This window comes from Psychrobacter sp. DAB_AL62B, assembly GCF_028895345.1.
In the GTDB taxonomy this organism is placed as follows: domain Bacteria; phylum Pseudomonadota; class Gammaproteobacteria; order Pseudomonadales; family Moraxellaceae; genus Psychrobacter.
In genome coordinates this window covers 57,672-115,342 of the sequence record NZ_SAXC01000006.1, presented here as the reverse complement: position 1 = coordinate 115,342, position 57,671 = coordinate 57,672, and the positions used below count along the sequence as shown (strand labels likewise).

General features: G+C 41.8%; 53 protein-coding genes and 1 tRNA gene (1 of these 54 only partly in view). 34 read left to right on the top strand and 20 right to left on the bottom strand.

Annotation, left to right across the window (positions count from 1 at the left end):
• Positions 1-338: 338 nt before the first annotated feature.
• The 3 genes from ahpF (at position 339) to EPB74_RS09420 (ending at position 3,775) form a co-directional block, all read left to right on the top strand.
• A complete protein-coding gene (gene ahpF / locus EPB74_RS09430; protein ID WP_274903954.1) occupies positions 339-1,916 on the top strand; it encodes an alkyl hydroperoxide reductase subunit F in 1,578 nt (525 codons plus the stop codon).
• Positions 1,917-2,015: 99 nt separating this feature from the next.
• Positions 2,016-2,903 carry a hypothetical protein gene (locus EPB74_RS09425; RefSeq protein WP_274903953.1) on the top strand — a complete coding sequence of 296 codons (888 nt, stop codon included), beginning with the start codon at positions 2,016-2,018 and terminating at the stop codon, positions 2,901-2,903.
• A gap of 41 nt (positions 2,904-2,944) precedes the next feature.
• On the top strand, positions 2,945-3,775 hold the full coding sequence (locus EPB74_RS09420) for a hypothetical protein (protein ID WP_274903952.1): 831 nt from the start codon (positions 2,945-2,947) through the stop codon (positions 3,773-3,775).
• 22 nt (positions 3,776-3,797) lie between these two features.
• On the opposite strand, the gene EPB74_RS09415 is transcribed toward EPB74_RS09420, so the two are convergent.
• From EPB74_RS09415 to EPB74_RS09390, 6 genes are all read right to left on the bottom strand, one after another.
• Entirely contained in the window at positions 3,798-4,532 is a 735-nt protein-coding gene (locus EPB74_RS09415; protein WP_274903951.1) for a glutathione S-transferase family protein, read from the bottom strand.
• 276 nt (positions 4,533-4,808) lie between these two features.
• Positions 4,809-5,666, bottom strand: coding sequence for a bile acid:sodium symporter family protein (locus tag EPB74_RS09410; protein ID WP_274903950.1), 858 nt, complete (start codon positions 5,664-5,666; stop codon positions 4,809-4,811).
• A 252-nt stretch (positions 5,667-5,918) separates the two neighbouring features.
• Entirely contained in the window at positions 5,919-6,251 is a 333-nt protein-coding gene (locus EPB74_RS09405; protein ID WP_079692568.1) for a TIGR01244 family sulfur transferase, read from the bottom strand.
• A gap of 138 nt (positions 6,252-6,389) precedes the next feature.
• Positions 6,390-6,716 carry a beta-lactamase hydrolase domain-containing protein gene (locus EPB74_RS09400; protein ID WP_079692567.1) on the bottom strand — a complete coding sequence of 109 codons (327 nt, stop codon included), beginning with the start codon at positions 6,714-6,716 and terminating at the stop codon, positions 6,390-6,392.
• A gap of 200 nt (positions 6,717-6,916) precedes the next feature.
• Positions 6,917-8,626 carry a SulP family inorganic anion transporter gene (locus EPB74_RS09395; protein WP_274903949.1) on the bottom strand — a complete coding sequence of 570 codons (1,710 nt, stop codon included), beginning with the start codon at positions 8,624-8,626 and terminating at the stop codon, positions 6,917-6,919.
• 57 nt (positions 8,627-8,683) lie between these two features.
• Positions 8,684-8,974 (bottom strand): ArsR/SmtB family transcription factor, encoded by a 291-nt coding sequence (locus tag EPB74_RS09390; RefSeq protein WP_446740038.1) that lies wholly within the window; start codon positions 8,972-8,974, stop codon positions 8,684-8,686.
• Positions 8,975-9,339: 365 nt separating this feature from the next.
• Here EPB74_RS09390 and EPB74_RS09385 point away from each other — a divergent pair, with 365 nt between their 5' ends.
• From EPB74_RS09385 to trxC, 3 genes are all read left to right on the top strand, one after another.
• The gene (locus EPB74_RS09385; RefSeq protein WP_079692565.1) at positions 9,340-10,209 is read left to right on the top strand and encodes an MBL fold metallo-hydrolase; all 870 of its coding nucleotides are present in this window, start codon (positions 9,340-9,342) and stop codon (positions 10,207-10,209) included.
• 149 nt (positions 10,210-10,358) lie between these two features.
• Positions 10,359-10,541: a YgaP family membrane protein gene (locus EPB74_RS09380; RefSeq protein ID WP_274903947.1), complete on the top strand. Its 183-nt coding sequence runs from the start codon at positions 10,359-10,361 to the stop codon at positions 10,539-10,541.
• A gap of 107 nt (positions 10,542-10,648) precedes the next feature.
• Positions 10,649-11,089, top strand: coding sequence for a thioredoxin TrxC (trxC, locus tag EPB74_RS09375; protein ID WP_274903946.1), 441 nt, complete (start codon positions 10,649-10,651; stop codon positions 11,087-11,089).
• A 134-nt stretch (positions 11,090-11,223) separates the two neighbouring features.
• Here trxC and EPB74_RS09370 read toward each other — a convergent pair whose 3' ends face one another.
• The 4 genes from EPB74_RS09370 to EPB74_RS09355 all read right to left on the bottom strand — a co-directional run bounded on the left by EPB74_RS09370 (position 11,224) and on the right by EPB74_RS09355 (position 13,659).
• On the bottom strand, positions 11,224-11,625 hold the full coding sequence (locus EPB74_RS09370; RefSeq protein ID WP_089554603.1) for a hypothetical protein: 402 nt from the start codon (positions 11,623-11,625) through the stop codon (positions 11,224-11,226).
• A gap of 150 nt (positions 11,626-11,775) precedes the next feature.
• Entirely contained in the window at positions 11,776-12,135 is a 360-nt protein-coding gene (locus tag EPB74_RS09365; protein WP_274903945.1) for a SirB2 family protein, read from the bottom strand.
• 93 nt (positions 12,136-12,228) lie between these two features.
• Positions 12,229-12,555, bottom strand: a complete 327-nt coding sequence (locus EPB74_RS09360) for a BolA family protein (protein ID WP_274903944.1) — start codon at positions 12,553-12,555, stop codon at positions 12,229-12,231.
• A gap of 291 nt (positions 12,556-12,846) precedes the next feature.
• Entirely contained in the window at positions 12,847-13,659 is an 813-nt protein-coding gene (locus EPB74_RS09355) for a M48 family metallopeptidase (RefSeq protein WP_274903943.1), read from the bottom strand.
• 510 nt (positions 13,660-14,169) lie between these two features.
• On the opposite strand from EPB74_RS09355, the gene EPB74_RS09350 reads away from it, so the two are divergent.
• Both EPB74_RS09350 and EPB74_RS09345 read left to right on the top strand, forming a co-directional pair.
• A tRNA-Gly gene (locus tag EPB74_RS09350) sits at positions 14,170-14,244 on the top strand.
• A 205-nt stretch (positions 14,245-14,449) separates the two neighbouring features.
• Positions 14,450-15,241: a glucose 1-dehydrogenase gene (locus EPB74_RS09345; RefSeq protein WP_274903942.1), complete on the top strand. Its 792-nt coding sequence runs from the start codon at positions 14,450-14,452 to the stop codon at positions 15,239-15,241.
• A gap of 131 nt (positions 15,242-15,372) precedes the next feature.
• On the opposite strand, the gene EPB74_RS09340 is transcribed toward EPB74_RS09345, so the two are convergent.
• The 3 genes from EPB74_RS09340 to nadR all read right to left on the bottom strand — a co-directional run bounded on the left by EPB74_RS09340 (position 15,373) and on the right by nadR (position 17,940).
• Positions 15,373-15,825 (bottom strand): Mpo1 family 2-hydroxy fatty acid dioxygenase, encoded by a 453-nt coding sequence (locus EPB74_RS09340; protein ID WP_079692557.1) that lies wholly within the window; start codon positions 15,823-15,825, stop codon positions 15,373-15,375.
• A gap of 169 nt (positions 15,826-15,994) precedes the next feature.
• Entirely contained in the window at positions 15,995-16,753 is a 759-nt protein-coding gene (gene pnuC / locus EPB74_RS09335; protein ID WP_274903941.1) for a nicotinamide riboside transporter PnuC, read from the bottom strand.
• A 128-nt stretch (positions 16,754-16,881) separates the two neighbouring features.
• Entirely contained in the window at positions 16,882-17,940 is a 1,059-nt protein-coding gene (gene nadR, locus EPB74_RS09330; RefSeq protein ID WP_274903940.1) for a multifunctional transcriptional regulator/nicotinamide-nucleotide adenylyltransferase/ribosylnicotinamide kinase NadR, read from the bottom strand.
• A 572-nt stretch (positions 17,941-18,512) separates the two neighbouring features.
• On the opposite strand from nadR, the gene EPB74_RS09325 reads away from it, so the two are divergent.
• The 4 genes from EPB74_RS09325 to EPB74_RS09310 all read left to right on the top strand — a co-directional run bounded on the left by EPB74_RS09325 (position 18,513) and on the right by EPB74_RS09310 (position 22,712).
• The gene (locus EPB74_RS09325; protein ID WP_079692554.1) at positions 18,513-18,725 is read left to right on the top strand and encodes a PspC domain-containing protein; all 213 of its coding nucleotides are present in this window, start codon (positions 18,513-18,515) and stop codon (positions 18,723-18,725) included.
• 465 nt (positions 18,726-19,190) lie between these two features.
• Complete coding sequence (glyQ, locus tag EPB74_RS09320) at positions 19,191-20,165, top strand: glycine--tRNA ligase subunit alpha (protein WP_274903997.1); 975 nt, start codon at positions 19,191-19,193, stop codon at positions 20,163-20,165.
• Between the two features lie 9 nt (positions 20,166-20,174).
• Positions 20,175-22,268, top strand: a complete 2,094-nt coding sequence (glyS, locus tag EPB74_RS09315) for a glycine--tRNA ligase subunit beta (RefSeq protein WP_274903939.1) — start codon at positions 20,175-20,177, stop codon at positions 22,266-22,268.
• A 132-nt stretch (positions 22,269-22,400) separates the two neighbouring features.
• Positions 22,401-22,712 (top strand): hypothetical protein, encoded by a 312-nt coding sequence (locus EPB74_RS09310; protein ID WP_446740036.1) that lies wholly within the window; start codon positions 22,401-22,403, stop codon positions 22,710-22,712.
• Between the two features lie 100 nt (positions 22,713-22,812).
• Here EPB74_RS09310 and EPB74_RS09305 read toward each other — a convergent pair whose 3' ends face one another.
• Both EPB74_RS09305 and EPB74_RS09300 read right to left on the bottom strand, forming a co-directional pair.
• Positions 22,813-23,289, bottom strand: a complete 477-nt coding sequence (locus EPB74_RS09305) for a cell division protein ZapA (protein ID WP_274903938.1) — start codon at positions 23,287-23,289, stop codon at positions 22,813-22,815.
• 115 nt (positions 23,290-23,404) lie between these two features.
• Positions 23,405-23,824: a hypothetical protein gene (locus EPB74_RS09300; protein WP_274903937.1), complete on the bottom strand. Its 420-nt coding sequence runs from the start codon at positions 23,822-23,824 to the stop codon at positions 23,405-23,407.
• Positions 23,825-24,043: 219 nt separating this feature from the next.
• On the opposite strand from EPB74_RS09300, the gene EPB74_RS09295 reads away from it, so the two are divergent.
• The 5 genes from EPB74_RS09295 to EPB74_RS09275 all read left to right on the top strand — a co-directional run bounded on the left by EPB74_RS09295 (position 24,044) and on the right by EPB74_RS09275 (position 29,554).
• Positions 24,044-24,697: a UPF0149 family protein gene (locus EPB74_RS09295; RefSeq protein ID WP_274903936.1), complete on the top strand. Its 654-nt coding sequence runs from the start codon at positions 24,044-24,046 to the stop codon at positions 24,695-24,697.
• A gap of 129 nt (positions 24,698-24,826) precedes the next feature.
• Entirely contained in the window at positions 24,827-25,324 is a 498-nt protein-coding gene (locus EPB74_RS09290) for a nucleoside deaminase (protein ID WP_274903935.1), read from the top strand.
• Positions 25,325-25,359: 35 nt separating this feature from the next.
• Positions 25,360-26,598 (top strand): acetylornithine deacetylase, encoded by a 1,239-nt coding sequence (argE, locus tag EPB74_RS09285; RefSeq protein ID WP_274903934.1) that lies wholly within the window; start codon positions 25,360-25,362, stop codon positions 26,596-26,598.
• A gap of 106 nt (positions 26,599-26,704) precedes the next feature.
• Positions 26,705-27,460 carry a LysE family translocator gene (locus EPB74_RS09280; RefSeq protein ID WP_274903933.1) on the top strand — a complete coding sequence of 252 codons (756 nt, stop codon included), beginning with the start codon at positions 26,705-26,707 and terminating at the stop codon, positions 27,458-27,460.
• Between the two features lie 261 nt (positions 27,461-27,721).
• Positions 27,722-29,554, top strand: coding sequence for a DUF3413 domain-containing protein (locus tag EPB74_RS09275; RefSeq protein WP_274903932.1), 1,833 nt, complete (start codon positions 27,722-27,724; stop codon positions 29,552-29,554).
• A gap of 256 nt (positions 29,555-29,810) precedes the next feature.
• Here EPB74_RS09275 and miaB read toward each other — a convergent pair whose 3' ends face one another.
• Positions 29,811-31,301 carry a tRNA (N6-isopentenyl adenosine(37)-C2)-methylthiotransferase MiaB gene (gene miaB / locus EPB74_RS09270; RefSeq protein WP_274903931.1) on the bottom strand — a complete coding sequence of 497 codons (1,491 nt, stop codon included), beginning with the start codon at positions 31,299-31,301 and terminating at the stop codon, positions 29,811-29,813.
• A 406-nt stretch (positions 31,302-31,707) separates the two neighbouring features.
• On the opposite strand from miaB, the gene EPB74_RS09265 reads away from it, so the two are divergent.
• From EPB74_RS09265 to EPB74_RS09250, 4 genes are all read left to right on the top strand, one after another.
• Complete coding sequence (locus EPB74_RS09265) at positions 31,708-33,921, top strand: lytic transglycosylase domain-containing protein (protein ID WP_274903930.1); 2,214 nt, start codon at positions 31,708-31,710, stop codon at positions 33,919-33,921.
• Between the two features lie 375 nt (positions 33,922-34,296).
• On the top strand, positions 34,297-34,995 hold the full coding sequence (locus EPB74_RS09260; RefSeq protein WP_274903929.1) for a ribonuclease T2: 699 nt from the start codon (positions 34,297-34,299) through the stop codon (positions 34,993-34,995).
• A 365-nt stretch (positions 34,996-35,360) separates the two neighbouring features.
• A complete protein-coding gene (locus tag EPB74_RS09255; RefSeq protein ID WP_079692543.1) occupies positions 35,361-36,344 on the top strand; it encodes a malate dehydrogenase in 984 nt (327 codons plus the stop codon).
• 332 nt (positions 36,345-36,676) lie between these two features.
• Positions 36,677-36,916, top strand: coding sequence for a DUF2789 domain-containing protein (locus tag EPB74_RS09250; RefSeq protein ID WP_079692542.1), 240 nt, complete (start codon positions 36,677-36,679; stop codon positions 36,914-36,916).
• A gap of 91 nt (positions 36,917-37,007) precedes the next feature.
• Here EPB74_RS09250 and ribF read toward each other — a convergent pair whose 3' ends face one another.
• Positions 37,008-38,051, bottom strand: coding sequence for a bifunctional riboflavin kinase/FAD synthetase (ribF, locus tag EPB74_RS09245; protein WP_446740035.1), 1,044 nt, complete (start codon positions 38,049-38,051; stop codon positions 37,008-37,010).
• A 303-nt stretch (positions 38,052-38,354) separates the two neighbouring features.
• On the opposite strand from ribF, the gene EPB74_RS09240 reads away from it, so the two are divergent.
• Positions 38,355-39,020 (top strand): GNAT family N-acetyltransferase, encoded by a 666-nt coding sequence (locus EPB74_RS09240; RefSeq protein ID WP_274903928.1) that lies wholly within the window; start codon positions 38,355-38,357, stop codon positions 39,018-39,020.
• Positions 39,021-39,186: 166 nt separating this feature from the next.
• On the opposite strand, the gene EPB74_RS09235 is transcribed toward EPB74_RS09240, so the two are convergent.
• The 3 genes from EPB74_RS09235 to ampD form a co-directional block, all read right to left on the bottom strand.
• Entirely contained in the window at positions 39,187-39,816 is a 630-nt protein-coding gene (locus EPB74_RS09235) for a hypothetical protein (protein WP_274903927.1), read from the bottom strand.
• 111 nt (positions 39,817-39,927) lie between these two features.
• On the bottom strand, positions 39,928-41,478 hold the full coding sequence (murJ, locus tag EPB74_RS09230) for a murein biosynthesis integral membrane protein MurJ (RefSeq protein WP_274903926.1): 1,551 nt from the start codon (positions 41,476-41,478) through the stop codon (positions 39,928-39,930).
• Positions 41,479-41,624: 146 nt separating this feature from the next.
• Complete coding sequence (gene ampD / locus EPB74_RS09225; protein WP_274903925.1) at positions 41,625-42,215, bottom strand: 1,6-anhydro-N-acetylmuramyl-L-alanine amidase AmpD; 591 nt, start codon at positions 42,213-42,215, stop codon at positions 41,625-41,627.
• Between the two features lie 183 nt (positions 42,216-42,398).
• Here ampD and EPB74_RS09220 point away from each other — a divergent pair, with 183 nt between their 5' ends.
• The 12 genes from EPB74_RS09220 to lpxC all read left to right on the top strand — a co-directional run.
• On the top strand, positions 42,399-44,546 hold the full coding sequence (locus tag EPB74_RS09220) for an Lnb N-terminal periplasmic domain-containing protein (RefSeq protein WP_274903924.1): 2,148 nt from the start codon (positions 42,399-42,401) through the stop codon (positions 44,544-44,546).
• Positions 44,547-44,638: 92 nt separating this feature from the next.
• On the top strand, positions 44,639-45,472 hold the full coding sequence (locus EPB74_RS09215) for an SDR family oxidoreductase (RefSeq protein WP_274903923.1): 834 nt from the start codon (positions 44,639-44,641) through the stop codon (positions 45,470-45,472).
• 166 nt (positions 45,473-45,638) lie between these two features.
• The gene (locus tag EPB74_RS09210; protein ID WP_274903922.1) at positions 45,639-46,673 is read left to right on the top strand and encodes a hypothetical protein; all 1,035 of its coding nucleotides are present in this window, start codon (positions 45,639-45,641) and stop codon (positions 46,671-46,673) included.
• A gap of 69 nt (positions 46,674-46,742) precedes the next feature.
• Complete coding sequence (gene pyrE, locus EPB74_RS09205) at positions 46,743-47,462, top strand: orotate phosphoribosyltransferase (protein WP_079692535.1); 720 nt, start codon at positions 46,743-46,745, stop codon at positions 47,460-47,462.
• Between the two features lie 80 nt (positions 47,463-47,542).
• A complete protein-coding gene (gshB, locus tag EPB74_RS09200; protein WP_274903921.1) occupies positions 47,543-48,514 on the top strand; it encodes a glutathione synthase in 972 nt (323 codons plus the stop codon).
• 338 nt (positions 48,515-48,852) lie between these two features.
• Positions 48,853-49,938, top strand: coding sequence for an undecaprenyldiphospho-muramoylpentapeptide beta-N-acetylglucosaminyltransferase (gene murG, locus EPB74_RS09195; RefSeq protein ID WP_089554258.1), 1,086 nt, complete (start codon positions 48,853-48,855; stop codon positions 49,936-49,938).
• Between the two features lie 72 nt (positions 49,939-50,010).
• Positions 50,011-51,450, top strand: coding sequence for a UDP-N-acetylmuramate--L-alanine ligase (murC, locus tag EPB74_RS09190; protein WP_274903920.1), 1,440 nt, complete (start codon positions 50,011-50,013; stop codon positions 51,448-51,450).
• Between the two features lie 272 nt (positions 51,451-51,722).
• Positions 51,723-52,652: a D-alanine--D-alanine ligase gene (locus EPB74_RS09185; RefSeq protein ID WP_145952566.1), complete on the top strand. Its 930-nt coding sequence runs from the start codon at positions 51,723-51,725 to the stop codon at positions 52,650-52,652.
• 500 nt (positions 52,653-53,152) lie between these two features.
• Positions 53,153-53,950, top strand: coding sequence for a cell division protein FtsQ/DivIB (locus tag EPB74_RS09180; protein WP_274903919.1), 798 nt, complete (start codon positions 53,153-53,155; stop codon positions 53,948-53,950).
• Positions 53,951-54,116: 166 nt separating this feature from the next.
• Positions 54,117-55,409 carry a cell division protein FtsA gene (gene ftsA / locus EPB74_RS09175; protein ID WP_274903918.1) on the top strand — a complete coding sequence of 431 codons (1,293 nt, stop codon included), beginning with the start codon at positions 54,117-54,119 and terminating at the stop codon, positions 55,407-55,409.
• A gap of 245 nt (positions 55,410-55,654) precedes the next feature.
• Complete coding sequence (gene ftsZ / locus EPB74_RS09170) at positions 55,655-56,851, top strand: cell division protein FtsZ (protein ID WP_079692529.1); 1,197 nt, start codon at positions 55,655-55,657, stop codon at positions 56,849-56,851.
• Positions 56,852-57,204: 353 nt separating this feature from the next.
• Positions 57,205-57,671 carry the 5' portion of a UDP-3-O-acyl-N-acetylglucosamine deacetylase gene (gene lpxC / locus EPB74_RS09165; RefSeq protein WP_171996353.1) on the top strand. Its footprint extends 445 nt past the window's final position, so the window shows 467 of its 912 coding nt (coding positions 1-467); its start codon is at positions 57,205-57,207; the stop codon falls past the right edge of the window.

Here is a 57,671-nt window from a genome sequence, read left to right as displayed (position 1 = left end):
GAACACGCTTAAAAGCGAATCTGCTATAAGACTAATAGGATTTTTTCCTATTGGCGTCACTCGATTGTAGCTAAAAAAATTCCTAGATACTATGACTATCATTGATTATTACTTACCAATAGTTTTAAAATTAAATATAAATAACTACTTACGATTTGTTTTATAAAACATAAGGTTTGAGTTTTTCAGCTTGCCCAGAACGGCCAAACCTTTGATAATAGACGTATCAAAGGGCATAAGCCGCACGATTAATAATATTATTGGCACGTGACTCTCTCAAATTTAAACATGCAGCACAGTTGCTGACGTTACATATTCAATAATAATGGGGAACAAACATGATAGATAAAAGCTTATTAGACGCAGTCAAAAGTTATAGTGAAAATATGACTCGCCCAATTACCTTTGTATTGGGTAGTGGCGAACATAGCAAGCGTGCTGAGTTGATTGATTTTTTGACTAAAATTGCAGGTACTACAGATAAAATAAATTTTGATAGTGCAGCGACCGATGACAGCTTACCAAGTCCGATTAGTTTTGCGGTTCGTAGTCATATTGATGGCGGATTGACTGACACTGGTATCGTCTTTAGTGGTATCCCAGGCGGTCATGAATTTACATCGCTCATATTGGCAATCTTGCAAGCGGGCGGTCACACGCTGAAACTAGATGACGGTATTCAAAAGCTCATCAAGCGTTTTAATAAACCGCTACAGTTCCAAACTTACGTATCGTTGTCTTGCCACAGCTGCCCAGAAGTCGTACAAGCGCTGAACCAATTCGCGCTACTAAACGATGACATCAGCAATGAGATGATCGATGGCGCATTGTTCCAAGAGCAAGTAGAAGCCAATAACATCCAAGGCGTACCAGCAGTATTTTTAAACGGTAAGCCGTTTGCTAATGGTCTGATTGACACGGCTAAATTGATTGAGAAGTTGCAAGAGCAGTTCCCTGATTTATTAGCAGAAGCTGACGATGACGCTGAGCAGTTAGAGCAGCAAGATGTGACGATTATTGGCGCTGGTCCTGCAGGTATTGCGGCTGCTATTTATACTGCGCGTAAAGGTTTAAAAGTGACCATGGTTGCTGACCGTATTGGTGGTCAGGTAAAAGATACCCAAGATATCGAAAACTTAATTTCTGTGCCTTTAACGACAGGTGGCGAGCTATCTGCAAACTTTGAAAAGCATTTGCGTGAATATAATATCACGCTTAAAGAGCACGTCAGTGTCAAAGAGATTGGTGAGACTGCTGATGAAAATTACAGCATTCATCTAAATACTGGTGAGACATTTGAGACGCGCAGCATTATCTTAGCGACTGGTGCTCAGTGGCGTAAGCTTGGCGTCCCTGGTGAAGAAGAAAACATTGGTAAAGGCGTGGCGTTCTGTGCTCACTGTGACGGTCCGTTCTTTAAAGGCAAAGACATCTCGGTGATCGGTGGCGGTAACTCAGGTATAGAGGCCGCAATTGACTTAGCCGGTATCGTGAAGCATGTGACAGTATTCGAGTTTGCTGATGAGCTAAAAGCGGATCAAGTATTGATTAATAAAGCTAAAGAAAAGGCAAATATTGATATCATCACTAGTGCAGCCACTCAAGAGATTAAAGCGACTGATGGTAAAGTAACTTCTATCGTTTATCAAGATCGCAATAGCAGTGAGAATAAAGAGCTTGATATTTCGGCTGTCTTTGTCCAAATTGGCTTGGTGCCAAATACTGAATTTGTCAAAGGCTTTGTCGATTTAAACCGCTTTGGTGAAATTGAGATTGATGAGCGCTGCCGTACGGATCGCAAAGGTATTTTTGCTTGTGGTGACGTCACGACTGTCCCGTTTAAGCAGATTAACATTGCGATGGGTGAAGGTTCAAAAGCGGCATTATCAGCGTTTGAATACTTGGTCATGCAGTAAATTATACAGTTCGAAATTCAGTTTAAGAAGCCACCTCTTTTGAGGTGGCTTTTTTTATGGCTGATGATTTACTACTTGTAAATTTTTATAGATTAACTTATGTTTGTTAATATTTTTATGAGAAACTTAAGAGTGAAAAATAAATATATAGCTATTAAAAATAACACTTGGGTTAAATGCTTAGTTTTTATATCTTTAATATTCAGTGTAACTAATGTTTATGCAGGACAAACTGTCGATGAGATTTTAAATAAATACTATCCTATCTATAATGAGACAAAGCAGTGCCGAGGTATTATGGCTAATAACGGTTCTAGAGTTGATGAAGACGTTTACCTAAAAAGTGGCTACTGCATTAAGATTGATAGACAACTAGAGGTAAAAACCAAGCAAGGCAAACGTTTATATGTGGTAGTCATTGGAGATGTATCATTTAATAAAGAAGGCGGAAACGATTCTGGATCTCATGCCGATACTGGACTGGTCGGTATGTTTGTTCTAAAGCCACAAGGTTCAGGCTGGAAGGTGGAATACGCTAATCCAGTGATGAATGCAGGTGCTTCTGGTGGAGGACTAAAAGACTGGAAGCTGATACAAGTTGCCCCTGATAAGTGGGGATTTATTAATATTCATAGTGACTCGCACTACAATCAATCTTTTTCTGAATACTTGTTACTAGCGCCAGACCATAAATCAGGTAAGATAATAAAAAGCCATATAGGGGGAGAGTCTACATTTTCTAACACACCAACTGCACCATCGGGCTGTAGTAAAGATAGAAAGGTAGAATATTGCACTTTATTGAAAGCCAAACTCAATATTGATAAATCAAAGGTGATAGAAGGCTATTACCCGCTAGAGATTACGGTCAATGGTCATGAATATAACTATGATGCCTCAAAAAAGAATACCTATAACAGTCAGGTCTATAAAATAAAATACGAGCCAAAAAAGGGGTACCAAAAGCCCAAAGATTATCCACTATAGTGATATCGTCAGAGTCATTTAATGAGTCAATTGAGGTAGGTATGATGCACGCCAAATTATATGGATCAATACTCAGTTTAAGGTCGTTTCTTAGTTTTGGATTATTAGGTTTTGTCACAAATACCTCTGCTGCTAATAGCGTGATGGATATCCTTAAGCCGTATTATCCGCTTTATAATGAAGCATTACAGTGTCATGGTGCGATTGCCCCTTCTGGTTCAGTCAATGGTTTAAACAATGAGCCATATATGACGGGCTATTGTATCGATATTGATAGGCAGAAAGTCATAGAGACGAATAAGGGGAAGCGCTTATATATATTGATTACAGGTGATGAGAGCTTCGATGAGAATGGTGAAGAAGTTTTACGCGGTCATGCACATAGTGGCTTAGTCGGTATGTTTGTCCTAAAGCCTAATGATAATGATAAGGGTTGGCAAGTTGAATCGGCCAATCCTTACATGAATGTTGGAAGTTTTGGTCGAGAGCTTTCTAACTGGCAATTACAGAGTTTCTCTCCTAACATTCGGGGCTCTTTGAATGTGCACAACAATGCACTCCAAGGTTATCACAGCGATCAGCTTGTCATTTTAATAGCCAATGGAGCGGACATTACAGAGAGTTGGATAGGCGTTAATTATAACAACGAGGATGCTGGAAAATGTGAAGACGATATATCAGAGTGTGATAATGTCAAAACTACTTTTAGTATTGATATGAGTAAAAGAATCAATGGGTTTTATCCATTGAAACTCACAGTCAATGGGGTAGTAAACGGTACGGTCTATAATAATGTTAATTATTATATTAAATATAAAAAAGACAAGGGCTATATAGAACCTAATGATTATCCATTAAAAGATAATTACTAGGCTCGTTATCAATGATTCAATTTTAATCAGCCAATATTCCTTCTACAGATAGTATTTCACCTGCTTCATCTTTTTTAATAACACGAGTTTCTTTGAGTGCCGCTTCTCGCCAAGCTTGGACATGGGGATTTTTCAGCATCGTTTCACAATACTGTTTGGTCGTTGACTTTAATACTATGTCAGAGGCATCAGCATACGTTTGCAAGCGTAGAATAACTGGTGCGAAAAAAGCATCGGCAGCAGTGAATGGGCCAAACAGGTAGCTGTCTTTTGAGCGATTTTTTAAGCACTCTGCAAAAATATGCTCAATGCGAGTGATATCGTTTAAACATGCAGCACTTGGTTGTATCTTTGCGGTAGCTCTAATATTCATCGGCATATCATTACGAATACCCGTTAGCCCTGAGTGCATCTCAGCAACGATGCTTTGACAATAGGCGCTATTTTTTCTGTTGCTAGTAGCAATATCAGACTTACTCAGTCCTGTCCAAATATCTAATTCTGTCAGGTAATCATTGGCGTGAATGGCAATCGCTAAGGTATCCCAGACTGTGACCTTATCATCATTTTCACCGTAGACCAAAACGGGTACTTTGGCTGTTGGTGCATACTCATCAAGTGTTTGTGTCGCTGAGGGATGAAACAGCTCAATCAGTTGCTCATTGAAGTCAATATTGAAAGCTTTGAGTAATAGCCAAGCTCGCAATGACCAAGACGAATAGTTTTTATTGCCGATGATGAGTAGCGGTTTTTGCATAAAAAAATCCTATTAAGCTGTATAAGTAAAATTTTATTATGTCCTCAATATTAGCAATTAACCAGTCTATAGTTTAGTAATATTCAAAAAATACCAATACGACTTCTGAACGAGCATTTTTTAGCGTAAGTGTCTTTTTATTAAAAGATATATTCATCACAAGGTGCTACTGCTATAAACTTTTCTAGCTTGTTGTTCACAGGCCTGACAGAGGCTGCGAAAAATTCATATCACTAGCATTGCATGGTCTTTAAATTGAACTAATAATAGCTATTATTAACTCTTATTTCTAATAAGAAAAATAACCGGTAGCGCAACCACATACATTAGTACGCCATATACAGCAGCGGGTAGGGCGATGACTGGCAGAGTACTGACGCCCATAATGATAGGTGCCAAGGTAATCGCGGTCGTACTGTTTTGAATACTGGTTTCTATGGAGATCGTTTTGGTATCGAACCAGCTTAGCTGCATTGCTTTAGAAGTCAAAATACTTAACGCAAATAAGGTGACAATAATCAGCACAAGCTCTAACCCAATAGACGCCAATTGCTCTTGTAGTAATTGCCAATTAGAGGCAATCGCAGCAAAAACAATTAAGACAAAAAAGATACTGGCTAAACCATTAAGAATACCGCTTCTACGCACCATAAAGTCAGTGAATTTATAGCGGGCGAGCATGCCTATCGTCACAGGTAAGGTGGTCAATAAAAACATCACCACGCCTATTTTTACCGCGCTAATAGAGCCTGCTTGATCTTTCATAAAGTGATTAAAAGCCAACGTAATCAATATGGGTAAAGTCACGACTGATAACAGACTCACCACACCAGTAAGCGCGACGGACAGCGCCACATTGCCTTTGGCATAGTAGGTGAGCATATTGCTGGTGACTCCACCAGGGCAAAAACTGATTAGCATGATACCAAAGGCGATAGTGGGTGGTGGCGACATTAGCAATACCACCGCTAAAGCAACCAAAGGTACAAAAATAACTTGGTTAACCAAGCCGACGATAAACGCTTTGGGGTGTTTAGCGATAACCTTAAAGTCACTGGGCTTGAGTCCTGTACCTAAGGTAAACATAATGTAGGCAAGTGCTAAAGGCAATAGAGCCAATACGTTATTACTCATGAAACATTCCTTGTAAAATTAAAGGTCATATTTGAATGACTTTTTTAATAACCCACATTCCTTGTGGTGGTAACATTTTTAGCAGCATTTGAAACTACTGTAGTTTCAAATACTAAAGCTTCAAACACTATAGCCGCAAAAACTATAAAAGCCCATATATCGATATGGGCTCATCAGTTTAATAGCTTAAATCATTAGTAATTTAATGAGGCGATTATTTGACGTCTTTATTTGAAGTCTTTATTTGACATCTCAGTCGTCTAATAAATCCATGCGCTTTGCTGCTTCATAAATACCTGTTGAGCGATTACCGGTGCGGCAAAATATTAGCATTGGCTGCTCAGCTTGATTAAAAAAATCAGCGAACTCTTCGACATGATTTTGATTGAGATCACTGCCAGCAAATGACACTTCTTTATAGGCAAGACCTGCCTTTTCAGCAGCAGCAGCAATATCAGCACTGGTCGGCTGATTTGGCTCTTCACCATCTGGACGGTTGTTAATGATGGTTTTAAAACCATTTTCGGCGATCATTGGTACTTGGTCAGGGGTGATTTGTCCGGTAATACTAACTTGATGGCTCATAGGAGCTCCTTTTATTTTTTATATTAAAAATGAGTTATTTGGTATGCAACTACAGAGCCTAATCTGAATAGATAGCTTTCTAAAGATGAAGTGTGTAAAGGTTACAGCTATTTGTATAGCCATTCTTTACAGTAATCTTTATAGCAGCCCTTGCATCAATGCACTTTGATAAAGCAGCTTGGCACGCGCACCCGTCCCACAAAACATAAGGATGGGTTTAGGCATTGAACGGTAAAAGGCGGCAAACTGCTCGACAGTTGCCATACTCAGGCGTTCATCGTCAAAGGGCAGATGATGATAGGTCAAGTTGGCTTTTGCGGTAGCACGCGCTAAGTCACAGCTATTTGGCTGCGTTTCTGTTTCAGCATCAGGGCGAATATTGAGCACAGAACAGTAGCCAAGCTCTGCAATCTTGATACATTGGCTTGGATAAATTTGCTTATAAATGGTTAAGTCATCGGTCATAAGTAGCTTCGGTCACATATATGAAAAGGCGCTAGGAAATAGAGCGTTATAGATAAGTGTATTTTCTAAAGGCTATAATACCTAAAGGCTGTAGTTTTTAAACACTATAATAATTTAGCATAACACAGCTTTTATCACATCTATAGGTTGTCACAGACAATAATTATTATTAACTTAACAATATAGAGGTCGCGGCGTTGTTAAACGTCTTTTAATGCATTCACCGCATCCATGGTACTTAGGTAAACCTGCCCTGATAGCTTGGTAATGACTGGGGTATTCTCAATGATATCCATCACCGGCCCTTTGATAAAGCTAAAGCTTAAATGCTTATTTTGGTTTAAAAGCTCTTGATTTAGGCTGATTAGCATCTCTTGTGCGGTCAAGTCTATGTGATTGACCGCTGACATGATAAGAATAATCTCATGAGCTTCTGGATATTGCCGTGTGGTCAGTATCACATTACGGTGGACGGATTCACTATTACCAAAGAACAAGCTCTCATCAATACGTAGCATCAATAAGTTATGAAAAGTCACCACATCATGACGATTGATATTACGAAAATGTCCGGTGCCTGCTAACTGACCAACGACAGCAACGTGCGGTTTACTCGATTGCCAAATCAGACTGGCAAAGGACACCATTAAACCAATAATTAGTCCTGTATTTAGGCCAAATATCAACACACCCGCAAATGCTGCCATAAAGCTGGCGGCATCTAAACGGTCACGCTGCCATGCAGACTTTAAGGTTGCTATATCAATAAGACCGATGATAGCAGCCATGATGGTCGCACCCAAAATAGCATAGGGTAGTGGGGCAAGTAAATTGCCAAATGCTATCAAAGCGGCAATCATTACCAGCACGGTTACTAAACTCGCCAGTGGCGTTTTTGCCCCTGAATCGACATTGATAGCGGTACGCGAAAAGCCACCAGCGATGGGAAAGCTTTGAAAGAAGCCGCCAGCAATGTTAGCAAGCCCTAGTCCGGTCAGTTCACGGTTGGCATCGAAGGTCTCGCCGCGCAGACGCGCATAAGTGCTGGCGACTGAGCTACTTGATACAAAAGCAATTAGCGCCATCAGCCCTGCTGTAGGCAACAAGTTGAGGACTTCAGGGAAGTCCGGCACATAAGGAAGGGTAAAATTTGGTAGTCCTTGCGGAATACTACCGATGGTCGCCACGCCATTGGTGGTCCAATGCAAGCCCATACTAAGGACAATAGCAATGCCGAGCAGAATAAGCGGAAATAGGCGCTCTGCCCATTTAGCATAAAAGGAGGATAACCAAGATTTCCATACCCACTTGCTACCGTAGCGGTTCATAACCATAAGCGTGAAGGCAATCACCCCGATGACTAACGTCAATGGATGCAACTGACTGGCATACATCTGCATGCTAGATAAATAACCTATCAAGCCATTTCCAGCGATAGGTATACCAGTCAAATACTTAAGCTGACTAATAAAAATGAGTACTGCTGCGCCACTAATAAACCCCGCTGAAACGCCACGGCTGATGAACTGCATAATCCAGCCCAATTTGAGCTGTCCTGCAAGCCACAAAATAGCGCCCAACATCAACGCCAAAAGACCTGCCATCAGTACATACTGCTCAGCGCCTTTATCGGCGTAAGGATGTAAAGCACTGGCGGTCATGATAGCAGTAACGGCGGCTGGTCCAACTGCTTGTACATTACTAGAGCCTAGCCACGCATAAACGGCGACTGGGACAATCGCCGCATATAAGCCATAAACCGGTGGCAGCCCTGCTAATACTGCGTAGCCTAGGCTTTGCGGAATAACAAGCACGCCCACCACCAGTCCTGCGATGATGTCAGCCGGTAGAGCCGACATCCGGTAGTGGCGCAACCAAGCAGGAATCAGACGAGCGGCGATAGAAGGCATAACAATACATCATCACAATAAAGAAAGTTAATTAACAGCAACCATTAAGCTAACAAGTTATGCGTCGGTCTGATTACAGAAGCGCTGGTACAGCAGTTGTAAGACGGCTAAAGCATCATCACTGGCGATCCTATAATAGATTTGCTTGCCGTCGCGACGTGTCGAGACCAGCTCATCCTTACGTAGGATACCCAGCTGCTGCGATAAGCTTGGCTGACCAACACCGACCAAGTGCTCAAGCTCACTAACACAGTATTCCCCTTGAGTCAGCTGGCATAAAAGTAATAAGCGATCAGGGTGCGATAAAGACTTTAATAGTTGGCTGGCTTGCAGTGAGGCTTGTTGCATTTGTTTAGCAAGGTCATTGGGGGCAAAGCCTACTACGCTGGGGGACATATTGTCGCTAGTGTTGGTAGCAGCTGTGCTCGATGCTAAAGTAGAAGTAGTCAGAGCGAGCTCCTTATATAAAATATAAATAGAAAGTGCAGAGTTTATAGATAAGATCTGGTTATAGACAGTTAATTATCAATGATAGCGCAAGTGATAGTAAGTTATCGTTATTTACATTATATAAATTGTTAAATTGTTTGATAGTTGCTATATTGGTCTTAATAAGTAGCAAATACGTCTATTCATATACTACAAATACCTATCTATTATACGTAAGAATTCAGCGAAAATTAAAACATTCATATAAAAGTAAAGAGGTAGCCATGCAAGTTCATTCTTTCTTACATAGCGACACAGAAACTTATACTCACGTGCTCGCAGACGTTCAGCAGCAAGTATGTGCCATTATCGATCCAGTACTGGATTTCGATGCCAAGTCAGGGCGTACTGCCACTACTAGCGTCGACGAAGTCATCGCGTTTGTCAATGATCATGGTTGGGAGCTGGTTTATATTATAGAAACCCATGCCCATGCCGACCATATATCAGGTGCTATACACGTAAAAGAGGCGCTCGGTGGACAATTGGTGATCGGTCAACATATTACTGAAGTGCAAAAAATATTTAAGCAAATTTTTAACTTTGATAGCAGCTTTCGTACCGATGCCAGTCAATTTGATATTTTGACAGATGACGGCGAAACCTTAGCGCTTGGTGGTATCACTATTACTGCGATGTATGTTCCCGGTCATACGCGTGCTGATATGGCGTATATTGCCACTGACGATGAAAAAACAGTGGTGTTTGTCGGTGATACCTTGTTTGCCCCAGATGTGGGTACGGCTCGCTGTGATTTCCCAGGTGGCGATGCCAAAAACCTGTATCAGTCGATTAAAAAGCTGCTGGCACTACCTGAGGATACGGTCATGTATCTGTGCCATGATTATCCAAGTAAGGGGCGTAAGCATTGTCCAACCACTACGGTTGCCGCGCAAAAATTAGGCAATATCCATGTGAAAGATGGCATTAATGAAGCAGAGTTTGTAGAGATGCGTGAGCGCCGTGATGCCAACCTTGAGATGCCACGGCTTATTATTCCAGCAGTACAAGTCAATATTGATGCAGGTCACTTCCCGAAACCTGAGGACAATGGTACGCGTTATCTAAAAGTACCTATCAACGTATTAGGATAATATTTACTGATTAAATAAATGCCAATATTAAATTGAAAGTTTTGCACGAATACCATCCACTATAATGCCAGTTTTTTATGAAACATGATTGGCTTATTGATGGTTTATTGATCAATATTATTGTTGTTTTCTCTATTAAGGAATCAATCATGAATATTAATATTGGTAGTACTGAGAGAATGCTGCGTGTTATTGCCGGTATCATTATTATTGCAGTGGGTGTTTATTATCAAAGCTGGTGGGGTGTCGTCGGTTTAGTACTGCTGCTAACCGGTTTGTTCCGTTTTTGTCCGCTATATAAAATGCTTGGTACTAATACTTGTAAGCTTTAACCTCTATAAACTTCAAGCGTTTTAATGTTAAAGTAATAAAAAAGCCAATAGGGCAAAGTGCTGTTGGTTTTTTTCATAAAATATACGAGCAGCATAGGAGTCACAATATGAGTGAAGACCAACAAGCGTGTCATGTCGTCTGCCCACATTGCCAAGCAACCAATCGTGTACCCGCTGCACGGCTTAGTGCTGCGCCCAATTGTGGTAAGTGCAGTAAGCCTTTATTGACTGGAACTCCGCATGAACTGAACGCGCAAACGGTTAATAAAGTTATTCAAAAAAATGACGTATTGACCATTGTAGACTTTTGGGCAAGTTGGTGTCAGCCTTGTCTTATGATGGCGCCAGAGTTCAAGACAGCTGCCAGTCAACTGTCGCAAGTCGTATTTGCTAAAGTACAAACCGACAAATATGAGCAAGCGGCGGCACCTTATAATATTCGCAGCTTGCCAACGATGGTAGCCTTTAGAAACGGTAAGGAAGTCGCACGGCAATCAGGTGCGTTACCTAGTGATCAAATCGTACAATGGGTGCGAAGCTTGAAGTAGTTTTGGTTGATAAAAGTTTCTTTTAAGAAAACTCAATTTACTTAGAGTAAGTCATAAAAAAGCCAATACGTTTATCGCGTATTGGCTTTTTTTTAAGCTAAAATCTTAAGGGGTAAGCCAGTTTTAATATCGGCTTACTCACCATAGATCTTAATACCATTGGCAAAGCTACAGCGCTGAATACGCGCTGATTGAATAATCGCATCACGTTCGCCGTATAGGCGCGATAACTTAGCATCGCGAGCTTTAGTATTGTTGCTTTGACCGACGCCAAAGCTGATATTAGGTGAGATGCCCCAACGGCCTGCGGAAACGCCAACGCCGACACCTGATGCGGATAAGCTTGATTGCTCGTTACGTGCAGCGTTCACATAATTATTGACACGGATGTACTCTTGATTAAGTGCTTGGCAATCATAACTTTGATACGTGCTTGGCGGTACGTATTGCGGGGTAATATTGCCCGTCGAGGCACAGCCTGAGAGACCAAAAACGCCAGCGGCTGCCAGTAGGGTTGCTGTAGTAAGAGTTTTCATAATGGCTCCATTAGGCTAAGTTGTGGTATTTGCATTTACTTAAGATAGCAAAAATAACGTGATTAAGATATTGAAAGATATAGCGATTATTAAATATTTAACAACTTTATCAACATATCTATTTATGCTTATCTCATCTTAAACTTATTATTAAAATAAGTTGCCCGGTTTACTAAAGGCCAGTATCACTATGCCCACATATGCCGCACCAGCAATAAGAATACCGGTTTTTCTTTGGCTAGGTGTTGCATTATTATTAAATGCTTTAATACTGGCACTGATAGCAGCTACAAGTAAGATCACTTTTGCAAATACCCACTGTACGGGAGCATTGGCACTTATCAACTGCACCAGCATCCCAGCTCCTGAAAGAATGATGACGGCGTAGATGATATGCGAAGATATTTTAACCATCAGTGGCGCTTGCTTGTTTGAGCTTAATGCCAGATAGCTCTGATATAAAAATAGCGCAATCAACAGTACTGCCGTGAGCATATGTAGATGTTTCATTGAATAGGATTTCCCTTAAAGTTGCATTTTGCTAGCTTATTTATAGTGGCTCATTATTATTGGATGAAAAAAGTCAGTTTAAACCATAGCTGTTTAGCCTTTGTTTTGCCCAGCACATAACGGGCTGTCAGGGTTTTGACCCTGCCACTCTGCCGGCGTATAAGCATGGATTGCCAACGCATGTATTTGACCACCTTGTGAAGTCAACAACGAATTCGCCCGATCATACACGAGCTGATGACGCGCAACCAAGCGTTTGCCTTCAAAGGTCTCACTCACAATGATAAGTTTAAAGTGACTTTCTTTACCGTCAAAATAGCCTGCATGATTCATTGATTCATTAACCAATTCAAGATGCTGCGGTTGTAAATTTTGTAGCTGATTACGGAGGGCGTCGGCCGTAGGTGTGGTAGTAATCATAGCAATCCTTTATGGTTTTGTGTCTTAAGAGCTTTGTGCTTTTATATTATTGCGCTTAGCCATTTTTAGATGACAGATTGTACCCATTATAGCAGACGCTGATATCGACGCCGCGTTGTATTAAGTTGGCAGTAATTCCTTAGCCTCAAGCATAAAAAAGCAGAACGCAATATAGAGTTTGCGCTCTGCTTTTATTCTTTATCAATACTAACTTTGTCAATATTGATTTTATCTATACTTAATTGAACATAACGTCTGAAAACTCAACATCTAATGTCTAAAAATAAGCCATTAACGACGTGCTTTTTGGTATAACGGCATCACTTTTGGCAGCAAAGATTGTATTTGTGCAATACGGTTACCGCTGGTTGGGTGAGTGCTTAAAAACTGTGGTGGCTCACCTTGGCTGGCGCGCTGCATTTTTTGCCACAAGGTAACAGCAGCTTGTGGATTGTATCCCGCACGTGCCATTAGCTCAAGACCAATTTGATCAGCTTCAGCTTCTTGTGTACGACTATGTGGACGGCTCAGACCTAAGTCGCCAGCGACGTTTGCAAGCTCAGCCTGACCTTGCGATAGACCGAAAATACTGGCTGCGACACCGATGCCGGTTTGAGTCGCGTATTGACGTGAGAGGCGTTCACGTGAATGTTCACGTAGGGCATGAGACATCTCATGACCCATAATGGCAGCGATTTCATCATCACTTAAATTGAGACGATCGATAATGCCTGAGTAAAACATGATTTTACCGCCTGGCAGAACAAACGCATTTAATTCGTTAGATTTAATCGTATGTACTTCCCATGGCCATTTTGCCGCATCAGGGCGATAGACGCCAACTTGACCGACCAAACGATTAGAGATCTTTTTTAAGCGATTCAGCTGAGCTGTGTTGGTATCTAGCAAACGTTTCGCTCGCGCTTCTTGTATCGTTTTATTATAACTCTGAGCGGAGAGTTGCAATACTTGCTCGCTTGAAACCAATAACAGCTGTTGACGATCAACGCCAACGGCACCCGTACTGGTCGTGCTAGTACAACCTGTTAGAGTCAGTACCGACAATGAAGCAGCCATAACGGTCGTGGTAAGCAATTTTTTCATAATAAACGTCCTCGCTGTAAATGGAAAAAATAAAGTTAAACAAAATCAATATTAATAGCGTAGATGAGTAGATGAAAGGATAGTTTATTATTCATATTCTACTATCGTCTACCAATCTACTAAAACAGTGAAATTTTACCTGAACTGTCATTAAGCATAAGTATAATAATGTTAACCATCTAAAACCAATAGAGTAAAAGTAACAATACAAGGTAGGATTGTAAGTAAGAGAAATCTATAAGACGCCAATAAGTATGTTCAATGAGTAGTGCGATAGGTTGAGATTAACAATAGTGGCAACAAGAGAATTATTTATAAAAATAATTGTATTTCCAAGTTAAAAAAATAGACCATAAAATCAATTATCTACAGTGATTACTATCTTAATAGTAGCTATAATACAGTCGTAGTAATAAGAAAACCGAAAAAAGCTATTGACATGCACAGAATATTTGCTAAAATAGCCAGCCTATCGAGACGTAGTAGTTAAAACATTACGAAGCGATTTAAGCGGGAATAGCTCAGTGGTAGAGCATAACCTTGCCAAGGTTGGGGTCGAGAGTTCGAATCTCTTTTCCCGCTCCAAATATGGCTTGCAAAAGCACTAAAGCCTCACTTCTTTCTATAAGAAGTGAGGCTTTTTTTATGGATAAAATTTAATAAAGTGAATATTATCGTTACAAAATGCGGATGATTTGACACATTGATTTAATTTTAAGCAGGCATACTTATTGGGTGTATAAATATGAATATATATATAATAAACCAATAAGTATTATAAGGATTAAATATGCAAACATTTCAGCATAAAGCATTTAATGAGTTGTTTGATCTGTCTAGCAAAACAGCGATTGTCACTGGCGGTGCAAATGGTATCGGTAAAGCGACGGCACTACGTCTAGCACAAGCTGGAGCAAACATTGTTATCGCTGATTTAAAACTAGCAGATGCCAAGGCTGCGGTCAAAGATATAGAAGAGTATGGCGTCAAGGGTTTGGCAGTCGAATGTAATATTTTAAAAGACGATGATTTAGTCGCTATGGTAGATAAGGCTATTGCTGAATTTGGCAGTATTAATATATTGATTAATAACGCTGGCGGCGGTGGTGGTGGCCGAGAAAACCCTGCCAAGATATCGGTTGATGATATTCGCCGTGACTTTGAATTGAATGTCTTTAGTGGCTGGCGCTTGAGCCAATTGTGCGTGCCACATATGAAAGAATCCGGTTATGGCTCGATTGTGTTTACCACTTCGATGTCGAGTATCAATAAAAGCCCAAATATGAGTGGCTATGCAGGATCAAAAGCCGCTGTCAATCATATGGTGGCAAACTTGGCGCATGATTTTGGCCCTGAAGTACGTGTCAATGCGGTGGGTCCAGGGGCTACGCGTACCGATGCCTTACAAACCGTACTAACACCAGAGATTGAAAAGAAAATGCTCGCTCATACGCCAATTCAACGCTTGGGTGAAGCCGATGATATCGCCGGTGCGATGTTGTATTTTGCTTCGCCAGTATCGACTTGGGTCAGTGGTCAAACCATATTTGTGAATGGCGGCGGCGTACAGACCTTGGATTAAATAGAAAAAACAGCGCTTATTAAAAAAAGCCATTATTTCGCTAAAAACCAGCAGTACAATTAACTATAGGGGCGGCACTTAATCAGACATTAAGTGCCGCTTTTTTATAAGCTTATTATCTGATTTAGCTATTATTCGCTGGCTTTTTTACGACCCATAAGGCTGTTTGCAACCCATGCTGGACCAATGAGTAGGAACTGTAAATCTTCAAAGAAAGAGGGTTTTTTACCTTCAATCTTATGACCGATAAACTGTCCAATCCAAGCAACAACAAAGATAGCTGCCCAAATCTTAAAGCCCCAAGGTAATAACGTCATCACTGAAAGACAAATGAGAATAAACATTCCCATTGCCAAAAATAATGGCGTCGATAAGCGCATGTAAAACAACAATACCAAAGCACTAAGTACCAAAGTAAACCAGACTGACAGTGACATACCCATACCTAACAGACTGACAAAAATAGTCGGGACACATAACCAATGAATTTTTTTGTTAACTAGATTTTGATGACTGACAGAATACTCACTGAGCCATTGCTCGAGTGTACGTTTGGACATTCGCTTTTGCTGAGTACGAGACATACTAACCTCCCTGTTAGTAAATGAATGACTGGCAGTAGATAAATAAAATAATCTACTGACAACTACCAGTTGTAGCACTAATCTGAGCAATCCGCCATTTTATCTGTGAGACCGCCCAGTCAAATCCTTTCATCTTGTCTCTCTTAGACGCATCGTTATAACCATTACATTATCGTGCGTGCTTTGATAATTCTACAGGATTTTGCTCATTGCGATACCATTCATAAAGACCGACAAACGAATTCACTTGGTAGACCATCGTCTGGATAGCAAAGATATAATTGCCCGACATCAGGTTTACGGTCAACCAGACGAAATTGGATAGAATCCATAACCACCAATTAAAGGAATAACGCAGAATCATCGCTGCTTGAGCGGTGATAGAAAGTACAAATGCAATAACGTTAATCCAAAAGAAAGAGATGAAGCCTAAGAACTTACTATTGTCATCTTCAACGACCGCATAGCCATAGCTTGCCAATAAATCATTTACTGTTGGGAATAATGCTAAACCGATGATAATAAAGCCAATGGTCAGCAGCCAAATCCATTTGCTGGCAGATTTTGGTACCATATCACCATCGGCATCGGTATGCTTTGACCAGTAAAAGATGCCATAGACGTGGGTAAAGAAATTGAACAATGGCGCAAGCATCAGACCAACAGCGCCAGATGTGGCTTGGACGACGACTTCGCCGGCGGTCGCTGCCATACCAAAGCCGTTGCCGAGGATGTTTTTGCGAAAGGATAGTGAGACAACACATACCAGTCCAATGAAAGATACGCCTAAATAGAACCAATCGAGCGTCGTATGTTCGGTTGTCAGCCAAAAGCCTACGGATAACGCAATCACGCCGCAAATGAACCAAGTTACAATCCATTGTAGCGCCCATTTTCCGGTGATATTGTCTAGTAGCTGAATGCGCATCGTTTTTTTCCTAAAGATAAGATGAATAGTGGTCATCAGTCGTAGTGTTATTATTAATAAAGCACTCACAAAAACTACTGACTGAAAATATTATTATAAATTTATGATTGTCGAGTATCTTTATTGTTTTACGGTTTTTTGCCATAGATGAATTGGTCGATAAGTAATAATGCTTGCTTGTAGCGAGCATCATAATCGGGCTTATCTATCACGTGTGGTTCGATATTATGACGGGCAAAAATATCTACTAGCCGCTGCTCAAAACGTCCGCGAGCGTCAGGATCGCCTAATGAACGCATGCCGTCAGCTACCCATGGCGTATTATTGTCCAGCATGATGGTGTGGTCTAAGCGGAACTCATCGATACAGGCTGCTACAAAAGGATGCGTACGACCTTCGTATTCTTCACAAAAAGCTTGGGTAGTGACAAAGTCCGTATCAATAATAGTGACGGGCGCGGTTGCTACGCTCGCGGCATCGCGAATGGCTTGGGCATGATGTAAAGCAATAGGTCCGTAATCACTATATTGTAGCCCGATCTCACTACCACCCAAGTCTGTTCCGACATAAATCCGTCCCATCTCAAGCGCAAAGCTGGCACCATAATAATTGGCAAGTTTGTGTACCAATGTGGTTTTACCGGAGCTTTCACCGCCGACGATGGCGACCGTCTTAGTATAGTCAGCTCGTGCTTGCGGATGAATCGCTGACCAGTGCGCTACTGGATCACGAGCGATGGCGTAGGAGTCAAAATCAGGCTGTAGCGGAGTAGTAACGACTTGCATCAGTAATTGCTCTTCAACATCACTCTGTGCCTCACAATCTGCCAATGGATGGTTTTCTGCGACAAACAATACCGTCTTAGCTGGTAAATTTAAAGCTTCAGTCAAATGTTGTAACTTAGCATTACTAGCAGCCATATCAATACTGACGTCAGCAAAACTTTCATGTAACGGCAACTCAATCTCATCAGTGGTATGAATATGAATAAAAGGTAAGTTGGCACAAGCCATCTGCAACCACCGCGCTTTATCTTGCAAGGTGATGTTGAAGTTTGGGTGTGGTGACGGATGCGCCATGATGACAATATGAAGCGTTTTTGCTTGTCCTGCTGCGTCCAATATGCTGCGCATTTGTCCTAAATGTAGTGGCTCAAAATGCCCAATCATCAATCCTGATTCGTACATAGTTATCCTTATTTTTGTCTTATTTTGGCATTGTTATACTCAATGCTATTGATAACGCTTAAAAGCTATCAATGCTTTAATACATTGTTTTCTTAACTGTATGGTATAAAGGTATGTCGCCACTTACAGGTAGGTTATTGTAAATATCGTCAGATTTTTTAGATGCCAAACCAAATTATTATCTTGGCATTAAGTTAGGTCTTTTCTTATTTTTATGATTCGGCTACGTTATCTGCTAACTTCTTATCAACTTAAATAAATCCTAGACTGGCAAAAGTAGAGTAAAGAAAGCGCAAGATGCGAGAAACAAAGTTAATCTTGAAACAATTTGAAATAACTATTTAAAATCAGGGGTTTACGGGTGTTAATGACAGGTTAGAGTAAGCTTAAGTAGCATAAACTCACAAAGCACGTCTATATACTCAACAGATATAATATAAATGATTGCTATACTTATTCATAAGTTAATAAAGATAAAAAATCTTTAAAGTCTGTTAAAAGCATTAATGGTAAAAGAAATATTAACGTTAAAAATAGAAATAAAATAAATAACTGTAAGAGAGGTATTTGATTTGGCTAAATTAGCAAAATTACATCGGTCACAGAATAATAAAATGATAGCGGGTGTGATGGGCGGCATTGCAGAATATGTCGGTTGGTCACCAACGTGGGTCAGGTTGCTATTCTTCATTGTCTCAACCTTAAGTGCAGCAGTACCGGGTATTTTAATCTACATTATCTTATGGATCATTATGCCGAAAGCAAACAGTCAGTCTTATCAGTGATTTCGTAATTAGTAATAGCTTTGATAAAAAATTCTTAGCAAAACAGATTTAATGTAAAAGGTTTTAATAAGAAATAGCTGTTCCCCAAAAAACAAAAAGCCTGACTAATCAGGATACCAAGACATACTTTTCCTCCTGCCCAAATGCTCGCGCATTTGGGTATTTTTTTATCTATTGCTTTAATGGCTTTTATTGCATCAGTTTGCTTGTAAATGAGCCTTATTAGTGAATATTTCTGTCCACAACATAAATTTAGTTCATGTAAATATAGATAAAATAGTCAATTTTTAGTAAGGTGAGCAGGCAAATAGCATCGTTGCCAAATAGGCTATACGAGTGCTATCAAAAATTTATTTATTAATACTAATTCACAGTGGTTTTGCTATGACACTTCAAACTATGATACCCGAAACTATGACATCCCAAGCGACAACCCCGATGATACAAGACAAAGATCCTCAACCGATGACGTTTCAAGATTTAATCATGACCTTGCAGAATTATTGGGCTGACAAGGGCTGCGTTATCTTGCAGCCCTATGATATGGAAGTTGGCGCGGGTACCTTTCATACCGCGACGTTTCTGCGCTCATTAGGTCCTGAGCGCTGGAATGCCGCTTACGTGCAGCCGTCACGTCGCCCAACGGATGGTCGTTATGGCGATAACCCAAACCGCTTGCAACATTACTATCAGTTTCAAGTAGTGCTCAAGCCTAATCCGCCTAATATCCAAGAGCTATATTTAGGCTCACTTGAGGCGATTGGTATTGATCCATTGGTTCATGATGTGCGCTTCGTTGAAGACAACTGGGAGTCGCCTACGCTTGGTGCATGGGGTCTGGGTTGGGAGATTTGGCTAAACGGTATGGAAGTGACCCAGTTTACTTACTTCCAGCAAGTGGGCGGTCTTGAGTGTTTCCCAGTCACGGGCGAGATTACTTATGGTCTTGAGCGCTTGGCGATGTATGTGCAAGGCGTCGATAGCGTTTATGATTTAGTTTGGGCAGATGGCGAATTTGGACGTGTCACTTATGGCGATGTCTTTCATCAAAACGAAGTTGAACAGTCTGCCTATAACTTTGAGCACGCCGATGTACCAATGATGGATCAGATGTTTGATTTCTATGAGCAACAAGCGGATAAGCTAGTGGCTGAAGGTTTGCCGCTACCAGCATACGAGATGGTTCTCAAAGCCTCACATGCCTTTAATTTACTTGATGCCCGCGGTGCGATTTCAGTCACTGAGCGTCAGCGCTTTATCCTACGCGTACGTACGCTGGCTCGTAAAGTGGCCATTGGTTATGTCGAGGCACGCGCCAAGCTTGGCTTCCCATTGGCAGATGAAGCCCATCGCCAAGCTGCGCTTGATAAGTATTTGCCAAAAGAAGACGTTGCAACTGAAAGTACAGACCACAACCAATCTACTAATAACCATAAATAGGAGCATCCCATGAGTACTATTTTATTTGAATTGGGGTGTGAAGAGCTACCTCCAAAAAGCTTAAAAATTTTACGTGACGCGTTACAAACAAGTGTCATTGAGCAATTGAATGAAGCGGATATTAGCTTCGATAGTATTAAATCTTTTGCGGCACCGCGTCGTTTGGCGATTCAGATTCAAGGTATTGCTGATAAGCAGCCGGATCGTACTGAAGAAAAACGTGGACCTGCGATTAAAGCCGCGTTTGATGCGGATGGCAATCCAACACGCGCAGCAATGGGGTTTGCAAAAGGTTTAGGTATTGAAGCCAGCGAGCTGACGACTATTAATACCGATAAAGGCGATTATGTCGGTTATGTGCAAACGATTCAGGGTCAAGCAACGACTGAGCTGCTTCCTGCAATCTTTCAAACCGCACTTGATAACCTACCAATCGCTAAGCGTATGCGTTCGGGCGCCAGCCGCAATGAATTCGTGCGTCCAGTACAGTGGGCAGTATTGATGCGAGATAATGCTGTCATTGATGCGACTATCCAAGGTCATCAAACTGGTAATCAAACGCGCGGTCATCGTTTCCATAGCTCTGATTACTATACTATCGATCACGCCAATGATTATGAGCAACTTCTTGATGGCTTAAAAGTGGTGGTAGATTTTGATAAGCGCCAAATGCTGATTAAAAATCAAGTCAAAGCATTGGCAGATGAGGTTAATTCAGATGCAATCGTGCCACAAAGTTTGCTAGATGAAGTCACTGCCTTGGTTGATTTTCCAATTGCGCTACGTGCAAGCTTTGAGCCGCGCTTTTTACAAGTACCACAAGAAGCGCTTATCTCTACCATGCAAGCGGATCAAAAGTATTTTTGCTTGACGGATAAAGCCGGTACGCTACAGCCTTACTTTATTTTTATTACCAATATTGAATCTAAAGATCCCAATCAAATTATTGAAGGTAATGAGAAAGTTGTACGTCCGCGTTTGGCTGATGCCGAGTTTTTCTTCTTACAAGATCAAAAACAGCCATTATTTGCGCTAACAGAAACCCTCAAAACTCGTGTATTCCAAGATAAGCTGGGTACTATTTGGGAAAAATCTGAGCGTATTGCTAAGCTTGCTGCTTTTATCGCTGCGTTAATGCAGCAGCAAGGTCAACAGATTGATATCGATGAAACGGTACGAGCCGCAATATTATCTAAAGCGGATTTGGCAAGTTCATTGGTCGGTGAGTATCCTGAGTTGCAAGGTATCGCAGGTACTTATTATGCGCGCCTGAATAATGAGGCTGAAGCGGTAGCAGCAAGTTTAGAAGAGCAGTATTTGCCGAAATTTAGCGGTGATGTATTACCGCAAACACCAATTGGTATCTGCTTAGCGCTTGCGGATCGCTTAGATACGTTAGTGGGTATTTTTGCTATTGACCAAGCGCCTACTGGTTCAAAAGATCCCTTTAGCTTACGTCGCTCAGCGATTGGTATTTTACGTATTCTAATTGAAAAGCAGTTACCAATTAACTTGGTTGCCTTAGTTGAGCAAGCGATTAAAAACTATAGTACTGCTGACGGTAGCAAGATTACTAAGATGGGCGATACCTTTACCCAAGTATTGGCATTTTTAAACTCCCGCTATCGGGCGATGTATACCGAGCAGGGTGTCAGCGTTGATACCATTCAAGCAGTACAAGCCATTAATCCACACATGCCGCTTGATTTTGATCAGCGTATTCGTGCAGTACAAGCGTTTAGCGAGCTGCCACAAGCTTCAATGTTAGCTGAATCTAACAAACGTGTTGCCAATATTTTAGCTAAATCTGAAGGAGTAGTCGCCGATCAGGTTGACGCGTTGCTATTAACCGAGGACGCCGAAAAAACGCTATATGAGGCTGTGCAACAAGCGCAGTCGAATGTCACGCCGTTACTTGAAACTGCCAACTATACAAAAATATTGCAAACCTTGGTCAGCTTAGATGCGCCATTGACGCAGTTTTTTGCCGATGTGATGGTTAATAGTGAAGACGCGGCACTCAAAGCGAATCGCTTAGCTTTACTTAAACAAGTACGTGCTTTATTTTTGACGGTGGCGGATATTAGTGAGCTGCAGTTATAATATTGTCAGCATAATTGCTAAATAATTTATTTTTTTAAAATGAAAACTGGCTCAATGTGGCCAGTTTTTTATGTAATTATTCTGAAGCGTTGAGTTTATAATGTATTCAGCCATATTTGAAGGAGCACTGCCGTGTTAGCCGTTATCATTGTAATCATCATTATCTGGGTTTCGATGTGGGGGTTTTATAAGTTTATGTACCCACGTGCGCCCAAAAGCATGATGCCAAAAAAAGGCGATGTGATCACACTGCGTCAGTGCGATTTTTGTGGCAATAGCTTAGCTGAATATCGAGGTGTGCTTGAGAGCAATCCAAGCTTGGCTGTAGATAGTGAGAGCATTAGCAATAATAGCAACGTTGAAGATAACAAGGCGCTATTCTTTTGCAATTATGAGCACCAAGCGGATTTTCATGCTGGAAGGGTTTATAACTCAGATGTATAAATAATTATTTTACTGCTCGTAGCTAAAAAAGCGCTTAGTTTATTAAAGCTAAGCGCTTTTTTGTTCAATATATCATTATTAACTTAATTGCAGTACTGGCTTATAAAATGGAATGCGCGTCTTGGATGACTTTATTTAAAAGAGCGACAGACTGCTTGTCTTGCTGTAAGCGGTCTTCTTCATCTCTTTTATTAGTCTGAATTTTCTCATATAAATTTAAGCAGCATAGTACTAGTAAGCTTTCTTGGCTAAGACTCGGGGAATTTCTTCTGAGATCTAGCACGTAATCATTGATATAAAAAACCGCGGCACGCAATTCTTCTTCTTCATGTACTGGACAATAAATCGGATAGGTTACACCGGCAATTGCAATATCGACTTTTTTGACTTGTGGTTCAGGGGCGCTAGTGACTTTAGCCGCAGGTTTGGCAGCGTCGCTTTGTGTGTTTGAATGATTTGAAACGACGTTCTGTGATTTAAGCTCAGACGTTTGTGCTTGGTTACTTTTTACTTGGCTATTTTTTACTTGGCTCTCTTGCGGCTGTTTTTCTATAGATTTAGTCTGGTTATCGGTCATGATAAATCCTACAATGTCTGGTCAGTAAAGTGGGTCATATAAGATATGACAGTGAATATCGTGCTAGCTTTATAGGCAAAAAACGATGGTGAATTGCTGTTGATTTAAGCTATCACTAACCTTCTGCTTGATCGATACGAGTTAAGCGTTGTAATACTACCTGTGTACGTTCAGCTGCCAATTCATTTTTCTTTTTCAAATCACTATTTTGCTGTTTTAATTCATTATTATGTTGCTGCAGCTCGCTATTTTGTTGTTGCAATTGGCTAATCTGCTTTTGTAGCTTATCTTGCTCTTCACCAATCATGTGGTGTGCTTCTGCTAGGTTTTGGTAGCGCTTATCGAGATCGTTTAATTGTTTTTTGGTACCATCGCGTTCTGTATAGCTGCTATCGAGTTTGGTTTTTAAGGCGGTAAGTTCTTGTGGATCGGTAAGGGGTTGTTGCTTGAGGCTGCTAAGTTCAGCACTGACAAGCTGATACTGTTTTTTGATGTCGAGTATCATTTTTTCTAATATTCTAAGTTGGTCATACATAGTCAGTTTTTATCCTTAACAAGTAAGCGTAAATGAATTTTGTTGTCTGCGTTTAATAATGCCATAGGTGACCGCATAATATCTATACCAACAAAGTAATTACCCGCATTGGGCTTAATCTCTTTATTTTTATTAGCCGCAGCCTTGTCGATGACATCGTGCTGCGTTTATTTTTATTTTATAAGCAATCATTAACAACCAACTATTAGGACATCTATTATGAATGACAATATCTCTGGCTGGAATACGTGGCTAAAGGCATTTGACGACTGGACTGATGTGTCTATCAGTGAGGTACATGGTCTAATGACGGGGCTGATGACAGCTTGTGACGCGCCTGACGAGCAGGTATGGGCAAAAGTATTTGAGGAGTTGAGTTTTGCGCCACTACCTGACGAAGCATTGACCTTGCTGACTGAAGAAGCAGAAGATACAGTGTTTCAGCTAAAAGACAAAGAGGATGCCTATTCTTATACGCCACTAGTTCCTGATGATGAACATGACTTATACGAGCGCGTGATGGCTCTGAAACAGTGGGCTAATGGTTTTATGACAGGTTTTGGTATTACTGATTGCGGTCTAAGTAGCGAAGAGAATGAGATGTTATCGGATTTGGCCAAAATTGGGGGAATTCGTCTAGAAGATGATGAAGATTTTGAAGGCGGTGAAGAGTCTTATCTTTATATTTATGAGTTTGCGCGTATGGTTCCAGTAAGTTTTGCCACTCGTCAACGTAAGCCGGTCAAAGATATTGCGCTGATCGCTGGACTTGCTATCGATGCCAAAACCACTAAAGAGCTACAAGCAGAAGGTAAGCTACCAAAACCAATGCCACCAGTGATTGATATCATGAATCAAAACAATCCATCGTAAATGAAATGCATCATAAATGCTTCGATGCAAGGCAAGATGGTGCGACGCAAAATAATGCGACGCAATGTGGTGTAATATAAAGTGCAATAGGAACTGCGATTTACCGTAAGGTGATAAAAGGAGATAGTAATGATAACTGACAATGATATGCAACATCTGCGTCGCTGCGTTGAGCTTGCCACCGAAGCTTTAGAGGCAGGTGATGAGCCATTTGGTAGCGTACTGGTCGATGGCGAGGGTTATGTATTACGCGAAGATCGTAATCGTGCCAATACGGTTGATGCAACGTATCACCCTGAGATTGCCGTCGCCCAATGGGCGGCAAAAAATATGACTGTCGATGCGCGTGCGCAAGCAGTGGTTTATACTTCCGGTGAGCATTGCGCTATGTGCTCAGCGGCTCATGCGTGGGCAGGCCTCGACCGCATTGTTTATGTTAGTTCCTCAAAACAGTTGGGCGAGTGGATGAAGGAGATGGGTGTTAAATCCTCGTCACCGATCAATACTTTGTCTATTCAAGAAGTTGCGCCTGATGTCCCAGTTGAAGGTCCGATAGCCGGATTAGATGCAGAAGTAAAGGCACTGCAACAACGCTCATTCCAAAAAGGCTCATTCCAAAAAGGCTGAGGTCTTTTTATTTTGTATCGTGATAAGGATATCTTATGACTGTCGCAACTCACAATAATGATAAAAAACAAGCTATGTTTAATGCTGATTATCCTAAAAACAGCATCGACTGGCTAACAAGGCTTATTGCCTTTGATACGGTTAGTCGCCATTCAAATTTGGCATTAATTGAAGACGCGCAACGCTATTGTGAGCAATTAGGCTTAACAGTAGATTTGACCTTTAATAACGCCAAAAACAAAGCCAATTTATTCGTTACAGTACCAGCAGGGAAAAATGCGGATAAAGTAAATAATGGTCTTGTACTATCGGGTCATACTGACGTGGTGCCGGTCGATGGTCAGGAGTGGACATCAGAGCCTTTTAGCGCAACGATACGTGGTGACAAGCTATACGGGCGCGGTGCTTGTGATATGAAGGGGTTTATCGCTTGTGCATTGACGTTGTTGCCAAAAGCGGTACAGCTATCAAATAGTGGTCAGCTACGTCGTCCATTGCATTTGGCACTGTCATTCGATGAAGAAATTGGCTGTTTGGGCGCGCCATTAATTTTGGCAGACTTAAAGGCACGCGGTATCATACCAGATTATTGTATCGTTGGTGAGCCGACCAATATGGCGATGGTAGTGGCGCATAAAGGCATTGCCGTTTATCGTTGCCGCGTGCATGGCAAATCTGCGCACTCGTCATTGACAGCCACAGGTGTGAACGCCATTAGTTATGCCAGCCGTTTGATTGGCTATGTCGATACCTTGGCTGAAGAGATTAGCCATCGTGATGATAATGATGTGCTGTTTGATGTGCCTTATTCGACATTATCTGTAGGAACGATACAAGGCGGTACAGCGACTAATATTGTGCCTAATTTATGTGAGTTTACCTTTGATTATCGCAATCTACCGCATATGACACAGGACGATATCCTCGCACCGATTCAAGAAAAAGTTGCAGAATTAACAGCACAAATGCAAGCACGCGCACCAGAAACTGGTATTGAGCTGATGCAAGAGGAAAGCGTGCCAGCAATGACCGATAATGATAGCGCCGAGCTACAAGCGCTAATAGCCGCACTGACGGGGGATGATAAACGTCACAAAGTTGCCTATGCAACCGAGGGTGGACAATTTACCAATAGTGGTATTCCAACCATTATCTGTGGGCCCGGCAGTATTGAGCAGGCACATAAAGCTGATGAATATGTCGCGCTGAGTGAGATTGAGCGCTGTGATAGTTTTTTACAAAAGTTATTAGATAGTTGTACTGTGGATAAATAAACTGCGCTTTCTCGGTATTAGTTGATATAAAATACACCGTCTTTATGGCGGTGTTTATTTTTTCGTGTAGTCAGTTAATTTCAAATAAAAAAGTAGGGGTTAGTTGATGTCTTGGCATCTGTTTGCGGTATTTTTTGCAAGTACGTTTTTTATCTCAGCGACTCCCGGTCCGAATATGCTACTGGCATTTCAGTATGGTCTTAATTATGGCGTCAAGCGGACACTATGGACGCTGGCAGGTCTAAGCCTTGGGTTATTTATCCTGTTACTATCGACGCTACTGGGATTGGATGTTATCAGTCGGCAGTCGCCGTGGTTATTGACGGTCATTAAAACAGTAGGTGCCATCTACCTTATTTATTTGGGTATCTCGTCATGGCGTGACAATGCCGCTAACAACAGTTTAATGGATGATGCCAGTGTAATGAGCGCAATGAGTGCGGAGGTTAGCGCAGAACTAGTAACGAGCTCTAATCGCCCTGATAATATCCAGCAACCTGATAAACTTAAGCCGCGCTCACTCTCTAGTGCAGCGGTTAGGGCAGCGCCTAGCGATTGGATGCTGTTTCGGACGGGTATGTGGGTGTCACTATCCAATCCGAAGGCGATCTTATTCTTTGCGGCCTTTTTTCCTAAATTTATCAATTTCAGTGCGCCGCTATGGCCACAATATATCATGCTAACGTTAGGGCTGTTTTTAAGTGAGACGATTTGGCAACTTATCTATACGATTGGCGGCAAAAAGCTGGCAGGTTGGTTGGATGTTGGCGAGCGTTTAGCTTGGCTTAATCGTGGTTGCGGGGTGATATTTATCTTAATTGCCGCCGCTTTATTGGCTGACGTCATCGCAAGCTTAATATAAAAGAGTGCTTATCTTAAAATGACCTTAAAACAATTGTTCAAATCATTTAAAAGTCCTATAATTAACCATTTTTTTATTTAATGAGCTTTACTTTCAGTAAAGCTATTTTTACCCCAGTTATTTTCAAATCAGCCCAGTACAGCCTAAAAATTGACTACTACGTTATCCTTGATGCCATTATTACCGATGATTGAACCAATCATTTTGCATAAAGCGTAAAAGGTTTTAGTTCATTCAACTTTATTGCGACTTAATAATAATATGACTATTAAAGAAAGATTAACGACTTATGGATATTTCATCCTAATCAACTCTGTTTTCGCTATTTTTATCGCCTTACGATACTTAAGGTTTTTACCTGAAGTACCGAGTGATATGCTAGGATTATTATTTTTAGTCCTTTCGACATTCTCACATATGGTTGCTTTGACGGCTATTGTGAGCCTTATTCTGCTTCCCTTTTTCTTTTTACCTTATGGTTGGATACGCCGAATAATCGTTGCGACATTAGCATCGTTAATATTGGTTTATCTATTTATTGATACTGCTGTATTCGCAAGCTATCGCTTTCATATCAATCCTGCAATGTTAGATTTGATATTCGCAGGACAAATTGTTAGCTTATCTGTAGCGACCTGGCTAATGGTCATAGGTGCTGTGGTATTGGTATTTGCTATAGAATTAGGTGTTTTATATGCAATTGATGAAAGAAAGATTAGATTGCCAGCAAAAACAGGGCGTATTTTTAGCATATCAGCAGTAACAGCTCTATTGCTAAGTCATCTAATCCATATTTGGGCCGCAGCGCACGCTTACCAATCAGTGACGCAGCTTAAACGCTATCTACCACTGTTCTATCCAATGACTTCTAATAGTTTAATGACTAAATATGGCTGGATTGATGAGGAAGCTTTAGAAAAGCAAAAATTGATGACTATGCAAAAACAAGGAGATTTTAAATTTCCATTACAACCATTGCAAACTCAAGTCGTAGAAAATCCTCCGAACATTGTCTTTTTAGTCATAGATTCTTGGCGAGCAGATACTTTTAATGCAGAAAATACCCCAAATCTTTGGAATTTTTCTCAAAATGGTACAATTTTCCAAAACCATCTATCAACAGGAAACGCAACGCGAGCAGGGATTTTTGGTTTTTTTTATGGCATTCCATCGACGTACTGGCACAGTGCAATAGATAATAAAACAAGCCCTGTTTTTATCGATCGTATGCAAGATTTAGATTACCCGCTAGGGATATTCGCATCTGCACAGCTACATAATCCTGAGTTTGACCAAACCGTGTTTTTAAAAGTGCCTAATCTTCGCAAAGAGTCCAAAGGCAGTACAGCGGTTGAGCGCGACCAAAATATTACAGAAGAATGGTTAAGCTGGTTTGCACAAAAAGACCGCTCAAAGCCTTCATTTTCATTTTTATTTTATGATTCACCACATGGCTATGACTTCCCTAAAGACTATCCTCATCGCTATGAGCCAATGTTATCTGAAGTCAATTATTTAAAGTTAAATAATAAAACTGATCCTGAACCATTAATGAATCGTTATAAAACAAGCGTACATTTTGTCGACAGTCTTGCTAAGCAAGTATTAGATGAATTGAATGCCTCAGGAGAGATGGAAAACACTATCGTCATTATTACAGGTGACCATGGCGAAGAGATAAATGATAATAAGCAGAACTATTGGGGACATAACAGTAATTTTTCAAACCCTCAAATACACGTTCCTTTTGTTATCGTTGGTAAAAACGTGCCTACAAATGTCGATGGCTGGAATAACTACTTCACGAGCCATCAAGATGTTGTACCAACACTATTACAGAACTATCTTGGAGTGAAAAATCCAATACAAGACTATTCTATGGGAGTGGATTTATTGGGTAAGCCTGTTGATCGTGATTGGTTGCTTTCTTCTAGCTATAGCAAATACGCTGTAGTTGCTCATCAGGATATTATGGAGGTTGGCTCTGCAGGACAATTTTCATACATTGATAAGGAGTATAAGCCATTGAAAGAGGAACCCGATTACGCACTATTAAAGCAAGCAATGGAGCAAATTAGTCGTTTTAGTAAATAAGTTATGATAGTAAGGTGCAACAGTAATCTCAACAATAAATAAGGGCGGTTTCAAATAAAAATTAACCGCTACAGACCTTACGCTGATACAGAGATTCAATCAGGTTGCTTGCGATTAGCTCTATTTATACGCTGTCTCAGGTTTGAGGAATTACTAAAAGGTGTTGTAAATAAAGCTTTTAAACAAGCATAAAAAAAGCCGTTCACTATTTAATAGCGAACGGCTTTTTTATTTATTCAAGATTATTTTCTAACGGTTATGCCAATATTTTGATTAGCTCGCCTTTTACCATATGCGGACTAACAAAGTCAGTCACGCGCACGCTGACGATTTTGCCAAGTAACTCGTCCATTTTATCAACATCATAAGGGAACATGACCGTACGAGTATTATCCGCCGTACCGATTAAGCAGTCAGGATGACGATTGGCAACTTGCTCCACTAATACGCGAGTCGTGGTGCCAACCATTTCATGAGTTTTCGCAAGCGTTGAATCAATAATCACTTGCTGAAATTCTGCCAAGCGCTCTTTCTTAGTTTTAAAGCTAACATCATCAGGCAATTCTGCTGCTGGCGTACCTGGACGTTTAGAATAAATAAAGCTATATGAATGATCGAAATTTAAATCTTTTGCCAAATTCAATGTCGCTTGAAAATCTTCATCGGTCTCCCCTGGGAAGCCAATGATAAAATCGCTCGATAAGTAAATATCAGGCCGAATGGCTTTAAGTTTATTAATCTGATTGATATAAACGTCAATAGTATGGTTACGTTTCATCGCCGCCAAGATGGCATTTGAGCCGCTCTGAACCGGCAGATGTAAGTGTGATACCAGCTCCGGCAATTGTGCATAAGCATCAATGATGTCATCGGTGAATTCTAGCGGGTGACTGGTGGTGTAGCGAATACGCTCAACGCCATCGACGTGCGAGACATAGTGCAATAGCTCAGCGAAGCGGCAAATACTGCCGTCGTCTTTTTCGCCGCGATAGCCATTAACGTTTTGGCCTAATAGATTAATTTCGCGGATGCCTTGTGCCGCTAAGCTGTCAATTTCTGCTAATACATCATCAAGTGGACGTGATAATTCTTCACCGCGCGTATAAGGAACGACGCAAAATGAGCAATACTTTGAGCAGCCTTCCATGATGGAAACAAAGGCTTTATAACCTTCTACTCTTGGCTCTGGTAAAAAATCAAACTTTTCGATACTTGGGAAAGATACATCCACTGTACCAATACGGTTTTTAGGCGCAATCTCGCGTTGCTCATGTGATTGGTCATACAGCTCTGGCAAACGGTGTAAGGTTTGTGGACCGAATACCATGTCAACATAAGGCGCGCGTTTTTGGATGTTGTCGCCTTCTTGTGAAGCGACGCAGCCGCCAACGCCGATGACGAGGTCAGGACGTTTTTCTTTAAGTTTGCGCCAGCGACCCAATTCTGAAAAGACTTTTTCTTGGGCTTTTTCGCGAATGGAGCAGGTATTCATCAGTAGTACATCGGCTTCATCGATATCATGAGTCACTTCCATGCCGTGTGAGTCGCCAAGGACATCGAGCATTTTGCCCGAGTCATAGACATTCATCTGACAGCCTTGGGTGGTGATAAATACTTTTTTAGTTGCTGCTTTTACCGGTGCTTCGGCTGAACTTGGTTCTTTGAGTGCAGTGACAGCAGGCGCAATAGTAGTGATGTCAGCGACAGCAGTGTCATCGAGGCGAGGATTGAATACAGTAACACTCATAAGGATAAGTCCATGATTGACTAAAAATATAGCGGGGTAGGCGATTAACAGGTGGCGTATTTTATCACAACCTTACGTCAATGTGAAAAGTTAGCTTCTGCTAATGATTATAAGTATGTTAGATTATTTATAATAGTATCAATTGCTTATCGAGCATTGTTTGGCTATAACTGGTATCAGTAATAATGAACAATGATTAATGCTTGATAACACCTCTGTGTTACACAGTGCTATCCCGTTTATTAATGAAAAGTAAAGCTTATGGTTGAAAGTGCAACGAGTATAGTATGATGAATGCAATCCTATCAGCACTATTCAATAAATTGCGATTCACACCGTTTTAGAAAAATTACTTAAGACACATTACTTAGATGAATTATTTAGACATATTATAAAGAGAGTCAGTATGACAAAGCCGCAGGTTGCTCCTGGTATCATGGATAAGAATGCTCATCATCAAAATCATACGCCCGAACGGTTTAAAAAAACCGGGCTCAGAACCAGTGCGCTGAGTTTGGCGACAGCGGTAGGAGCGTTAGGATTTTCGCAAATTGCTTGCGCAGAATTGACATGGGGCGATAGTAGTACATACCAACAAGAAGGCAAGTATCAAGTAGAAAGCTACCAGCCTGAGAGTTATAAGCCTGACGGTTACACACAAAATAACGCTCAACAAAACAGCTCGCCACAAAATAGCGGTTATCAGCCAGACAATGGAGTGGGTTCCTTCACTGCGGCGGCAATTGCGGCAGAACGCGGCGATGTTAATGCGCTTTATAATCATGAGCAAGCAATGAGCGGCGGCTTGTTTGCCATGTATCCAACTTACTGGCGGATGAATCTGGATCTTAATTCGCAAAGCTCAGCGGCTGTATCGCAGTTTGTACGCCAATATCCGGATACAGTTATGGCGGAAAAGCTGGTTGCTGATTTTGCTGAAACCAAAGCTGGGTCAAATGATTATGCTTCAGTACGGCAAGTTGCGAATCTAATTACCAACGCCGATGACAGTGAACGCTGTGCCGTTGCGTTGGGATTCAATAACGGCGGCGATACCATGCGCGCCATGGCAGCGAAGTCTGATGTGTGGCTGACGACCAAAAAGCAGCCTGCTCTATGTGATCAGTTGGCGCTAGAGATGAATAACAACGCGCTGATTAGTAATCAAGACCGCACTTCTCGTCTTAAACGTATGCTACGTAAAGGTAAGACCGGCGATATTATGGCGTTGTCTTCACGTTTGGGCACGCCTATTCCTTATTCGTCATTGAGTGAAATCCAACTAAGCCCATCGTCATTCTTCAGTCGTTTTGCCCGTGAGCCTGCTAGCCAAAACAATCAATATTTGTACTTGTATGCGATAGGGCGTATAGCAGAAAAGTCTTATCGTGAGGCCGCGCTACAGTTAGATTTTGATATCAAACAAGACAATCAGCGTTCAGCTAAATTATTGACTGATGATACTCGCCGCGCAGCCTATCGTACCCTTGGTGTACAGCGCATGAATCACAATACCGACGATGGCTTTAACGTTGAAGCCGTTGACTGGTTCCGTAATAGCTTAGACAATGACTTTAGTTTTGAAGAAGCAGAATATTATGCCATGGCAGCGATTCGTTTTAGTCGTTGGGATGATGTGGTTGAAGCCATCTCAAGAATGGATGCTGAGTCGCAAAAAACCAACCAATGGCAATATTGGCTGGCACGTGCGTATGAGCAGTCAAACGATTCAAGCAAGCGTAATACCGCTAAGAAAATGTATCAAAATTTAGCGAAGAGCAACGAATATTATGGTTTGATGGCAAAAGATAAAGTCGGTCAACGTTTTGATGCTAGCCGTTTGGGTGGTAGTAATTTACCAAATGTCAGCAGCGCTGATCGAGCTCGTGCGTTACAGAATCCACATTTTGCTCGAGCGTTTGCTTTATATAACGCCGATGCCAGTCGCGCCTATGCCAATCGCGAATGGAACTGGGCGGTGAAAAAAGCGCGTGATAATCGTGATAATAATTTGATTATTGCTGCTGCTCGCCAAGCGTATGACATAGGTTGGCTCGACCGTGCGATATATGCGATTGATAATACTGACAGCGTAAATAGCTTGGCTATATCGCATCCGATGCCACATCAAAGTGCTGTAGTTCGCTACAGTCAATCAGCTGGTATTGATCCGGCATGGGCATACGGTATTATGCGCCAAGAGAGTCGTTTCGTACCCTCTGCGCGCTCTAATGTTGGTGCGAGTGGACTGATGCAAGTCATGCCAGATACTGCAAAATATATCGCTCGCAATTTGGGTGAGACCTACAGTGCTAGCCGCGCCAATAGTGGCGATACCAATATCCGTTATGGTACGTGGTATATGGGTGATATCTTTGGTAAATTGAACAGCCAACCTGTATTGGCAACGGCTGGCTATAATGCTGGCCCGAACAATGCCAAGCGTTGGCAGCCAGCTTATGGCTCATTGGCGGCAGATCAATATGTCGAATCGATTGCTTTTCCTGAAACGCGCAATTACGTCAAACACGTGATGGAAAATGCCACTATTTATAGCAGCCTATTAGGTCGTGGTCAGCCAATTAGTCAGCGTATGGGTACCGTACCTGCCGGATTCTAACGCTTACTGATGCTACTAAAAAACCATTAACGGTAAAGACTGTTAGTGGTTTTTTCATATCTTTATTTTTGCCTCACTATTCAATGATGATAATGACGTTCAGTTTATATAATGATGATGCCCAGCTCAAATGACGCTTACGTTTTTGCTATAGATTAAAAAAAGCATTTTGCTACCATTGCTTTAATTATCATTTGCATTGCTCCGTGTATTCTTAGGTTATTAATTTAGGCGCTTTTAGCGCTAGCACCTAAGCTTATAAGCTACTTTTATCCTTGCTAAATGCTCTAACTCCTTATGATTAAAACATATTTCAATCTGCCCATATCGTCGCAAGCTAGGTGTCGGCTATCTATTCAGACCAAGGTGGGCTCGATGTCAAAGACAGTGCTATCAGATCATGTAAATAAGTGCTTGATGAGCGAAAAGTATGTCAGTAAAGGCCGTACTGCTACCGGTATTGCCGCTTTGCTATTGCTGCAAGGGGCGACAATGCTGCCTGCGCAAGCTGCTAATGCTGCCAAAATCGGACAGCGCGTATTGATGATTGAGATGACGCCAGCCTTATGTAATTTACAACCAACGCGTTCTCGTATGCGCCAATGCCTAGAAGGGTATTCTTTAACGGTATCAGGCTTAGATATGGGCTACGGTGAGCGCTGTGGGCGCGGTAGCGAGCCACGTCTGACACCGCTACAGCTAAAAGTGGTCAACCGTATCATGCCTGATACGACGGTGCGTACCCAAGCCTGGCAGCGTTATGGCGCGTGTAGTCCGCTCAGCGCCAGTAGTTATTTTCGGCAAATCACCAACTATGCTGGTGCATTAAAGCTGCCTAATGAGTTAAATACTGGGAATAGCTATACGGTGCTAAAATCTCGTTTTATTGGGCAAATGACCCAGCTTAATAGTGGCATGTCTCCTGCTAGTGTTGATTTAATCTGTCAAGTCGGTAGTCGTCGTCAGATGATATTGACCGATGTGCATGTTTGTTATGAGGGTAGTCAATTCGGCACTTGTCATAATGTCGTGGATAACTGCGGCAGTAAATTTATTATTTCAGGCGGTAAATAATATTCCTTTATTAATTTAGTTATGAGTTGCGTATCCGAAGCACGTCATTAGCCGGCAGCGCCAATCATTCAAAAACTTTTTTCAACGTTTTGATATTCATCGAAATGCTTCTGATAAAGCATACTTTAAATCTTATTCTGTCTTCCTCTATTACTTTATTAATATAGCTATCTATAACAATTGTCGATATTTTTTCGTATAAAATGTAACAATATAGTTATGGATAGCTTTCTCGCTTTCTCTAGACGGTTAATAGGCTGAAGTGCTACACTAACCCTCGGTTTATGACTGCTATTATTCATCTAGCAAGTCGATATCTAAAATGATAATCATGAATTATCTAATAATCAATTAGGGAATATTCTATGAAACAGCCTGTACGTGTTGCCGTAACTGGTGCCGCTGGTAATATCAGCTATGCTATGTTATTTCGTATTGCATCTGGTGAAATGCTAGGTAAAGATCAGCCAGTAATCTTGCAATTACTTGAAATCGCTCCAGCACTAGACGCCTTAAAGGGTGTGGTCATGGAATTAGAAGACTGTGCATTTCCTTTGTTGGCAGGTATCGTACAAACTGATGATGCCACTGTTGCGTTTAAAGATATTGACTATGCTTTATTAGTAGGTTCACGTCCTCGTGGCCCAGGTATGGAACGTAAAGATTTGCTAGAGGCCAACGCTGCGATTTTCTCAGCGCAAGGTAAAGCATTGAATGACGTTGCTAGCCGTGATGTTAAAGTATTAGTAGTAGGTAACCCTGCTAATACCAACGCGGTTATCGCTCAGCGTAATGCACCAGATTTAGACCCACGTAACTTTACTGCGATGACTCGTTTGGATCATAACCGCGCAATGGCACAGTTAGCAGGTAAAACTGACAGCACCATTAATGACGTGAAAAAAATGATCATTTGGGGCAACCATTCATCAACTCAGTACCCTGATTTGACTGCTTGCACCGTAAACGGTAAGCCTGCATTAGATTTAGTAGATCGCGAATGGTATGAAGCGACTTATATCCCAGAAGTACAACAACGCGGTGCGGCAATCATTAAAGCTCGTGGTGCCTCTTCTGCAGCCTCTGCTGCAAACGCTGCAATTGCACACGTACGCACGTGGGTAATGGGTACTGATGATAACGACTGGGTATCTATGGGTGTTTACTCTAATGGCGAGTATGGTATCTCTGAAGGCTTGATTTACTCGTTCCCATGTACTTGTAAAGATGGCGACTGGTCTATCGTTGCTGACGTTGATGTGTCTTCAGCTTTCTCAAAAGAGAAAATGGCAGCCACTGAGCAAGAGCTTAATGAAGAGCGTGATGCAGTAGCACACTTACTACCATAAGTCGCTAAACAGCTAAAAATTTAGCCCTGTTTATTAAGCATATAATGTATAACACGTATATGATGTATGAAAAGCCCTCACAAACTTTGAGGGCTTTTTTGTGGTTTAGCATATCCCTTTAGAATCTGCTGTTTTCTAATGCTTAACATAAGTTGCTTTCATAACTTCTCAGTTTTGTACCATCAACGCGAGACTGTTAATACAATTGATAACGTTAGATAAACGTTGATTAACAGCTATTATTATAAAGCTTGCTACAATAAAATGGTTAGTCTAAATAATAAGCACATACAAATCTGTGTCATTAATCTGTATCATTTAAGGAGAAAGTTATGTTGGGTGAACCTGAATATAATATGAATGAGCTATTTGCTCAGTTAGGGCTGGATAGCTCAGACGAAGCAATTGATAGCTTTATCGACAATAATAAATTGGCAAAAGAAGAGAAGTTAATAGAAGCTAAGATTTGGACGGACAGTCAACGAGCTTTTCTACAAGAAGAATGGGAAAAAGATGCGGAATGGGTTGAGGTCATTGATGACTTAAATGTGCGACTGCATCCAGACGCTTAGAAGAAAATGAGATTTTTATAAAAATCTCACTTATAAAAAAGCCCACAACGATACAATGCTGTGGGCTTTTTTTATTTATTAACTATATTTTCTAGCGGGTTGTTTGCTTTGATCGCCACTCAAGTAATTCTTTTACATCGTGATGAATACCAGCTTTTAAGGCCTCTAGGCTCTCATAATGTCGTTCGCCATGCAAATAGTGCAAAAAGCGCACTTGCAAGGTTAGACCATATAAGTCAGCTTGCAACTCTGGAAAATGCACTTCTAACCGCCAATCGTGTTTTTTATCCACCGATGGTCTGGTGCCAAGATTGGCCGTACCAAACAAGCTATGCGGACGCAACCCTGCTACACCTTTATTCTCGCCATCCGTGCGAACTGTTAAGCCATTAGGTATGACATTACCACCCTCATCGAGGCTGACGACATCGACCGCAAAGATACCGTGTAAAGCAGGCTTTATGCGCTTTAAGTCAATATTGGCGGTAGGGAAGTCCATCGTTCGACCAATTTTATCACCACCGACGACCGCTCCTGTTATCGCATACTCGCGTCCAAGTAACGTATTAGCAGCACTAATATCACCGGCCAATAATAAATCACGAATACGGGTTGAGCTAATACGCGCCGCTTTATCGCTGCTATCTGTGACGGTATGTAGATTGGTCACATGCAAGCCATAATCACGCAAAAACTGGCTGTCACCGGTACGGTCATGACCAAATTTGAAGTCATCACCCAATACCAAGGCTTTTACATTGAGGCGTCGCGCTAATATATCTGCAAATGCCTGTGCTGATAATGAGCGAAATTCGGCATCAAAGCCCGCTACAATCAAGGTTTCAACCCCATATTCTGCTAGCAACGCCTGCTTTTCAGCAAGATTGGTTAGGCGTGCCGGGGCAGTAGCTGGAGCAAAGAACTCACGTGGCTGTGGCTCAAATATCATGACCGCAGAGCCAAGATTACGCACCTGTGCAATCTCGCGGACTTGAGCAAGCATCGCTTGGTGACCTAAATGCACGCCATCGAAGTTACCGATAGTAAGCACGCAAGGCGCTAAAGCTATTGGGCTGGTGTTGTTATGCGAAGCGTCTGAAGACGCCATCAATTGCTCAAGAAAATAGGTGTTCATAAATTTTCAGCTATGATAAATAAGACCAGATAAAAAGTGAAAAAACACTTCTATATTTAAAATCGAGGCGTTTAAAATCAGCCATTATAAAGTAAAATAGCCATACTAACATCTTATAGTCTGCTGATAATAAAAGAACAACGCCAGCAACCTTAAAAGTTAGTAATTTTATCTGGCTTATGGTTGTTTGCTCATTTCGCGATTGTTATTAATTAACGGTTTAGCCATTAATGATTAATCGTTAACGATTTATCGCACATCCTCTATTACCAATTACTAATTACCGTTAATCATGGGAATGCTATGTCTGATTTTGCTTCTAACGCCACTGCTAAGTCTGATACTAATGATGTCCCTCATTCTATGCTGCATCTATTAGCAGCATATAAACTCAACGATAAATTTCTTGTGCAGCGCGCAAGCATAGACGACTTAGCAGAAATTTTAGCAATTTATAATCAAAGTATTGCCGGTAAACAAGCAACGGCCAATCTAACGCCAGTAACTTCTGAAGAGCGCGAAGCTTGGTTTGAGGAACACCTCAACAGTGCAACGCGACCTATTTATGTCGTTAGAATGGTAGATATAGTAGGTATAGTAGGTATCGACAGCGCGAAGCAAAAAGAATGTTCCCCAATAGTTGCGTGGGGCAGCTTTAGTGATTTGTATGCGCGACCGGCTTATCATATCAGTAGTGGGATTAGCATTTATCTGCACAAGGATTACCATGGTCAAGGGCTGGGCAGCTTATTGCTATGCTGGATGCTGAATCAAGCGCCAAGCCTTGAGATTCATAATTTGATAGCGCTTATTTTTGCTCATAATCAGCCAAGTTTAGGTCTATTCCGTAAAATTGGCTTTGAGCAATGGGGCTATATGCCAAGGGTTTGTGACATGGATGGCTTTATCGCTGATGTGGTGATGCTTGGTAAGACCGTCATTCCAGACGATATAGTCGATTCACTTTAAAAAGAATATAGTGTTGCTAATATGAGTTTTGCGAAGCCTCTGTCTAGCGAAGCGCACAGCAAGCGAGAAAAATTTATATCAGCAGAATGTTGTGACAATCATAGGTGTTTCATTTTGAACTTACTATAGTAACAAGCGTTAAAACCGTTATTTATACTGAACAGTTTTAGCCCAATATTTTCCATTCACCATTGATTTTTTGTAGCTCATAAGTCAGGGGTGCAGGTTGTTTTTGGCCTTTGAGCATGAGCTCACCGATGACGGTTGCCTTTGTTTTGTCGCTGTTGTATTTGGTATCAATAATAGTGACGGCTTCAACCGTCTGCTTAAAGGCAAACTGAGTATTTTTTAACTCTTCAGCGAAATCTTCCATATCGACTTTATAATAAGTCGCAGCCTTTTCAATATCGCCATAATATAAAGTATCAAGTGCTAGCTTGACCGTATTTTCTGGCGTACCAACTTGGGTTTTATTGGTTAGTATACTTGGCTCTTTAACGGCTGCTGCGATAGGGCTGATATCGTGACTAACAATGTCCGTATTGGGTGTAGCTGAGGCACTGTCGTCTATACTATTAGCCTTATTAACATCAGCATTAGCCGCGACATCATCCGTACTTTTAGCACTCTCTACGGCAGATGAACTGTCTGTCGTCTCGTTCGCTGGCTTGCTCTGCACATTATCATTATCGCTACAACCGCTTATCAGCAGTCCGGCACTAAATAAAGAAAAACCAAGTAAACCAGTCGCAACAATCTTAGGTAAGCGTCGAGCTGTGAATTGCCGATTTATCATATAAAACCTTAATAGTGAGTGATTTAACAATGAGCCATTATGGCAACTATCAGCATCATTCATTGTCAATTCTCATATTGACCTTGTTTTGGTTTCGTAAGTTAAATCATTCTAACCATGCTTAAGCTGGCGAGGACGGAAGCCTGTTGCTAATAACACCACACCATAAATCAGTGCACCGACCGTGCACATAATCAGTAGCGCAACCAAACGTCGCCACTGAGCATCATCGGTTGGAAAGTAGGGTAGCATGACATAAAGCACAGCGACCATGGCACTGGTAGAAATCGCAAACTGCGCAAACAGCTTTTTCCAGTGACTGCCAAAACGGAAAATATCGCGTTTATGTAAGAAATAATACAATAAGCCTGCATTCACAAATGATGCGCCGGTCGTCGCAAGTGCCAGACCACCATGCAGTGGAATCTCAAAAAAGTAAAATATCCCGATAAAGATGACGCTAAAAATCATATTGGCAAAAACGGAAATAATACCAATTTTCACTGGCGTTCGTATATCTTGACGAGCAAAGAAAGCAGGGGCAAAGACTTTAATTAGCATAAAGCCTAATATGCCACCCGCCATACTACGTAACGCGAGCGAACTCATTTGCGCATCACGTAAGGTAAACTCACCACGTAAGAATAACGCTTGCATCAGCACATCAGACAGTATAAATAAGGCCGCCGATGCAGGTACACCCACCAAAATAATTAAACGTGCTGCCCAATCAATAGTCTTTTTAAAGCTAATATCGTCTTTTTTGGCCTCACTTTTTGATAGGCTAGGTAAAATAACCGTACCAATCGCCACCCCAATTAAGCCAAGTGGCAGCTCACTCATGCGCTCAGCGGCATATAACCATGAAACCGAGCCACCAATCATCAATGAAGCAAAGATAGTATTTAATAATAGATTAATCTGAGTAACCGACACCCCAAAGATAGCAGGCAACATCAGCTTTAATATGCGCTTGACACCTTCGTGCTGAAAATCGATTTTAGGCAGAACTAATAGCTTTTGTTGTGACAACTGCGGTAACTGCAGTAATAGTTGTAATAAGCCGGCAATAGCGACCGCATAACCGAGCGCCATAATGGGCGTCTCGAACATGGGAGAAAAAACCAACGCACCGCCAATCATACATAGATTTAATAATACCGGTGCAAAGGCAGGGGCCGCAAAGCGTCCGTAGCTTTGCAGTATACCGCTAGCAAAAGCAGTCATTGAGATAAATAGTAAATAAGGAAAGGTTAGACGTAGCAATTCAGCAGTAATAGCAAACTTATCGGGCTGATCAGCAAAACCTGGAGCAAATAAAGTCACTACCCACGGTGCCATTAAAATCACCACGACAGTGAGCATGGACAAAATTAGCAACAGCGCACCTGAAGTACGGCTGACTAATATCTGTACCTCTTGTAAGCTATATTTTTCTTTATATTCTGATAGAACGGGTACGAAGGCTTGGCTAAACGCGCCTTCAGCAAATAGACGACGTAAAAAATTAGGTATCTTAAAGGAGACCAAAAAGGCATCCATCAGACCACCAGCGCCAAAGACGCCTAGTAATACGATATCACGTACCAGACCTAAAATACGCGACAGCATGGTCATGCTACTGACTACCATGGTTGAACGAAATAACCGACTTTTTGCCATGAGAACCTATTATGCTGAGTGGTTTGCTAATTTATTTATTGATGTACTAAGGTCAAAAAACTGACAGATTATAGCACTTTCATAGCAGCGGTAAATGAATTGGATGTGGAAATTAGGCGTGCTATTAACAGAGCTACTAATACGAGCTAGTCCTCAAGTTTGTTGGCTACCATCTCGCGCAATTTTACCCATTCAAAATAATCACCGGGGTCAGTCTTGCGACCAGGGGCAATATCGCTATGACCGGTGAGATGCCGGCGGGTTTTAGGGTAAGCGTCATAGATAGCGGCGACTACTTGTGCAAGTGCGGCATACTGCGCGGATGTAAAGGACACAAAATCTGACCCTTCAAGTTCAATGCCAATGCTATAATCATTACATTCAGGTCGACCAAGATAACTAGACCTGCCAGCATGCCATGCACGCTCATTAAAATTAACAAACTGAGTCACAGCACCATCACGCTCTATAAATAGGTGAGCTGAAACTTCTGCACCTTCAATCGTCTTAAAGTACGGATGCGCTTCCCAGTCTAATTGATTGGTAAATAAGGCCTTAACATAATGTAAACCGTCAGTGCCACAGGCGCCAAATTCACTCGGTGGTAAGCTGATATTATGGATCACAATAGTATCAATGCTTATTTTCTTAGGTCTTCTATTGCAGTTTGGGGATGCCAGCCAAGTGGCCTTTGATAATCGACCATCGTTAATAGATATTGCTGACGCTATGGACATAGTATTCTCTTTTATAATGTTATGAAGCAAGCATAGTAGAAATGCCTTTTATCATAAATTTTGTATACATTAATAGCAAACATACCTATAGAAAAAATAACTATTCAGAATATATATTCTGATAATTCGACAGACCTAATAACGCGATAAGCGTATGACTCCTACAGTGCGAGATTTTACCTCATGCCTATTAACTTAAAGTCTATTAACTTAAAGTCTATTAGTTCGAACCTTATTGCGATAGAGGGTACGCCAACACAGCTGACTAGGCGCGCGCGTTTGCCACTGACGATTGCCGGACTACTGCTAACCGTACAGGCGCAAGCGTTTTTACCGACGCCATCATCGCTCGTAACGACAGGTGAACTTGCCCCTGATACTAATCCAGATTTGATTGCTAAAAATTTAGCAAAATCTATAGATGAAAATAAACAAGATACCCAAAATGTTCAAAATATCCAAAACACGAATGCTGAGCAGTTATTAACAACGTGGCGTCAGCAAGTGAAACAAGACAATCTCGCCCAGCACATAACATGGCGTCGGTTACTATATTTTATCGATGATGAAAAAAGTTTGCTTGGCAAAAAGAAAGATAAAAGCGTGGTAGAAGACAGCAGTTTTTTCTTAACCAGTAACGGTCAGCAAGATTCAGCAGCGGAACTTGATGCCATGCTGGTTGCGCTTACTCAGGAATTAACAGCCTCTACGAGCAATAGTAGCAATGTTAAAACGAATAAAAGTAACTCCGTACTTTGCCGTTTTCCTGCGCGCGTACAGTGGCTCACAGAGACGTTAAATCTTGACAAAACAGCATTGCAAGCTGACTGTGCAGAGCTTGATAACTGGATGGCAACGCTAGCGCCTGAACAGTTGTCACTGATGTTTGCGCAAGAGTATTTAGACAATCCTATCTCTGCCTTTGGCCATACTTTATTGCGTATTGATTCAAAAGCTAGTGTGGCTGATTCTAGCCAGATTCATCATGCGTATGCGCTTAATGACACCGTCGATGGTGATGCTGCTGATAGTTTTTTAATTTATGCCGTTAAAGCGGCGAGTGGTGGCTATGATAATCTGATCGAAATTGATCCTTATCCTAAAAAGTTTGCAGACTATCTAAAAGAGGACGAACGTGATAGTTGGACCTATCAATTAGACTTAACCCCAAGCGAGGTGCAGCAAATCATGCTGCATGTGTGGGAAACCAAAGACTTAAATTTGCCTTATTACTTTGCTACGGATAACTGTGCTTCAGAGATTTTACGTCTTATCGATGTGGTACGCCCTGAACAGCATTTACTCAGTCAACTGCCTTATGCCGTTATTCCCTCCGATGTCGTCAACTTACTTAAAGCTGAAAATTTGCTGGCAAGCACTCTTTATACGCCAGCAGACAGTAGCGTACGCCAAGCACAGTTAAATAAAGCCGTGCAAGCTGCCAAACTGGGTTATCAAGATTTAACAAAAGAAGCGGCAAATAATATTAAATCAGCCGATATTAATTTGTCATCGAGCATGAGCGCTGATGGTCAGACGTTATTGCCAGTGACTATTGTCCCACCTAATAATAATCCGCTTGATCGTCATGCGTTGCAGCGTGGTCAGGTTGGTATTGGCCAGCGCGGAGATAACAACTATGTAGAGCTTGGTCTACGTGCCGGCTTCCATGATACGCTTGATCGTACCGCAGGATTCGGACAGTTCTTTGATTTAGAAGGCGTCAAAGCGACATTGCGTTTGTATGACAAGGATGAGGACCAGATTAATCAACCAAAGAGTGTCGTTTTGCAGAATTTTACTTTAATTCGCGGACGTTCTTTTAATCCTGTTAATACTGCTAAAAAGGGTCAGACGTGGGGCGCGATTGTTGAAGCCACGCGTATCAATGATGGCTCTCAGCAAGATGGCACTGATCATTTAGTAGGAAGCACTACCTTAGAATATGGTAAATCGTGGGCATTTGGAACGCCGCCTGCTAACTCTGGCGAGATGCCGCCGCAGCTGTGCTATACCTTGGCAACGGGCGCAGTACAAGGTGGGCGCGGTATTAATAAAGGCTACCGCGTGGGGGCAGGGGTAAATGCTGGCTGCCTATATCAGGTTAACAATCAGTTACGCGTACAAGCTGAATTGCAACTGCCGTATTGGTATCATGGCAGCAGCGATGAGCCTGAGGTAACTGGTCATTATTGGCAGCCGATTACTACGCTTGGGCTACAGTATGATATCGATAAAAAACAAGCGTTAAGGCTTAATGCTAGCTATGATTGGCAAGAGCGTGTCGATGCTAATGATGATATAAAACTGTCTTATATGCGTTATTTTTAACTAGCTGTTACCTTTTATATTGAAGTAAAAGTGCATTTTAAAGGCAGTTATTAGCAGTATTGATTAATTATCATTATAAATAAGGATAAGTTATGTCCACTCAGAAATTACTTGTTATTGGACAGGGCGACATTGGTTTACCGGTGACGAATAAACTTGCTCAAGAAGGCTTGTCTGTCACTGGGTTGGCGCGTCGTGAACGTAGCCATTACCAGTTAGATGATAGTGCGAAATTTATGCAAGCGGATGCGCTGACATTGACTGTCGAGAAGTTAAAAGACTTTACGCGTATTGCTGTTATCGTAACGCCTGATGAGTATTCGACCAGTGGTTATAACGACAGCTATTTAAGTATTTGTCAGCATTTAGCAACGCTTGCAAGTGAATTAACCAATCTTGAGCGCGTGGTCTTTATTTCTTCAACAGGGATTTATGGGCAAAACGAAGGGGAATGGATCGATGAGCATACCGCGCCTGTCAGCCCCGAACGTGATGGGTCAAAAATCATATTGCAAGCAGAACAAGCGTTGCAACAAGGGTTTGGTAATAAGGCGATTATCATTCGCCCAAGCGGTATTTATGGCCGCGAACGATTAATGCGTCTGCGAAAAGTTAAAGAAGCACAAAAAGAACCGATTGCCGCTAAAGATTGGAGCAATCGTATTATGGATCGCGATCTGGTGACGATTATTATCAACGTACTGACCATAGATACGCCCAAGTCAATTTATATTGCCACCGATTATGCGCCAGTAACGACACTTGAGCTGATCACTTGGTTAAGTGAGCAAGTAGGTGAAACGCTACCAGAAGTGGACGATAAAAAAACAGCAGTGACAGGAAAACGTTTACACAGTAACATTCCATTAGCTTGGCTCACTTATCCTGATTGGCAAGTAGGTTATCAAGATATCTTGCATCATTAAGGCTAAGATAATGGTTATACCACAGGTGCTTTGATGCCGCTCATTTCACTCTGACTCCTATTCATATCGATTCAATATTGTTTTTTTAAAGGTATTGTTTGAGTATTTTTATTTAAGTTTTTTATTTAAGTGCTTTGTTTTAAACGCGCTAGCCTATGGAGATTTCATGACCCAGCCTTCTACTTCTGATGACCGTTTATTCAATGCTGAGCTTGTAGCAGAAGAGGCTCAGCTTGCAGAAGTTAATGCTGAGCAGTCAGCAGTTTTATCCAATAGTAACCAGCCTGCGATTGTGCATCCTAATTTTGATCCGAGGCGATTGCCAATTGATCCTGCAAGATCACTGAGCGATATTCCAGAGCCGGCGCGGCGCCTAAACGGGCAGTTGCACCGATTATATGGCAATGCTGCGCATTTTTACCAGCCCAATGAAGACCACTTGTCGAAATGGCAGCTGATTGCTTCAGAAGTTTTGGCTGAGCATCTGTCACTACTGAGCGCGGCAAAGCTAATCGAGCTTCCGACTAGTTTTTATCATAATCATAGTGAGCAACCGTTACTATCGCCATTAAATGAGATGACCCTGCTTGATATGTCCGATATTCAGCAAACCATTCGAACTTATCCAACACTAAGCCGTTATGGGTTTTCGGTAGTAGATGACTCGATAGTAGATGATATAGATGGCAATAAAGCTATTAACACCAAAGCTACTGCTAAGGCTAAGGCTAAGGCGTCTGTTGCTGCATTATCTCTGCGCGCACTGACCAAAAACTATGATCCTGATGAGCTACTCAGTAGTCTGTATGCTGATGATTGGCAAGTGATTCTGCAGCCGCAGCAATTTGAAACAGGCGCGGGCAGTCTAGCCACAGATATTATGGCGTGTAGCGTAGCTGTGCATGCTTTAACGCAGTGCAGCAGTCGCAAAAGCATCAATCATAGCTATAGCGCCGCACAAATTTGTCAGCATATACGCAGCTACCTGCTCAGTCAGATTATCTGCGAGCCAACACAGCGTCATGCGTACCGCCAAATTCGGATTTTTACAGGACATGTTATTGTGGCCGCCCATTATTTGGGTTGGGATATACAAGTGAGTCATGATGGTCAGTGCTACTTTAATATCTCATCACGTTGTGGTCTATTGACGCGTTATCCTGATATGCAAGATTATGATATCAATGGTTGGTCAAGTTAAACCACAACGCCTATAATGCGCATCATAATATCTGTTTTTAAATCTTCTCTTTGTTAATAGGAATGCTCAATGCCTAACGCCCAACATGCTAACAACGCTCAACATGCTAACAATGTTTCATTTTCATCTCATGATTTTATTCAGCTTGCTTTAGACAATCAGGTGCTGAAATTTGGTGAGTTTGTCTTAAAATCTGGGCGTATTAGCCCGTATTTTTTTAATGCAGGCTTGCTTGCGTCGGGTGAAATGTTATCGTTATTAGCGCGTGGTTATGCTGATGCCTTAGCTGAACAAATGCAGTATGCTAATGGTTCTGATAATAAAGAACTGGTCATCTTTGGTGCCGCTTATAAAGGCATTCCTTTTGTAGCCGCTACTGCGCAAGCGTTATGGCTATATCATGGTATCAATGCTAAATGGGGCTATAACCGTAAAGAAGTTAAAACTCATGGCGAAGGCGGTAATTTGGTTGGTGCCGATGTCAGTGGTCAGTCGGTATGGATACTCGACGATGTCATCACGGCTGGCACGGCCATGCGTGAAGTGGTCGAGATATTAGAGCAAGCAGGGGCAAGCGTTGCCGGTATTATTGTTGCGTTAGACCGTAAAGAAAAAGGCTTGGCTGAGCATTCTGCTATTCAAGAGCTGGCAGCAACTTTAGAAGTACCAGTACGTGCTCTTGTCGATATCGATGATTTAATCAGTTACCTAGCAGACGCCAGCGGCCAGCATAAAGACGCGACCCAGCTTGCAAAAATGCAGCATTATCGCGCCCAGTACGGCGTATAATTTATTGCAGTCTTTGCTAAGCTGGAATATTGTTTGTATCCGTTTTACCTATTAATAATATAACGTAAGTGAGCCTTATTATGAGCCAAGAAGAACAAAAAAAATCTTTGAACATACTTGTAATTATGGACCCTATTGAGCAGGTTAATTATAAAAAAGACACCAGCTTAGCGATGATGTGGTCGGCGCAAGACCGCGGTCATAGCCTCGGCTACTGCCAAATTCATGACTTATGGTTGGATCGTGGACAGTTGATGATAGATTCGCAGTCTGTCACTGTAAAGCGTGACCCTGAAGATTTTTATACGTTAGGGGATAAGACGACAGGTTCGGTCAGCGACTATGACGTTATTTTGATGCGTAAAGACCCGCCGTTTGATATGCGTTTTATTTATGCGACTTATATGCTCGATCATGCCAAAGCAGTAGGAGTGTTAGTGGTCAATGATCCACAAGCCATCCGTGACTGTAATGAGAAATTGTTTGCCACGTGGTTTAGCGACTATATGAGTCCAACGATTGTGACTAGTAAACAGGCACATATTCGTAAGTTTATCACTGAGCAGCAAGACGTTATCGTGAAGCCATTAGATGGCATGGGCGGTACCGGCATTTTCCGTCTAACTGCTGATAGCCCAAATATTGGCGTGACGCTAGAAGTATTGACCGAGCTTGAGACACTGCCAATCATGGCGCAGCGTTATCTGCCAGAGATTAAAGAAGGCGATAAACGTGTCCTTATCGTCGATGGTGTCGTGGTAGATTATAGCTTGGCACGTATTCCTGTTAAAGGTGAGACACGTGGTAATCTGGCTGCCGGTGGTAGCGGCGTGGCAATGCCACTGACCGATATTGAACGCCAAGTAGCTGAAGTGGTCGCACCCATCGTGAAAGAGAAAGGGCTGATGTTCGTCGGTTTAGACTTAATTGGCGGCCGCATTACTGAGATTAATGTCACCAGTCCTACGTGTGTCCGTGAGATTGATGATCAATGCGGTACGGATATTGCGACCGATTTCATTATCGCAATCGAGCAAAAACTGGCGATTTGAGCAAAGCAGTAATGATAGAGTGATTTATCACTAATCTATGTGCACAATGATAAAAAAATAGTTATGCTAAGATATGTCGTCGAAACATCGTTAAAACTGATGTTTTTATGATTGTTTAGCAGTAGTTATTTAAGCCAAGCCGCGATTGCTCACGGCTTGGATTTTTGTTATTGGTAAGATAGAAAATGCTGTATATCAGATAACGATTTACACTATACTATGCGGGCTTTACTGTGCGGGCTTTTATAGCGCTCTCACTGCTCGATGGCTAAGATGGTCAAGATAGCTATAGGATAATAAGTCCTTCATATAAATAAAGAAAAGATAGGCAGGCGTTCATGAAAACACCGCATATATTAATGATGGCTGCTGGTACAGGCGGGCATGTATTTCCAGCGCTTGCAGTTGCTGAGGAATTGACCCAACGCGGTGCAGTTATTCACTGGTTAGGGACGCCCAATGGCATGGAAAATGGCTTGGTTGCACCGACGGGTTATACTTTTCATGCTATTGCTATGCAAGGCTTGCGTGGTAAAGGGGTTGGGCGTTTACTGAAAATGCCCGTTACCTTATTATCAGCGACGATGGCGGTTATTAAAATTATCCGCAGTAATCAGATCGACATGGTCGTTGGTTTCGGCGGTTATGTGAGTGCGCCCGGTGGTATTGCCGCCCGTATTACCAGCACACCACTGATTATTCATGAGCAAAACGCCATTGCCGGTATGAGTAATCGTTATTTAGCTAAAATCGCCACCAAAGTGTTGCAAGCCTTTGAGAATACCTTTGCCAATAGCCAGCTTGATCGTAAGATTGAAACCGTTGGTAACCCGGTACGTAATGCCATTACCGGTGTAGCAGCGCCATCTGCGCGCTATGATATAAGTGACCACTCACCACTTAAACTGTTGGTCGTTGGCGGCTCCCTCGGCGCCCAAGCACTAAATAATACTGTGCCAAAAGCTTTGGCATTGCTTGAGCGTCCATTTGAAGTGCGTCATCAATGTGGACGCAATAATGAAGCAGCCACGCAAGCGTCATATGATAGTGAAGATTTAAGCGCTCATCAGTTTACTGTACAGCCATTCATCGATGATATGGCTGCTGCCTATAATTGGGCTGATATTATTGTCTGCCGTGCTGGCGCGTTAACGGTCACTGAAATCCAAAACGTCGGTATTGCGGCGATTTTTGTGCCACTACCAAGTGCGGTTGATGATCACCAAACGGCAAATGCTCGCACCTTAACGCTACATAAAGCAGCGGTTTTATTACCACAAAGCGAATTAACCCCTAAAAGTTTGAGTGATGAGCTTGCTCTGCTTGATCGATCCGCTTGCTTAGAGATGGCAAAAAAAGGTCATGCACTTGCCAATCGTGATTCCTGCCAACAAGTTGCCGATATTATCTGGCAAACATTATAAGTAATTAAGTAATGATGTAAACGCTCATTATTTTTCATACATTTTATCAGTCTTCTATAAAGAGAAAACGTTATGCCAACCTCCGCTAAAGCCCTAACTAAACGTTTGATTGAAATACCGGAAATGCGCCGTATTCAGCATTTACATTTTATCGGTATTGGTGGTTCGGGGATGTGCGGTATCGCTGAGGTAATGAAGAATCAAGGCTATGAAGTAAGCGGTTCTGATATTGCTGAGAGCCTCGTTACCAAACGCTTACAGCAAATTGGCATAGATATCACCATCGGCCATGATTCCAAGAATATCGCTCATGCGGATGTCATTGTCGTATCGTCTGCCATTGACCGTAGCAATCCTGAAGTAAAAGCGGCACTGGAAGCACGTCTTCCTGTGGTACGCCGTGCAGATATGCTTGGCGAGTTGATGCGCTACCGTCATGGTATCGCCGTTGCCGGTGCGCATGGTAAAACCACCACCACCAGCTTATTGACTACCATGATGGCTGAAGGCAATCTTGATCCAACCTATGTGATTGGTGGCAAGCTCAATGCGTCAGGTAAAAATGCAGCACTGGGTAGCAGTCGCTTTTTAATTGCGGAAGCGGACGAATCTGATGCGTCCTTTTTATCATTGCATCCGATGGCAGCGATCGTGACCAATATCGATCAAGATCACATGGAAACGTACGGTAATAGCTTTGATAAATTAAAAGCCGCCTATATTCAGTTTTTACAAAACATGCCCTTTTATGGTTTAGCCGTTGTTTGCGGTGATGACCCTGAACTGTATGCGATGATTGATGATATTGGGCGTCCGGTATTAACTTTTGGGCTTGAACCCTTTAACGATGTACAGGCTATTGATTTGGTCACCGAAGGTACAAAAACACATTTTACGGTATTGCGCCGTGATCATGAACCACTACGTCTGACCCTAAATATTCCGGGTGTGCACAATGTCTACAACGCGCTTGCAGCCATTACTATGGCCACCGATGAAGGCGTCGATGATCAGGCTATTACCCGTGCGCTACAAAAATTTGAAGGCGTCGGTCGTCGTTTTGAGCAGCATGCCTCTGTCACTATCGATGATGGCGATGTTTTGCTGATTGATGACTACGGTCATCATCCTAAAGAAGTCGATGCTACTATTAAAGCCGCCCGTCAAAGCTTTCCTGAGCGCCGTTTAGTCATGATCTTTCAGCCGCATCGCTATAGCCGTACGCGCGACTGCTTTGATGACTTTGTCGAAGTACTCTCCAGTGTTGATGAATTACTGTTGTTAGATGTCTATTCAGCCGGTGAAAGTCCGATTGCAGGTGCGGATACCAAAGCCTTGGCACGTAGTATTCGTTTGCGCGGTGCTGTTGAGCCGACGATTATTGATAAAGACAATATCGCCCCTGTAATGCAGCGCCTACTCAAAGCAAATGATATGTTAATTACCCAAGGTGCTGGTAATGTGGGACAAATAGCGATCGAATTGGCCGCTAACAACCTTTATATCAAATAATCTTTATAAGCATTGCTTTCAAAATATTAGGAGCACTAATGATGACCATGAATAATACGCAAAAAAATAACGATAATATAAACCAAGGCGTCGATAGTACTGAGCAAAACGCTAGAGGCAATATTAAAGATAATATTGAAAACAACATTAAAGGTGATGCTCAAAATAACGCTGCCCCTATTATTAATCCAGAACCCGCATTAGCCGCAGCTGCACGAGCAGAGCAAGATAAAATAAACAACGATAGCCAAAGCGCGGATGTATTGCCAGCTATCAAAGAAAGCAAGGTAAAAGAGGCCAGTGAATTTGGTAAAGTCGCTGTTATCTACGGCGGTAGTGGCAACGAGCGCAGTGTTTCTTTAGATAGTGGTGCTGCTGTATTGCAAGCACTACAAAACCAAGGTGTTGATGCCACCCATTTTGATCCTAAGCATCAAGATATTACCGAACTGCGTGATTATGATCGTGTGTTTAACGTCTTACATGGTCGCGGCGGCGAAGATGGTCTGTTACAAGGCGTGCTGCAATGGTTTGATATTCCGCAGACAGGTTCGGGTATTTTAGCATCGGCACTCGGTATGGATAAAGTGCGTACCAAGCAGCTGTGGCAAGGTTGTGGTTTATCAACGGCACCATTTTCGTTGCTTACCGCTGAGACTGACTGGCAGCAAGTCGTCAATATGTTAGGACTACCACTTATTATCAAACCGGTACACGAAGGCTCAAGTATTGGTATGACTAAGGTTAATCACCTTGATGAGCTGCCAGCTGCTTACGCTACCGCGGTACAGTGCGGTGATGTGGTGATGGCTGAGCGCTGGATTACCGGTCGCGAATTTACCATTGTTATTATTGATGATGAATCATACCCAGTGATTCGTCTAGAGCCTGCTGATATTACCAATTTTTACGATTTTGAAGCCAAATACAATCGTAACGATACCAGTTACTATATTCCCTGTGGTCTAAGTGCCGCCGATGAAAAGCATCTGCAAGATTTAAGCTTGGCAGCGTTTCGTGCCGTCGATGCTAAAGGTTGGGGACGTATTGATGCGATGCAAGACGAAGCAGGTAACTTTTGGCTGCTTGAGATTAATACCGTACCAGGTATGACCAGTCATAGTTTGGTTCCCATGGCGGCTAAAGCTCGTGGTATGGACTTTGATAGCTTATGTTGGCATATTTTAGCGCAAACATTATAAATACTTATCAAAAGCGTCAGCTTTTTGATTTAAAGATTGGTTAAAAAGCCACCCTGAAATAACTGGCAGAAAAATGTATTTAACACTTTTAACATAGTTTTAGATCAGATAAATAGTGGTGTTTAAAAAGGTTAATGTATCGCTAGAGCTGCTATACCACAGCTTCATGTAAACTTGTGTAAATTCGTTGTTAGTAGTAGGGGTTAGGCTATTGTTTAAAGGTAAAATGCGTTAATATTGTAACCACCAGTCTATTTTGGTGATATTTATGCAACTCTCTGTTAAGTCCTTCATTAATTGAGAAAAATGTTACGTTTAAATGAATTTAATCACATTTTATATAGCCTTTTAGACAAGTAAATTGATAGCATATCTATCAAATAGATTTCTACGAATGATAAAGCATAAGCAGGTCTACATTAATAAAAAGCATCATCAGCTCTATGCAATTATTAATCAGATATAAATATTCAAATATAAATATAGGGACGACGTTTATTATGGCTCAAACTGTCAATGACGTAGCTGACTTGATGAGTGATAAAACCCGTCAACCAAAATCGAACTTTCAAGTACCGACTACCGTCAAATACTTTTTTACCGTATTGGTGCTAGGTTTGTTAGTATTGATATTGATAATGGGTGGTAAAGCATTACGTGATGCTCCTCCCGCCGCTATTCATGTCAGCAACCAAGGATTGACGGTTGCACAATATCGAACGCTACAGCAGGTTATGAACCAACAGAGTGTGAGCAGTTTTTTTACCTCTGATTTACAAGCGTTGCGAGATATTACGACCGGTCTGGCTTGGGTTGACCAAGTGAGTATTAGCCGTGATTGGCAGCGTGGTATTGTGGTCACCGCATTACCCAAACAGGCCGTGGCCAATTTTGGTACCGAGCGTTTGGTTGATGCAAAAGGCAGCGTTTTTGTCCCTGCTGATAGTAGAGACTTAACGCAGGAGCGTTTTGCGACTTTGCAAGGTGATATTGCTCAAGCACCAGTTATTATGCAACAGATGCAGCAAGTAAATGATTGGTATGCACCGCTTGATCTGCAAGTTGCAGATATCATTCTGTCCCCTAGAATGACTTGGTTGATCCGTTTTGATAATGGGCTACGGGTTATCGTTGACAATGAAAATACAGCACAAAAACTGTTGAATCTAAGTCAGCTGCTTGGTAACCAATTAAGCAATCGCCGTGAGGAGATACAGTCAGTAGATCTTCGTTACAAAAATGGATTTACCATTGCATGGAATATAGCGCCGCCACAAAATAGTGAAACACCACCATAAAAGCACAGCAGAAATAAAATAGTAAATTAGTAGTCAATACACTATATTTGTCTACTTTTTTGGTATAAAGAATTACCCTACAATATCATCGCTTGATGATAACCCTTTTAATGATTTAATGGAGACATCATTTGGTCTCCTGTTTAGCGATAATTTGTCTGGTACCATGAAAAATACTGAAAATCTGGTTGTTGTCCATCTAAGTGCCACGGCAGTTTATGTCGTTATTGGCAGCGTTGTCTCTGCAAAAGACATTCGTATTATGGGTGTTGGGCAAGTTAAAAATAGTGACTTTTATCAAGGTCAAATAAAGCATCGCGAACGTTTGCAAGGCGCTATCAAACAAGCCATTCAAGAAGCGGAAGATACCGCCAATTGTCGCGTGCATAGTGTGTGGTTAACGATGGCAACACCTGAACTGTTGAGCAAAAACAGTACCGGTGATGTTAGAGTAGAAGACGAAGTCGCACGTACCAAAGATATGGTGCAGGCGTTATCGAATGCTAAGTCGCAAGATTTGTCGTCGGATTACTATTTGATGCATTGTTGCCAGCAAGGCATTTATATTGATAATCAAGAGTTTATGGTGGATGACGCCATTGACATGGTGGCGCACAACATTGCCGTGATGTATCACATGATGATGATGCCGGTTGCGAGCCGTCAGAATATCCAAAAACTACTGCAAAGCTGTGATGTTGGTATTGACCATATCGTTTTTGATGCGGTGACCAGTGCAGAATATAGCTTAATGAGTGAAGAGCGCCAACAGGGCGTTTGTTTAATCGATATCGGCGCTAGTACTACCAGTATTTGTGTTTATAAAGAAAATAAGCTGATTTTTACGCATTGCATCGCTACCGGCAGTCATGAGGTGACGATGGACATTTCGGCAGATGTTGGTATCTCTATGATAGAAGCTGAAAAGCTAAAAAAATCGTATGGTACGGTTGATGTCAATAGTGTAGATCCAAGCTCGTTTTTTATCTTTAAGCCACAAGGGTCAGGCGATGAAATTAATATCGGTATCTATAATTTAGCTCGTATTATTGAAGCCCGTTACGTGCAGATTTTTACCGAGGTGGTTCGCCAGCTGCATGAAGCTGACCTATTAAGCTATATTGATAAAGGCATTGTGCTGACAGGTGGTGGTAGTTCAATTAAAGGCATGATACCGTTTGCCAAAAAATTGCTTAAAATGCCAGTGGTATTGACCAATACCCATCCTGCTATTAGTGCTTATAACCATTTTGATAATGATGAATCATTTAAGCAGCTAAATCTTCAGGTCAATGATCGCGCTTATCAAACGGCATTTGGGACATTACTATATAGTCAAAGCGAGCAGTTTCGGCGTAGTGAAAAAAGTGAGCCTGAAGCGATTCAAAAAAACCGAGTGACTGGCGTCTTTCAAAGTGCAGGGCAACGTTTTGCTAGTGTCTTAAAAAAGATACTATAATTCTGCGGGGATTCTGCTGGCAAAATATTTATAGCATACAGATAAGTATTTTGCGCTTAAGACCATGCAACAATATTAAAAGCAATACCCTGTATAATAACGGCATATTTGGGCTAAGCGTTACTATTTAAGCCATTGCCCTGTTTTATTTCAATACATTTATATATAGTAAGTCGATAGCGCGCCATATGAGTGTGTTAACACGTATCGACCATCACGCTATCTGCAACTGGAGAAACCTTTTTATGTCAAAATACACCATGCCAGATGATAACCAGCTTCAAAATAATGGCCAGGCAAGCTTCACTGTATTCGGTGTAGGCGGCGGTGGCGGTAATGCAGTTGAACATATGGTACAACAAGGGATTAGAGGGGTAACGTTTGTCTGTGCGAATACCGACAAACAGGCGCTTGATCGTTTGACCGCACCGCATAAATTGCAACTTGGCGCAAAAACAAACCGTGGTCTAGGCGCAGGGGCGAACCCAGAAGTTGGTCGTGAAGCCGCAGAAAGCGACGAAGAAGCGATTCGTGCGTTACTTGAACACTCAGATATGGTGTTTATCACCGCTGGAATGGGTGGCGGTACTGGTACTGGTGCAGCACCAGTGGTTGCGCGCATTGCTAAAGAAATGGAAGTGTTGACAGTCGCAGTAGTCACCACACCATTTAAGTTTGAAGGTGGCAAACGTATCAAGGCTGCTAAAGCGGGTATTGAGCAGCTCACCAACTTCGTTGACTCTATTATTACGATCCCAAATGATAAGTTAATGAGTGTTTACGGCAATATTTCTATGCAAGACGCATTCAAAAAAGCGGATGATGTGTTGTTACATGCGGTTCAAGGTATTGCTGAAACCATCGCCAGCGAAGGTATGATTAATATCGATTTTAATGATATTCGTACTGCAATGACAGCAAAAGGTCATGCGATGATGGGTATTGGTCGTGCCAGCGGTGATGACCGTGCGCGTCAAGCCACTGAAAAAGCCATTAGATCGCCATTGCTTGACGATTTGCGTCTGGAGAATGCCAAAGGCTTACTCGTCAACGTAATTTCTTCTGAGTCGTTATCATTGGATGAGATGAGCAAAATCAGTGTCATAGTAGAAGAAATCACTGATATAGATGAGGCGCATATTTTCTATGGCTCTGTCATTGATGAAAAAATGGGTGATGATTTGCATGTGACCGTTATTGCAACGGGTCTGACCTTAGATGAAAATGCGGGTGAAGAGCCTGAAGTAGTAGAGCAGCCTGTGCCATCTGTGAATAGCACACAGCCTGTCGACCCAAACTTGCATACTAGCGCTTTGAATAGCCAAAAACAGTCTCAAGCTCAATACCAAGAAAATCCAATCCGTTCAAATGCTGCGCCAGAACAGACTAAAACTAAGACTAATAGCATTCAAGACTATCTTAAGCGTCAACAAAACAAATAGTCATTTATAAATACTTATCATTAAAAAAGCCAGCGCTCAATCGCTGGCTTTTTTGTGTCTGTACATAACCAAGGTCTATTTATAAAATCGCTTAAGTAAAAGCTATAAATATCTATAAAAAGACATGGTTAAACAATTTCAGTGTAAGACACTTTATAGGATAAAACGTCCCTAAAACTCACTATTTCGTAGCTATTAATCAATTATTGAGACATAAAAGCCAGCAATAATAGAGTTATGATAAATGTTATTAATCAAAGAAATAAGGAAATTAACGCTTTTTAACGCTAGCGAAGCAGGGGCGGGTAATGCTACACTATGCCAATTGTAACAAAATATGTGAGAAGACAGCCATGAACCAACGAACCATAAAAACAGCAATAGCCGTTACCGGTACTGGTCTTCATAGTGGTCAACCTGTTGATTTAGAGTTTCATCCGCAGCCAGTTAATACCGGAATCGTTTTTGAGCGTTCGGATATTGCCGGTAGCCTGCCCATTCCTGCGAGTGCATTTTTGGTACAAGATACCATGATGTCATCAAATCTTGTCTTTGGTGGTACGCGTGTCGGTACGGTTGAGCACTTGCTAAGTGCGATAGCTGGTCTTGGGGTTGATAATCTACTAGTCCGTGTGTCGGCTTCAGAAATACCGATTATGGATGGCAGTGCTGCGCCGTTTGTGGGACTGCTATTACAAGCAGGTTTCCGTGAGCAGGATGCTTTAAAGAGATTTATTAAAATAGTAAGATCGGTACGCGTTAAAGTTGACGATAAATGGGCAGAGCTACGTCCTTATGAAGGGTTTGAATTAAATTTCGA

Excerpts from the sequence above, each read along its gene's own strand:
- pyrE (WP_079692535.1), top strand. The coding sequence starts at position 46,743 with ATGCCTAACGCCCAACATGCTAACAACGCTCAACATGCTAACAATGTT.
- EPB74_RS09345 (WP_274903942.1), top strand. The coding sequence starts at position 14,450 with ATGCAAACATTTCAGCATAAAGCATTTAATGAGTTGTTTGATCTGTCT.
- EPB74_RS09275 (WP_274903932.1), top strand. The coding sequence starts at position 27,722 with ATGACTATTAAAGAAAGATTAACGACTTATGGATATTTCATCCTAATC.
- glyQ (WP_274903997.1), top strand. The coding sequence starts at position 19,191 with ATGACGTTTCAAGATTTAATCATGACCTTGCAGAATTATTGGGCTGAC.
- EPB74_RS09410 (WP_274903950.1), bottom strand. The coding sequence starts at position 5,666 with ATGAGTAATAACGTATTGGCTCTATTGCCTTTAGCACTTGCCTACATT.
- ahpF (WP_274903954.1), top strand. The coding sequence starts at position 339 with ATGATAGATAAAAGCTTATTAGACGCAGTCAAAAGTTATAGTGAAAAT.
- EPB74_RS09385 (WP_079692565.1), top strand. The coding sequence starts at position 9,340 with ATGCAAGTTCATTCTTTCTTACATAGCGACACAGAAACTTATACTCAC.
- EPB74_RS09210 (WP_274903922.1), top strand. The coding sequence starts at position 45,639 with ATGACCCAGCCTTCTACTTCTGATGACCGTTTATTCAATGCTGAGCTT.
- murC (WP_274903920.1), top strand. The coding sequence starts at position 50,011 with ATGCCAACCTCCGCTAAAGCCCTAACTAAACGTTTGATTGAAATACCG.
- EPB74_RS09340 (WP_079692557.1), bottom strand. The coding sequence starts at position 15,825 with ATGTCTCGTACTCAGCAAAAGCGAATGTCCAAACGTACACTCGAGCAA.
- EPB74_RS09360 (WP_274903944.1), bottom strand. The coding sequence starts at position 12,555 with ATGATTACTACCACACCTACGGCCGACGCCCTCCGTAATCAGCTACAA.
- murJ (WP_274903926.1), bottom strand. The coding sequence starts at position 41,478 with ATGGCAAAAAGTCGGTTATTTCGTTCAACCATGGTAGTCAGTAGCATG.
- trxC (WP_274903946.1), top strand. The coding sequence starts at position 10,649 with ATGAGTGAAGACCAACAAGCGTGTCATGTCGTCTGCCCACATTGCCAA.
- EPB74_RS09380 (WP_274903947.1), top strand. The coding sequence starts at position 10,359 with ATGAATATTAATATTGGTAGTACTGAGAGAATGCTGCGTGTTATTGCC.
- EPB74_RS09290 (WP_274903935.1), top strand. The coding sequence starts at position 24,827 with ATGATAACTGACAATGATATGCAACATCTGCGTCGCTGCGTTGAGCTT.
- EPB74_RS09425 (WP_274903953.1), top strand. The coding sequence starts at position 2,016 with ATGTTTGTTAATATTTTTATGAGAAACTTAAGAGTGAAAAATAAATAT.
- EPB74_RS09390 (WP_446740038.1), bottom strand. The coding sequence starts at position 8,974 with ATGCAACAAGCCTCACTGCAAGCCAGCCAACTATTAAAGTCTTTATCG.
- EPB74_RS09415 (WP_274903951.1), bottom strand. The coding sequence starts at position 4,532 with ATGCAAAAACCGCTACTCATCATCGGCAATAAAAACTATTCGTCTTGG.
- nadR (WP_274903940.1), bottom strand. The coding sequence starts at position 17,940 with ATGTACGAATCAGGATTGATGATTGGGCATTTTGAGCCACTACATTTA.
- EPB74_RS09250 (WP_079692542.1), top strand. The coding sequence starts at position 36,677 with ATGTTGGGTGAACCTGAATATAATATGAATGAGCTATTTGCTCAGTTA.
- EPB74_RS09405 (WP_079692568.1), bottom strand. The coding sequence starts at position 6,251 with ATGAGCCATCAAGTTAGTATTACCGGACAAATCACCCCTGACCAAGTA.
- EPB74_RS09215 (WP_274903923.1), top strand. The coding sequence starts at position 44,639 with ATGTCCACTCAGAAATTACTTGTTATTGGACAGGGCGACATTGGTTTA.
- ampD (WP_274903925.1), bottom strand. The coding sequence starts at position 42,215 with ATGTCCATAGCGTCAGCAATATCTATTAACGATGGTCGATTATCAAAG.
- miaB (WP_274903931.1), bottom strand. The coding sequence starts at position 31,301 with ATGAGTGTTACTGTATTCAATCCTCGCCTCGATGACACTGCTGTCGCT.
- ribF (WP_446740035.1), bottom strand. The coding sequence starts at position 38,051 with ATGAACACCTATTTTCTTGAGCAATTGATGGCGTCTTCAGACGCTTCG.
- EPB74_RS09420 (WP_274903952.1), top strand. The coding sequence starts at position 2,945 with ATGATGCACGCCAAATTATATGGATCAATACTCAGTTTAAGGTCGTTT.
- EPB74_RS09355 (WP_274903943.1), bottom strand. The coding sequence starts at position 13,659 with ATGAAAAAATTGCTTACCACGACCGTTATGGCTGCTTCATTGTCGGTA.
- gshB (WP_274903921.1), top strand. The coding sequence starts at position 47,543 with ATGAGCCAAGAAGAACAAAAAAAATCTTTGAACATACTTGTAATTATG.
- EPB74_RS09400 (WP_079692567.1), bottom strand. The coding sequence starts at position 6,716 with ATGACCGATGACTTAACCATTTATAAGCAAATTTATCCAAGCCAATGT.
- EPB74_RS09240 (WP_274903928.1), top strand. The coding sequence starts at position 38,355 with ATGTCTGATTTTGCTTCTAACGCCACTGCTAAGTCTGATACTAATGAT.
- ftsA (WP_274903918.1), top strand. The coding sequence starts at position 54,117 with ATGAAAAATACTGAAAATCTGGTTGTTGTCCATCTAAGTGCCACGGCA.
- EPB74_RS09235 (WP_274903927.1), bottom strand. The coding sequence starts at position 39,816 with ATGATAAATCGGCAATTCACAGCTCGACGCTTACCTAAGATTGTTGCG.
- EPB74_RS09300 (WP_274903937.1), bottom strand. The coding sequence starts at position 23,824 with ATGTATGACCAACTTAGAATATTAGAAAAAATGATACTCGACATCAAA.
- EPB74_RS09370 (WP_089554603.1), bottom strand. The coding sequence starts at position 11,625 with ATGAAAACTCTTACTACAGCAACCCTACTGGCAGCCGCTGGCGTTTTT.
- EPB74_RS09265 (WP_274903930.1), top strand. The coding sequence starts at position 31,708 with ATGACAAAGCCGCAGGTTGCTCCTGGTATCATGGATAAGAATGCTCAT.
- EPB74_RS09180 (WP_274903919.1), top strand. The coding sequence starts at position 53,153 with ATGGCTCAAACTGTCAATGACGTAGCTGACTTGATGAGTGATAAAACC.
- EPB74_RS09305 (WP_274903938.1), bottom strand. The coding sequence starts at position 23,289 with ATGACCGATAACCAGACTAAATCTATAGAAAAACAGCCGCAAGAGAGC.
- argE (WP_274903934.1), top strand. The coding sequence starts at position 25,360 with ATGACTGTCGCAACTCACAATAATGATAAAAAACAAGCTATGTTTAAT.
- EPB74_RS09220 (WP_274903924.1), top strand. The coding sequence starts at position 42,399 with ATGCCTATTAACTTAAAGTCTATTAACTTAAAGTCTATTAGTTCGAAC.
- ftsZ (WP_079692529.1), top strand. The coding sequence starts at position 55,655 with ATGTCAAAATACACCATGCCAGATGATAACCAGCTTCAAAATAATGGC.
- EPB74_RS09395 (WP_274903949.1), bottom strand. The coding sequence starts at position 8,626 with ATGCCTTCTATCGCCGCTCGTCTGATTCCTGCTTGGTTGCGCCACTAC.
- EPB74_RS09365 (WP_274903945.1), bottom strand. The coding sequence starts at position 12,135 with ATGAAACATCTACATATGCTCACGGCAGTACTGTTGATTGCGCTATTT.
- EPB74_RS09280 (WP_274903933.1), top strand. The coding sequence starts at position 26,705 with ATGTCTTGGCATCTGTTTGCGGTATTTTTTGCAAGTACGTTTTTTATC.
- murG (WP_089554258.1), top strand. The coding sequence starts at position 48,853 with ATGAAAACACCGCATATATTAATGATGGCTGCTGGTACAGGCGGGCAT.
- pnuC (WP_274903941.1), bottom strand. The coding sequence starts at position 16,753 with ATGCGCATTCAGCTACTAGACAATATCACCGGAAAATGGGCGCTACAA.
- EPB74_RS09255 (WP_079692543.1), top strand. The coding sequence starts at position 35,361 with ATGAAACAGCCTGTACGTGTTGCCGTAACTGGTGCCGCTGGTAATATC.
- glyS (WP_274903939.1), top strand. The coding sequence starts at position 20,175 with ATGAGTACTATTTTATTTGAATTGGGGTGTGAAGAGCTACCTCCAAAA.
- EPB74_RS09295 (WP_274903936.1), top strand. The coding sequence starts at position 24,044 with ATGAATGACAATATCTCTGGCTGGAATACGTGGCTAAAGGCATTTGAC.
- EPB74_RS09260 (WP_274903929.1), top strand. The coding sequence starts at position 34,297 with ATGTCAAAGACAGTGCTATCAGATCATGTAAATAAGTGCTTGATGAGC.